The following is a 54,701-nucleotide window of genomic DNA, read 5'->3' as shown; positions in this document are numbered from 1 at the left end:
GGCGCGCCAGCACGTCGTTGAGTTCGTTCAGCGCATTCGGCGGAATGCCGTCGAGCGTGGCGATGCGCAGCAGCACGTCCGAGCGCACGCGGTCGGGCAGGCACTTGAGCACCTCGGCGGCCTGGTCGCTGTCCAGGTGCGCCATCACGATCGCGATGATCTGCGGATGCTCGTTGCGCACCAGGTCGGCGATCGCGCGCGGCTCCATCCACTTCAGCGTGTCGAGGCCGGAGGTGTTGCGGCCGAGCAGGATGCGGTCGATCAGGCTGCTGGCGCGCTCCTCGCCGAGCGCCTGCACCAGCACCGCGCGCACGTACTCGTCGGCGCCGGAACCCAGGCCGCTGGGCTGGGCCAGCGTGTCGACGAACTCGTCGATCACCTTGCCCACGTTCTCGCGCGAAACGCCGCTGACCGAGGTCATGGCGACGCCGAGCTTCTGCACTTCCTTGGCGCTCATGTGCTTGAGCACTTCGGCGGCCTGCTGCTCGCCGAGCGAGAGCAGCACCACCGCGGCGCGCTGGACACCGCTCAATGCATCAGCCATCGGATTCCACCCAATCGCGCACGACCTGCGCGACACGCTTGGAGTCGTTGTTCACCGCGACCCGGGCGACGTCGAGTTTCTCGTCGAAACTCATCAGTGCCGGCGCGCCGCCCACGGCCTGCGCGGCGGGCGACGACAGCGCGACCGGCACGTCCTCGTCGGCTACCGGGATGACGGTCGCGGTGGCGACCTGCGCCTTTGCTGCGGGCTTGCCGCCCATGAGCTGTCGGAACGCAGGGCGCAGCACGGTCAGGATCAGCACCAGCACTGCCAGGCCGCCGAGCACGATGCGCAGCACTTCCATCGCGCGCGGATGCTCCCATGCGCGTTCCCAGACCGGCGGCGCGTCGTCGGCGCCGTCGGTGAGGTCGCGTGCGAAAGGTGCGTTGACCACCGACACCGCGTCGCCGCGCGTGGAATCGAAACCGATGGCCTGCTCGACGAGCGTCTGGATCCGCTTCAGTTCGGCCTCGTTGAGCGGACGCAGGCTCGGCTTGCGGTTCTTGCCGTCGGTGTTGGTGGCGGCCTGTTGCACGTTGTCGACCAGCACCGCGGCGGTGACGCGGCGAATGCGGCCCGGGCCCTGGCGCGTGTGGGTCAGCGTGCGGTCGATCTCGTAATTGCGTACCGAGCTGCGCGAGGACGGGCCGTTGGCGGTGGCGCTCACGGCGGCCGCAGGCGCGGCATTGGCGCTGGCGGCTGCACCGGGCGCGCCCGGCGTGTTGCTGGCGCTACCCGGCACGCCCTGCGGTGCCGCAGCAGCGGCGAGGTTGCCCGATTCCGACACCTGCTCGCTGCGCACCATCGCCGCTTGCGGGCCGTAGACCTCGCGCGCTTCCTCGGTCTGGGCAAAGTCCATGTCGACCGAGACCTGCGCGCTGACGCGGCCGGGACCGGTCATCGGCTCGAGCAGTTCGTGGATGCGCTGCACGTACACCGATTCCTGCCTGCGCTGCTGGTCGAACTGCTTGGCGCTGACCGCGGCATCGCTGTCGGGATCGACGTTGGAGAGCATGCGGCCGAACTGGTCGACCACCGTCACCCGTTCCGGCGGCAGGCCGGCGATGCTCGATGCCACCAGGTGGACGATCGCATCGACCTGGCCCTGTTCCAGCGATGCGCCGCTATGCAACTGCAGCACCACCGACGCGCTGGCGGCTTCCTTCTGTCGGGTGAACGCACTCGGCTTGGGCAGTGCGAGGTGCACGCGCGCCTCGCGCACCGGGCGCAGGTTGGTGATCGTGCGTGCGAGTTCGGTTTCCAGCGCGTGCTGGTAGCGGGCGTTCTCGATGAACTGGCTGGTGCCGAAACCCTGGTCGCCCTGGATGGTCTCGAAACCGGACGTGTTGTTGGCCGGAAGCCCGGCGGCGGCGAGCGCGAGCTTGGCCTGGCCGATCTGGTCGTCCGGCACGGCCAGCGCGCCGCTGCCCGGCTCGATGCGGAACGGGATCTGCGCGGTGCGCAGCAGTTCGGACGCATCGCTGGTGGCCTTGGCATCAAGGCCGGCATAGACCGGCACGTAGTCCGGACGCTGCGACCAGAAGAACAGCCACAGGCCGAACGCGATCACCGCGGCGACCAGCGCGAACGTGCCGAGCTGGCGCACCACCGGGATGTCCTGCAGGCGGCCCAGGTCGCGCAGCTGTTGATTCTTGGGCAGGGCGATCACGCTCATCGTGTGCGGTCTCGAAACGTCGTGCTTGCGGTTCGGAAGTCGGTGGAACTCGGAGCGGTGCGGAGGACCATCAGATCGGCATGTTCATGACGTCCTGGTACGCCTGGACCAGGCGGTTGCGTACCTCGACGGTGGCCCGGAACGCGACCTGCGACTGCTGCATCGCCACCATCACGCGCGCCAGGTCGGCGCGCGGATCGCCCAGTTCGAATGCCTGCTGCAACGCGCTGGCGTTGTTCTGCGTGCGGCTGACGCTGTCGATGGCGTTGTTGAGGGTCTGCTGGAAACCCGGCGCGGCCGCGCTCCCACCCACGGCGCCAGGGGCAAGCGCGCCCGGCGCGATCGCATTGCCCGGCGCGAGGTCGCCGCCGCGCATGCGCGTTTCGTGCGCGCGGATCTGCGACAGGATGGAGGAGATCGCATCGGTCATCGGACGTCCGGTCCAGGGGACTGCCTGTCATAGGCAAGCGCTGTGCCAGAGGGCGATGAACGGGTTTCTGGCGCGGGATCCTGTGCCGGAGCTCCGGGACGAGCGACGGAGATCTTCCATGCTTGCTCGCCGTTTTCACCCCGAGCATGCGCAGGCCCCCACCGTTCGTCCCGAGCGTAGGCCGCGGGCCGGAGTCGAAGGGCGAGCGGGTGATGGCCTTCGCCCGTTTCATCCTTCGACTTCGGCGCCATGCGCCTACGCTCAGGACGAACGGTGAAAGGGATGTCGGCGATGAGCCCGCAATGCGCGCGCTCGCCGCCGATTGCGAAAAAAAGAAATCCCGGCTTGCGACCCCGAGGGAGGAGGCGGTCGCGTACCGGGAAAGACGAGGGTTCGTTTGGCGGGATGGCGTCGTCAGAAATCCGGCGCCAGCTCCAGATCGCGTTCGATGCCGTACTTGCGCAGCTTCTCGACCAGCGTCGTGCGGCGCAGTCCGAGCAGCGGCGCCGCGTGCGCAACGACGCCATTGGTCTGCACCAGCGCGGCGCGGATCAGTTCCAGCTCGATGCCGGCCATGTGGCCGCGCAGATCGATGCCCTGCGGCGGCAGCGTGGTCGTGGCCGACAGCTGCGACGGATCGACAGCAGCGCCCGCAGCGGGCACTGCGGCGGTGGCGGCCGAGGCGGGCACGGATTCGAGCGCTTCCGGCGGCACGTTGGCGCGGTAGCGCGCCGGCAGGTCGGACGCGCGCACGGTGCCGGAAGGATGCAGCACCGACAGGCGCTCAAGCAGGTTGCTCAGCTCGCGCACGTTACCGGGCCACGGATAGTGGCGCAGCACCTGGACCGCGTCCTGGCCGAGGCTGACGCGGCCGCGGCCGCCCTCGGCCAGCTGGCGGGTGATCGCCGAGATGAGGTCGGGCAGGTCGTCGCTGCGTTCGCGCAACGACGGCATCTCGATCGGGAATACGTTGAGGCGATAGAACAGGTCCTCGCGGAACTTGCCGTCGACGATGTGCTGTTCCAGGTTGCGGTGCGTCGCGGCGATCACGCGCACGTCGCACTTCATCGTCTGGTTGCCACCGACGCGCTCGAAGCAGCGCTCCTGCAGCACGCGCAGCAACTTGACCTGCATCGGCAGGCTCATGTCGCCGATCTCGTCGAGCAGCAGCGTGCCGCCCTCCGCCATCTCGAAGCGGCCCTTGCGCTGCGTCAGTGCGCCGGTGAAGGCGCCTTTCTCGTGGCCGAACAGCTCGCTTTCCAGCAGGTCCGGCGGGATCGCGCCGCAGTTGATCGCCACGAACGGCTTGTCGCGGCGCGGCGAGCGCGCGTGGATCGCGCGCGCGGCGACTTCCTTGCCGGTGCCGGATTCGCCGAGCACCAGCACGGTGGTATCGAACGCGGCAACCTGGTCGATCATCCGCGTCAGGCGCAGCACGGCCGGGCTGCGGCCGGTCGGTCCGACCTGAGGCAGCTCGCGGCGGACGTCGTCGTCGATGCGCTTGAGGCTGGCGCGGCGCAGCGATTCCTGCAGTTGCGGGCGGCGGATCGGATATTCCAACGGCCACACGGTCTCGGGATGCAGATGCGCGCGCCAGGCTGCGTCGGCAGCCAGTCCCGGCAGCTCCAGCACCGGCGGATGCATCGGCTGCGCGCCGAGCCACTCGACGAAGCGCGACCAGGCGCGGCTTTCGGCACTCGTGTTCGCACCGACGTCGCCGACGATCACCGCGACCCAGTCGTTGGCGCGGGCGCGCGTGAGGTCGACGTCGCCCGGTTCGGCGATGCGCGGGGTGAAGTCCATGAACTCGAGCAGCGTGGCGATGCGCTCGGCGCGCGCCATGTCCTGGTCGAGCAGGAGGATTCGGGATTCGCTCACGGGGTTTCTTCCTTGACCAGTTGCTCCAATAGCGGCACGACGTCCTGGATGTAGGCCAGCTTGCTGACGAAGGCGTCGGCGCCGGCGCGCAGGGCGTGCTCGCGGTGTTCGTGATCGTCGAAATGGCTGGCAATGACGACGTACGGCGGGTGGTCCTGCGCCTTGATCAGGCGCGTGGCCTGCAGGCCGCCCATTTCCGGCATCGCCATGTCCATCAGCACGACGTCGGGCCGCAGCGTCTCGCACTGCGTGATCGCCTCGATGCCGTTGCCGGCGGTGCCGACGATCTCGGCCCAGTCCAGGCGGCGCAGGTGGCGCACGGCGGCGCCGATGAAACCGGGATGGTCGTCGACCAGCAGGATCTTCAGTTCACGCATGACCGGTTCCTTCAACTGGCACAGGCCAGCACGCGCTGGCGCTGGCGGGCGGGGGCGATCGACAGCTGATCGCGATACTTGGCGACGGTGCGCCGGGCGATGCGCACGCCCTGGCGGGCGAGCAGGCCGGCGATCGTGTCATCCGCCAGCGGCGCGTGCGCGGGTTCGGCGTCGATCAGGCGCTTGACCATCGCCTTGACCGCGCTGCCCGACACTTCGGCGCCGTCCAGGCGCACCGCGAACAGGCGCTTGAGTTCGAACGTGCCGCGCGGCGTCTGCATGTACTTGCCGCTGGTGATGCGCGACACGGTGGATTCGTGCATGCCGATCGCGTCGGCGACCTCGCGCAGCGTCAGCGGCGCGATGGCTTCCTCGCCGCGCTCCAGGAATCCGCGCTGGCGTTCGACCAGCACCTGTGCGGTGCGCAGCAGCGTGTCGTTTCGCATCGCGACGCCGCGCACCAGCCAGCGTGCTTCTTCCAGCAGGCCGCGCAGCGCCGAGACGTCGCCCGGCGCGTCGGCCAGCGCACGTTCGCAGTGTGCGGAAATGCGCACGCGCGGCGCGGTGCGCGGGTTGAGCGCGACGCGCCAGCGACCGTCGGCGTGCCAGGTGACGACGTCGGGAACGACATGGGTGTCTTCCGTCGCCGCCGGTTCGTCGACCGGGTGCGGACGCAGCGTCATCACCATCGCGATGGCTTCGCGTGCCAGTTCGGCATCGATGTCCAGCGCCGATGCGATCGCGGCTTCGTCGTGGCGGGCCAGCAGGTCGAGGTGGTCGCGCAGCAGGCGTTGCGCGGCATCGCGCGCGGGACCGTCGCGATGCGTGACGAGCTGCGCGCGCAGGCACTCGCCGATATCGGCGGCGGCCATGCCCGGCCATTCGTCGTGGAGCAGGCGGATGCGCACCAGTTCGAGTTCCTGCGCGTCGATGCCGAGCGATGCGGCGCCGAGGGCAAGGAGTTCGGCGTGCGGTTGCTCGAGGTAACCGCGGTCGTCGCACTGGTCCAGCCACCACGATGCCAGGGCGAGGTCGCGTTCGTTCCAGCGCAGCGACAGCAGCTGCAGCAGGCGCACGCGTGGATCGGCGGATGCGCTGTCGGCGATGCGAGAGGCGGCATCGTCGGCGTAATCGCTGCCCGCGCTTCCACCGGACAGGAAGGAGGGTTCGGGCAGTTCATCCCACGCCGCGGTTTCCAGCGCCGCATCATCGGCGGCGCCGTCTTCGCCGGCATCGTGCAGAGGTTCTTCCTGCTCCAGCAGCGGATTGCGTTCCAGCGCCTGGCGCAGTTCGAGTTCCAGCTGCGGTGCGGTGAGCTGCAGCAGGCGGATCGACTGCAGCAACTGCGGCGTCAGGTTGATGCTCTGCGCCAGCTGCGGGCGCATCGATGCTTTCACGGTGTGTCCCCTACCACCGTTGCACGGCGGCCACGACGCCATCCTGCGACTCCGGTGACGGCAATCGAATCGGGGCGAACCCGGGGTGGTTTCGGGGAAAACCTGTCGCCTTGTCGGGGCTTCCCCTACATCGCGACGTGATTCCGGCGGCACCTGCCGGAGCGCGTCACGTGACGACGCGGTGGGTCATGGCGACGCGATCGGCCGCACGGGCGGGAATGGGGTGTTCGTGCATGTGCACGACGGCGTGCAAAGGAGGTGCCACGCGGGTTGCCGGGATGTTGGCGGGGTTGCTCCTGCGCCTGTCGTGAAAGCCGCTGTGTCCTTGTTGTTACTGTAGGCAACAACCAAGCTTCCGTCCGCGACGCGGCCGGGTCACTTTTCTTTGGTGGCACAAAGAAAAGTAACCAAAAGAAAGTGCCTTCCTCGACAAGGCAAACCTAAAGCGGAGCTGCTACGGGGATTTTCCGACTCGGCATCCTGCCTCGGTCGGAAAACGGCGCACATCCATGTGCGCCACCCTTCGGGTCTGGACGCCCAGTCGGCTGTTCAAGGGCAGCAACGGCAACAGCAGCAGCGAAGCTCTTGCAGACACGGCCCCCGATACTTTCGCTGCGGCCCTTGGCCCTTGGCTGTCCCTCAAGCGACCGATTAGGGCTGCAGACCCGTAGGGCGCCGCACATGGACGTGCGGCGTTTTTCGACCGAGCCAGGATGGCGAGTCGAAAAATCCCCGTAGTAGCGATCTTCTAGGTTTGCCTCGTCGAGGAGGGCCGTTTTCTTTGGTCACTTTCTTTTGGGCCAGCAAAGAAAGTGACCCGGCCGACCGCAGGGCGGACGGAAGCATTGGCCTGGATCCCACGTACGCGGGGGATGACTGATGAATAGCGTGCTGCTGGGAACGCGCTAAGCGTCAGCGTCGATCGTGCAACCGCATCGCCACACGCAGCAGCTCGATCGAGTTGCGGCAGCCGAGCGTCGCCATGATGCGCGAGCGGTGCGTTTCCACGGTCTTGACGCTGATGCCGAGGTCGGCGGCGATCTGCTTGCTGGTGCGGCCGGCGCCGAGTGCGGCCAGGATCTCGCGCTGGCGAGGGGGCAGCGAATCGACGCCCTCGTCGCTGCGCGGACGTGCGAACAACTGCGGTGCGGACACCTGCGGGCTGAGGAAGGTACGGCCAGCGGCGGCGGCGCGCAGGGCGATCTCGAGTTCGGCCGGTGCGGCTTCCTTGACGACGAAGCCGCTGGCACCGCGCGCGAGCGATTCGCGGACATGGGCCGGGTCGTCGTGCATCGACATCACCACCACGGCGCTGTCCGGGCTGACCCGGCGCAGTTCGGCCAGGGCCTCGAAGCCGCTGCGGCCGGGCATCGACAGGTCGAGCAGGACGATATCGGGCTGGGTCTGCTGGGTGCCGATCACGGCTTCGTCGGCGTTGGCGGCCTCGGCCACCACCTCGATGTTGCAGAAGGACTCCAGGAGACGGCGAAGACCCGCCCGGACCAGGGTGTGGTCGTCACAGATCAGTACGCGCAACAACCCCACAGCCACTGCCAGGTCCCCGAAGCTTTTACAGCCCGGCCACCTTATCGGAGCCCGGGGGGGCAGGCTATTTGCGCGCGTCGAGAATGTGACGGGTGGACCAATTGTCAGCGCGGACGACGCTGGCCGGCGACGGCCTTGCGGTGCTGGCGGAACAGATGGCGCTCCAGGGCGGCCGCCAGTGCGGGGCCGAGCGGGCCGAAGCGCAGCCAGAGGTCGTACTCGCCCCCGGCTTCGATACAGGCCAGTACGGTCGCGGGTATCAGCAGCGGTTCCGGAAGCCAGTCGGCCGGCTGCACGCGGAAGCGGCCGCGGCTGCCCGCCGGCACCGCCTCGGGCATGCGCAGGCGTACGCCGCGCGCGGACCAGTGCAACTCGCGAGCGGGATCGTCCTGCGCGCTGCGGGCCAGCGTCGCCACCATCGCGGTCAGCAGGTCCAGCCGGGCCTCGATGCGGGCGATGGCCAGGTGGGTGGCGCCGTGTTCGTCGGATTCCTCGCCGCGGCCGTCCTCGACCACGGCGAGCGCACGCAGCAATGCTTCGCCGCGAGCGGCGGCCGACTGTACGGCGGCGGCATCGACATCGCCGGGAAGGTAGCCGGCCGGGCGGATCTCCTCGCAGGCCAGCACGTCGGCGAACAGTTCCTGCTGCCAGGGTGTGGTGTCCATCAGGCCTCCTGCAGGTAGGCACGCATGCCGCGGTGTTCGTGCCCCAGACGCGCCAATGCCGCGCCGGCTTCGTCGCGCTCGCGCTTCAGGTCGGCCAGCAGGTGCTGCTGCGCCTCCAGCAGTTGCTGCCATGCGTCGCGTTCCGCACGCAGGTCGGCGGTGGGCAGTGCACGACGTACATCGAGGTCGAACTGCGACAGCAGCCGTTCCGCCTGGTTCCAGTCGCCGCACTGCACGGCGGCGCGGATGGCGGGCTCGGGCAGGGCGGGGATCATGGCGTGCGTGCCGGGGCGATCGCCAGCCACGCCGATTCGATGTCGCCGAGCAGGCCGTCGACCTCGCGCAGCGGTTCGGCATCGTTCTCGGCGTTGGCGGTGAGCAGGCGGCGCTGCGCGTAGTCGTACAGCGCCTGCAGTCCGTCGGCGATTTCGCCGCCGGCATCCAGGTTCAGCGCGCCGTTGAGCCCGCCGATGATCGCGCTGGCCTCGCTGATCGCCTGTGCCTTGCGCGGCAGGTCGCCGCGTTCGAGGCAGGCCACGGCCAGGCGTGCCCGCTCGCGCGCGCCCGACAGCATCAGGGCGATCAGGCGGTGCGGGTCGGCATCGAGCACGGCGCTGGTCAGGCCGGTCTGGCGGTACTGGTCGGCGAATCCACGGGCGGTGTGCATGTCGGGGCCTTCGGGGAGCGGGGGACTCAGAGCGCGGCGAGCTGCTGCGCGAGGTAGGAACTGGTGCTCTGCATCTTCGACACCATCGTGTCGAGCGCGATGAACTGCGCGCGGTAGCGCTTCTCGACCTGTTCCATGCGGTGGTCCAGGTCGGTGCGCTGTTTCTCGATCGAACGCGTGCGCTGGCTGAGCGCATCGCTGCGCGAGTCGAGCATGCCGTCGTCGTTGAGGATGCCGTCGAGCGAGGCCTTCAGTCCGCCGGTCAGGCTGCCGTTGGCGCCGAACAGGCGCGCTGCCGGCAGCGGGTCCTTGGCGATGGCGGCATCGAAGCCGCCCTCCTCGAACTTCAGCGTGCCGTCCTTCGCGATGGTGACGCCGAGCGCCTTCAGGTCGGTGACCGAGCCGCTGAGCTGGCCGCGCAGCTCGCTGCTGGCGCCGCGCACCATCGCGTCGCCGTTCAGCGCGGCCGCGACCTTGGTGCTGCTGTTGTAGGAGGTCGTCGTGTTGATCGCCGCGATCGATGCGTTGTAGGCGTTGACGAAGTTCTTGATCGCCGTGCGCTGCGCTGACGGATCGTTGCTGACGACGACCTCGCGCTTGGTGCCGGGCTCGGCCTTGGTCAGGTTGAGCGTTACGCCGGGCACGAGGTCGCTGATGCTGTTCTCCGCGCTGTGGCGCTCGAAACCGTCGACGATCACGCGCGCATCGTCCGCAGCGATGACCTGGTTCATGCCGCCCGGATATGCCAGGCCGGCGAGGCCGCCGTCGCCGCCGGAGGCGCTGACGGTGATGGCATTCGCCTTGCCGGTCTTCAGTGCCGAAAGCACGAGGTGCGCGCCGTCGTCTGCCTGCACGATGCTGGCGACCACGCCGCTGCCGGCGGCCTTGGCGTTGATCGCGTCGCGGATCGCGCCGAGGCTGTTGTGCTCGGCGTCGATGTCGACCTCGAGCTTGGTCGTGCCGGCATTGATGGTGAGGCGGCCGGTGCCGACCGCGCTTTCGGGCTTGGTGTAAGCCGTGGAGGACAGTTTGTGCGCGGTCGCCAGCGCCATCACTTCGACCTGGTAGCGGCCGACGGCCGCACCGGCGCCGGCACTGACGGCGAAGCCGGAACCCTCCGGCACCGTGGCCTTGCGTGCCTGTGCGGAATCGTTGGAGGCCAGCGCGGACACGGCCGTGCGCAGCCCGGAAAAGGCGCCACGCAGCGTGCCGATCGCGGAGATCTCCGCCTGCAGTCGACGATCGGCGCGGTCGATGCGGCCATCCGCCGGCGCGCGCTCGGCCGCGACCAGCTGCGCGACGATGGTGTTGACGTCGAGGCCGCTGCCACCGAGACCGCCTACCGAACTCATCGGCGGCCTCCGCGACGGAAAAGATTCAGATAAGAGCCGGCATTGGATCGCGACGCACCGGCATCGGACGTTGCGGATCGGGTCCTGGCGTCATGGCGGGTGGTGTTCATCGCGTTCCTCTTCAAAAAAAAGCGCCGGGCGTGACGCCGAAACGTCGCGCCCGGTGCGGGTGGGGCTTAGCGCAGGAGGCTGAGCACGCCCTGCGGAGCCTGGTTGGCCTGCGCCAGCATCGCGGTGCCGGCCTGCTGCAGGATCTGGTTACGGGTCAACTGCGCGGTTTCCTTGGCGAAGTCGGTGTCCTGGATTCGGCTGCGGGCAGCCGACAGGTTCTCCGACGTGCCCGAGAGGTTCGACACGACCGAGCTGAAGCGGTTCTGCACGGCACCCATGTTGGCGCGAGCGGTGCTGATCGCCGACAGCGCGGCATCCATCGACTGCATCGCGGCGTCGGCGCCAGCGGTCGTGGAGATGTCGAGCGTGCCGAAGCCGGTGTTGGCGACGCGGGTCGTGGTGGCTGCGGCCAGGCCGGTCGTCGCGGCGGTCGAGGAAGCGCCGGCGTGGGCGACGGCGATGTCGGCCGTGGTCGAGACCAGCGTGACCGTGGTGGCGGTGTCGTTGATCGCGTAGACGCCGGTCTGGTCGGAGACCGAGTTGACCGCGGTACGGACGCTGGCAGCGCGTTCGGTGGCCGAGGTGTCGGCGGCGATGCCGCCCACCGAGACGCCGTTGACGGTCAGGTCGCCTGCGGTGACCGCCGTGAAGGTGGTGGCGGCGGCGCCGGTGACCGAAGCGCGGCTGTAGGTGCCGAGGTTGGCCGAGCTGGCGTCGACGATCGCGCCGACGGTGATCGTCTCGCCCTGGTTGGCGCCGACCTGGAACACCTGGTTGGCGAAGGAGCCGTCGAGCAGCTTCACGCCGTTGAAGTTGGTCTGCGAGGAGACGCGGTCGATCTCGGCCTTCAGCTGCTGCGCTTCGGCGTTCAGCGCGGCGCGGTCGGTGGCGGAGTTGGTGGCGTTGCGCGACTGCACGGCCAGCTCGCGGATACGCTGCAGGTTGTTGCCGATCTCGCCCATGGCGCCTTCAGCGGTCTGCGCCAGCGAGATGCCGTCGTTCGCATTGCGGGCCGCCTGGTCGAGGCCGCGGATCTGGGTGGTGAAGCGCTCGGAGATGGCGAGGCCGGCGGCGTCGTCTTTGGCGCTGTTGATGCGCAGGCCCGACGACAGGCGTTGCAGGCTCGTCGCCAGCTGGGCGCCCGAGCTCGACAGGTTGCGCTGGGCGTTCAGCGACATCGTATTGGTGTTGATGACTTGCATGATTGCGGTCTCCTGGAAGGTGGGAACCCGGCGGCGCGAAGGGCCTGGGCCGGCTATCGCAGGGTGTTGGCTTTGGGGCCCGCGCCGCTGCTGTGATGAATAACGGCGCCGGGTTGTCAAGCTTTAGCGGCCTTTTTTCGTTTGCCGCCTGGTCCCCGTTTCCCTTTCTCCACGCACATCCATTCCGTGACGGTCTTCCTCCTTCCGCCCCGTGCGTATCCGCCGGGAAGGTGAGGCCCCGCCCCCATCACCGCATCTTGTCGAACAGCGATAGCGACTGCGTCTTCAACATCACCTGCTGGGCCGCGTCGAGCGCGGTCATCTGCATCGCCAGCCGCGAGGCCGCCTCGGCGTAATCGAGGTCGCGCAGTCCCGACAGCGTTTCCTGCAACGAGATGTCCGAGGCTTCCCGCGTATCGGCGGCCTTGTCCAACGTGGACAGGCGCGCGCCGGTATCGGCGCGCACTGCCGAGAAGTGGGTCTGCGCCGTGGCGATGTCGCCGATCGCCGCGCCGATCGCGTTGTTGGCGCGGGCGCGGTCGGCGTCGGTCACGAGCGGTGCTTCCAGCGCATCGGCGATCGAGTCGAGCGTCGCGAACACGTCGCGCGTCGGTGCGTGCTCGAGCGTGAAACTGTCGCCCGGGTTCGGTGCGCCGGTGATCGTGAAGCGCGTGCCGGCCACGGTGATCGACTGGCCCGAAGCGTAGGCACCGCTGGCCACGACCGTGCCGCCGGCATCGACCGCCTGCCACGCATTGGCCGCGGTGAACTGCACCTGCAGCGGCGATGCGGCTGCGTTCCACGCCGCGGTGTCGGTCAGCGCCGTCGACTGCAAAATTCCGGTGCCGCCGTTGCCGGCAGCAGCGCTGCCGCGCACGACGCCGTCGCCCGTGCGCACGCGCATGAAGATCGCGCTGCCAGGATCGGTGTCGGCGACGGATAGATCGGGGCCGACGTCGACCAGGTTGCGGCCGTCGTCGCCGGCATAGCTCACCTGGCCGCCGCTCTCGGAAAACGGGGAGATGCCGTCGCGCGTGCCGGCGAACAGCCGCCGGCCGGTGCCGTCGTCGCGGTTGGCGATGCCGAGCAGTTCGCTGCGCAGGCTGCGCAACTCGGCAGCGATCAGCTTGCGCTCCTCGCTCGACAGCGTCGCGTTGTTGCCTTGCACGGTCAGCTCGGCCGCGCGCGATAGCGCCGCGGTGCTGTCGGCCATGGCTTCTTCCTGCAGGCGCAGGCGGTGTTCGACGGTATCGCCGCTGCGGCCGTACTGCTCCAGCTTGGCGACGGCATGGTCGAGCCGCTGTGCGCTCGCCCAGGCCGCGGGATCGTCCGAGGCCTGCAGCAGCTTCTGCTTGCTGCCCAGTTCGAGCTGCGTGCGCGAAAGCTCCTGCTGGCGCTGCAGCATCGCGTTGAGGCCCTGCAGGAACAACCCGTTCGTGGAAACCCGCATCATCTGGTCGTCTCCGGTCAGCGGCGCACGGACGACAGCAGCGTCTGGAACATCGTGTCGGCCGTGCTGATCACCTGCGCGGCGGCCTGGTAGGCCTGCTGGAAGCGCATCAGGTTCGCGGCTTCCTCGTCGAGGTTGACGCCCGACAGCGAGTCCACCTCGGCCGCGACCTGCTTGTCGATCGCGGTCTGCGCATCCAGGGTCAGCTTGGCGTGGCGCGCCTCCGAACCGATGCTGCCGCTGAACTGCGACATCGCGGTGGTGAGGGCGAGCGTGCCACCGGCAAGCACCGGGTTGTCGTCGATCGCGGCCAGCAGGCGCGCGTTGGCGTTGTCGCTGGAGCGCGGCGGCGTGCGCGCGAGCGTGAAGCTGTCCCCGGCAGCGGGCGTGCCTTCCAACGACAATGACCAGCCGTTGCCGGCGATCGGGGTGCCGGGCGTGTAGCCGAACGGGCCGGCGCCATCGATCGTGTACTGGTTGGCGTCGATGAAATCGATCGTCGCGCCGGCGAAGCTGGCGAACGCGATGGGATCGGTCACCCTGGTCGCGCCCGGCTTGGCGTTGCCGAGGTTGGCCTCGTCGATGGTGGACTGGATCGGCTGCGCGGCGGCGATGCCGTTGGGATCGGTCATCGACACGCGGATGTTGGCGGCGGCTGCGGCCGTCGGCTGCAGCATGAAGCGGTCGCCGCTGGCGGGCGTGCCGCCGACGACCAGAGAGACACCACCGACGCGCAGCGGATCGGCGGCGTTGCCGGTGCCGGTGATCGGCACGGCTTCGCCGCTGCCGGCGCGCGTCGCGTTCCAGGCGGTGCCGTCGAAGCGCAGCACCACGTCCTGGCCGGTGAGCTGGCCGAGGTCGGCGATGCTCGCCGACAGCGTCGCCGTGCCGGTATTGCCGGAGTGCGCGGAGGTGCGCGGCGGCGGAATCGAGAACACATCCGCGCCGGGATTGCCGTTGTAGTCGACACCCGCGCGTTGCGTGGCGTTGAAGCTCTGCGCGAACGCGGTGGCGAGGCGGCCGAGTTCGGCGCGCGACGGATCGAGCACGCGGCTGCGGAACTCCAGCAGGCCGCCGATCTCGCCCGATACCGTGCCGGCCGGCAGCGGCACCGGTCCCTGTGCGCCCTGCACGGCGAGCTGCAGGCGGTCGGAGCGGTACGGATCCTGCGTGGTCGCCAGGCCCATCGCGCGCTGGTTCAGCACCAGGGGCTGGCCGCCGGTGGTGAAGAGGTTGATCGCGCCGTTGTCCTGCTCGACCGCGGTGACGCCGACCAGCGCAGCGAGCTTGTTGATGCGCAGCGCGCGCTGGTCGATCAGGTCCGGCGAGGCATTGCTGCCGGCGCCGACGATGTCGCGGTTGAGGTTGGCGATCTCGTTGGCGAGCTGGTTGGCGGACTCGACGTGCGCCTTCAGGTCGGCGTTGGTGTCGCTTTCCATGCGCGCGAGCTGGCCGTCGATCGACTGCCAGCGCGAGGTCAGCTGGCGCGCGCTGTCGAGCAGCTGCGAGCGCGCGACCTGCGAGGTCGGCGCCGACACCACGCCTTCCACGGCGCCGAAGAACGCCGACCACGGCCCGGACAATCCACTGGCACTGTCGGACAGCAGCTTGTCGACGCGGCTCGCGGAATCGGAGAGCTGCTGCAGGCGCCCGACTTCGCCGCTGCTGTCGATCTGCCGAGCGAACACGAGGCTGTCGGCAAGGCGCTGCAGCGCTTGCACGTCCACGCCCGTGCCGATGGCGCCGGCGCCGCGATCGATGCCGGGTCTCGCGACCAGGTCGACGCGCTGGCGGCTGTAACCGGGCGTGGCGGCGTTGGCGACGTTGTGGCCGACGGTCGACAGTGCGCGCTGGAAGGCGAGCAGGGCCGAGCTACCGGTCGAAAGCATTCCCGTCATGGGTTATCCCCGTTCTGCGCCGCCGAGGTCGGCGAGCGCGCGGTGGAGGGTGGGGCCATTGGCGATGGCGTTGATCTTGTCTGCGTACGCCGGATCGGTGGCGTAGCCGGCGCCCTGCAGTGCCTGCGCGAAGCGATGCGTGTCCTGCCCCGCGGCGCGCGCCGCGGCATAGCGCGGATGGCCGAGCAACTGCGCGTAGTCGGCGAAGCTCTCGCCGGCCGAGTCATACGCACGGAAGTCGGCGCGCTCGGCGCGGCGCACGCCATCGACGAACTCGTGCGTGCCCGCGTTGACGCGCGCGCCCTGCCAGCGCGATCCCGCCTTGATGCCGAACAGGTTGTGCGACGTCGTCTCGCCATGTCCGACGAGGCGGCGGCCCCAGCCGGTCTCCAGCGCGGCCTGCGCGACCAGCGCCTTGGGCGAAACGCCGAGTTCCTCGGCCGTGCGCTGGGCGTGCGGCCAGATCGATCGCACGAAGGCTTCGGGGCTGCTGCAGTCGAGTGGAGCGTCGGGCGGGCAAGCCTGCTGCGCCGATGTCACCGGCATGTGAGGCAGTGCAGCGGCCGGCAGCGAAACGCCGTTGTCGCTGGGTGCCAGTGGCAGTGCGCCGGCAGGCGCTTGTAGCGGAAGCACGGTCCCCGCTCCGGCGGGCGAGGGCAGTGGCATCGAGCCGTCCTGCGGACCGGCAGTTGCTGAGGATGACGTGCGGCCTTCGAGCTGGCGCACGATCATCGGTGCCAACCCGAGTCCGCGTCCCTTGGTCAGCTCGCGCGACAGTTGCTGGTCGTACATGTCGCGATAGGTGCTGTCGCCCATCAGCGGGTCGCCGAAGCTCGCTCTGCGCATCGACTTCAGCAGCATCTGCGCGAACTGCGCCTCCAGCTCGCGCGCAGCCGTCTCGATCCGCGAACGTGGCGTGTCGTTCGAAGGCGCGAGCGGGATGGCGGTGGCGGAGGGGAGACGCATGTGTAGTTCAAGGCAAGACGCGTGCCTAGATCACCTCGAGCTCCGCACGCAGCGCACCGGCGCGCTTGAGCGCTTCCAGGATCGCGACGATGTCGCCCGGCGCGGCGCCGACCGCGTTAACCGCGCGCACGATGGCCTCCAGCGACGTGCCGCCCTGGAACAGGAACATGCGGCCGCCATCCTGGCTGGCTTCGATGCTCGACTGCTGCGTCACCACGGAACGGCCGTCGCCGAACGGCGCCGGCTGGCTGACCTGCGCGTTCTCGGTGATCGACACGGTCAGCGAGCCGTGCGAAACCGCCGCCGGCAGCACGTCGACCTGGCCACCCATCACCACCGTGCCGGTGCGCGAGTTAACGATGACCTTGGCTGCCGACGTGCCCGGTGCGACGTCCAGCGATTCCAGCCGTGCCAGGAAACCGACGCGATCCATGCCGGCCGGCGGCATCACTTCGATGGTGACGGCGTCGACCGCATGCGCGCGGCCGTTGCCGAACGCGCCGTCGATGGCCGAGACGATGCGCGATGCCGTGGTGAAATCGGCCTCGTGCAGGTTCAGCGTGACGTTGCCCGCGGGCGCTGCACCGGCGACGGCGCGCTCGACGATGGCGCCGTTGGGAATGCTGCCGCTGTTGGGAACATTGACCGAGATGCGCGAACCGTCCTTGCCGGAGGCACCGAAACCCGACACGACCAGGTTGCCCTGGGCGATCGCGTACACCTCGCCGTCGGCACCGCGCAGCGGCGCCATCAACAGGCTGCCCCCGCGCAGCGAACCAGCGTTGCCGATCGAGGACACGGTGACGTCGATGCTCTGGCCAGGCTTGGAATAAGGCGGAAGCTCGGCGTGGATGGCGACCGCGGCGACGTTCTTCAGCTGCGGGTTCACGCCCGGCGGAATGCTGACGCCGAGCTGGTCGAGCATCGTCTTCAGGCTCTGCACGGTGAACGGCGTCTGGCTGGTGCGGTCGCCGCTTCCGTCGAGGCCGACGACGAGACCGTAGCCCACCAGCGGATTTCCGCGCACGCCGGCCACCTGCGCGAGGTCCTTGATGCGCTCGGCGTGGGCGGGGGTGATGGCACCGGTGGCGAACAGAACGAACATCGCACCGACGGCGGAAAGAAATACCGTTCGTCCTGAGCGTAGGCACGCAGTGCCGGAGTCGAAGGATGGACGGGCCGGATGCGCTGCAGGTTCGCTCGCCCTTCGACTCCGCGCTGGAGCGCTACGCTCAGGACGAACGGTGTCAGATCGCCGGGATGTTGCGAGCCAGGTGCGTGCGAGATCGGTCAGGGATTTCACGACGCCACCTCAGTAGGGATAAACAGCCGAATTGAAGAAGCGTCCCAGCCAGCCCATCGCGTTGGAGCGGGCCAGCGTGCCGCGCCCGCCATAGACGATGCGCGCATCGCCGACGCGGTCGGACGCTATGCGGTTGTCGGGACCGATATCGGCGACGCGGACGATTCCTTGAACCTGCACCAGTTCGTCCCCCTGGTTCAGGCGCAGGCGCTTCTCGCCGCGGACCAGAAGGTTGCCGTTGCCGAGGTTCTGCACGACCGTGGCCGTCACCGAACCGTCGAGGCGGTTGCTCTGCGTGCTGTTGCCCGCGCCTTCGAAATCGCGCGAGCCCTCGACCGAAGCCTGCAGCAGGTTGTTGCCGTTATAGGTGATCGGCACGCCGGCGATCGTGGGAGCCGCCATGTCGATGGTGCTGTCCTTGGTGACCGACGTATTGGCCTGGGTGCGCGCGTTGGTGCTCTCGACCAGCACGATGGTGACGAGATCGCCGACTTCGCGCGCCTTGTTGTCCTCGAAGAGGCGCAGGGCGCGGCTGCCGGGATAGATCGAACCTTCGCTGGCGCCGCCGGATGGCGCAACCACGACAGGCGCCGGCATCGGCGCCAGCGGCTCGTAGGGACGCACGTCGCCGACCAGCGCGGCGCAGCCGCCGAGCGCGAGCATGACGACGGAAGCGGCACCGGTGTGCAGGAACATGATGCGCAGGGACGTGGTGCGCAGGAGCATGGCCGTGCTCACAGGTTGTTGTTGAGAAAGCCGAGCATCGAGTCGGTGGTCGAGATCGCCTTGGCGTTGGTCTCGTACGCGCGCTGCGTCTCGATCATCGACACCAGTTCTTCGACGACATTCACGTTGGAGCCTTCCAGCGAGCCCTGTGCCAGCCGGCCGAGGCCGCCCTGCGAAGGCGAACCGCTCTGCGCCGGGCCGCTGGCGCCGGTCTCGACATACAGGTTGCCGCCGATCGCCTGCAGACCGGCCGGATTGACGAAGTCGGCCAGCGTCAACGCGCCGATCTGCACCGAGTCGGACTGTCCCGCCACCCTCACGCTGACGGTGCCGTCGGCGCCGATGGTGATGCCCTGCACGCCTTCCGGCAGCTGGATGCCGGGCTGCACCGCGTAGCCGGCGTTGGTGACGAGCTCGCCCTGCGGGCCGGTCTTGAAGTTGCCGTCGCGCGTGTAGGCGGTGCTGCCGTCGGGCATCAGCACTTCGAAGAAGCCGCGGCCGTCGATGGCCACATCGAGCGCGTTGCCGGTCTGCGCGAGGTTGCCCTGGGAGAATTCCTTGGCGGTGGCCGCGACACGCACGCCGGTGCCGGTGCTCAGGCCGGTCGGCAGCTGTGTCTGCTCGGAGGTCGCGCCGCCGGGTTGGCGCACGGTCTGGTAGAGCAGGTCCTCGAAGCTGGCGCGGTCGCGCTTGAAGCCGGTGGTGTTGGTGTTGGCGAGGTTGTTGGAAATCACCGCCATGCGCGTCTGCTGCGCGTCGAGGCCGGTTTTGGCGATCCACAGAGCCTGGGTCATGGCGTTTCCTCAGTGAGGCGCTGATTCGTCAGCGCGAAGAGAGCAGGGAGTTGGCGGAGCGTGCGTTCTCGTCTCCGCTCTGCAAGACGCGTACCTGCATTTCGAACTGGCGCGCGAGCTGGATCATCGACACCAGCATCGAGGTCGCTTCGACGTTGCTGTCCTCAACCACGGCGCCGGTCAGCACCTTGCCGGCGGCCGGTGCGGGTTCTTTTCCGGGCGCGGCGCGCATAAGGCCGTCGTCGCCGCGCACCAGATCCTTGGTCGAGGCGCTGACGATCTGCAGGCGACCAGCCTGGGTCATCGTCGAAGCCGGCTGACCCTGCGGCACGACCGAGATCGTGCCGTCGCCGCCTATGTCGAGCGACTGGTGCGGCGGGATCGTCATCGGCGCGCCGTCGGTGCCGAGCACCGGGCGGCCGCTGGCCGTGGTCAGCACGCCATTGGGGCTGAGCTTGAGGTCGCCCGCGCGCGTGTAGGCGACGCCGCCGCGCTCGTCCTGCACCGCCAGCCAGCGGTCCGGATCGAGGGCGACATCGAGCGGGTTGCCGGTGTTGATCAACGCACCGCGCGCACCGCTGATGCCGAGCGTCTGATGCGAGGCCGCCACGCGCGAGGCATGTCCGGCACCGCTCACCGGCGCGGCGACGGTGCCGCTCAGCGTGGCCTGGAAACCGACGGTGTCGGCATTGGCGAGGTTGTGCGAGACCGAGGCCTGCGTCTTCAGCGTGGCGCTGGCGCCGGTCATGGCGATATAGAGCGCGCGGTCGGTCATGGCGGCGTCCCGGCGTTATCCGTGGTCAACATCAGCGGATGTTGATCACGGTCTGCGTGACCTGATCCTGGGTCTGGATCATCTGCGCGTTCGCCTGGAAGTTGCGCTGCGCGGTGATCATGTTGACCAGCTGTTCGGTGAGGTCGACGTTGGAGGCTTCCAGCGCGCCGCCCTGCACCTGGCCGAGCTCCGAGGAACCCGCATAACCGCGACGTGCCGCGCCCGAATCGATCGTCTCGGCCCAGCCGTTGTCGCCCAGCGGCTGCAGTCCGCCTGGATTGGAGAAGTTGGTCAGCGCCAGCTGGCCCAGCGGCGTCGACACGCCGTTGGTGTAGCGCGCATTGACGATGCCTTCCGCCGACACTTCCACGCCGGTCAGGCGGCCGGTCGCGTGGCCGTCCTGCACCAGCGACGACACGCTGAACTTCTCGCCGTACTGGGTGGAGCCGGCCAGATCCAGCGTCAGGTTCAGCGGAGCCGAACCGTTGGTGGTCGCGTAGGCGGGCAAGGCGATCTGGCCGTTGGCGGGCGTCTGCAGCGCGCCGGTGTTGGTGTACTGCAGCGTCGTCGGGCCGCCGACCGCATTGCCGTCGACGGCGACGTGCACCTGCCATTCGTTCGGATTGGCGGTCTTCACGAAGTACATCGACTGCGTGTGCGCCGCGCCGAGCGAGTCGTACACCGTCAGCGACGTGGTGTGCGTGTAGGTGTCCGGATCGGCGGCATTGAACGGTGTCACCGTCGGAGGAGTGGCGTTGGTGGGCAGGTTGGTGCCGACTTCGACCAGGCCGGTCGCGCGCGGCGGCGAGTCGCCGTTGGCCAGGCGCAGGTCGCTCAGGCGTCCGGTGTCGAAGCCATTGCCGGATGGGTTGGGCAGGAACACCTGCAGGCGCTGCCCCGCCGGGTTGACGACGTAGTTCTCGCGGTCGGGGCTGAAGTTGCCGGCGCGCGAATAGACCATCGAACCCTGGTTGGAGAGGGTGAAGAAGCCCTGGCCGCTGATCGCGATGTCCAGCGCCTTGCCGGTGAACTCGATGTTGCCCTGGCCGAACTGCTGCGCGACCTGGCTCAGCTTGACGCCGGCGCCGATGGCGTTGCGCGAGAGACCGTAGTTGGACACCGGGAACACGTCGCCGAACTCGGCGCGCGACTGCTTGAAGCCGGTGGTGTTGGAGTTGGCGATGTTGTTGGAGGTGACGTTGAGGTCGGCCGTGGCCGCGTTCATGCCACTGAGCGAGATGCGGAAACTCATGCGAGGGACTCCTGGTCTGTCTTCAGTCGCTGCTGCGACGGTCAGCTGATGCGGCGGATCGACGACAGCGGATGGCTGCCGACTCCGGAAAGGTTGAGCTCCAGGCCGGTGGGCCCGATCGAGACGCTGTCCACGCGCGTGGACAGGCGCACTTCCAGCGCTTCCGCGTCGTCGCCCGTGCCGGCGATCGCACGAACTTCGTAATTTCCTGCCGCGATGGGCTTGCCGGCATCGTCGCGGCCGTCCCATTGCCAATCGAGCGTGCCCTTGGCGTCGGCCTGCACGATTTGCTTGCGCACGACGGCGCCGGAGGCATCGACGATCTCGATCTGCACCGGGCCTGCCGCGGGCGCGGTGACTTCGCCGGTGAGCGTGGCGCCTGCGGCGAGCTGCACTTCGCTGGCTTCGATCAGGGCATTGCGCCCGACCAGCGCGGCGGCGCGCAGAGTCTGGTCGGACTCCATCACGCTGGCCATCGCGTTCATCGCGCCCTGCATCGATTCGATGCCCTGCACGGTGGAGAACTGCGCGAGCTGGCCGAGGAACTGGTTGTTGTCGAGCGGCTTGAGCGGGTCCTGGTGCTTGAGCTGCTCGGTCATCAGCTTCAGGAAATCGGCCTGGCCGAGGTTTTCCTTGCGTGCCGACTGCGCGGCCGCGCCGAAGTTGCTGAAGGTGTTGTCGGTGTTGACGGTGCTCATGATCAGCGTCCCATGCCGAGAGTGGAGATGGCCAATTCCTTAGCGGTGTTGAACACCTCGACATTGGCCTGGTAGCTGCGCGAGGCCGAGATCAGGTCGACCATCTGCGCGACCGGATCGATGTCGGGCGCATAGACGTAGCCCTGCTCGTCGGCGAGCGGGTGTCCGGGTTCGTAGCGCTTGAGCGGCGCAGCCTCGCTTTCGCGCACCTGCGCCACGCGCACGCCGGCCAGCGACGGATCGCTGCCGACGACTTCGGCACTGAACACCGGCTGCCTGGCGCGGTACACGGCGTCGGGATTGCCGGAGACCGAGTCGGCATTGGCGAGGTTGCTGGCGATCGTGCTCAGCCGCACCGATTGCGCGTTCATCGCCGAGCCGGCGACGTCGAAGATGGGCAGGTTGCTCATGCGCGAAACTCCTATTGGGCCGCTATTACTGGCCGGTGATCGCGGTCAGCATCGAGCGCACTTTCGATTCGACGAACGACATCGAGGCGCGGTACTCGAGCGCGGCCTGGGCGAAGGCGGCGTGCTCGCGTTCGCCGTCGACAGTGTTGCCGTCGAGGCTGGGCTGGGTGCTGGGGCGTTGATAACGCGCACCTTGCGCGGCGGCGTCGATCGGGTCGCCGGTGGCGGCCGTTCCGGGTTGCAGCGCCGCCTGCAGCGCGCCGGCGAAGTCCAGGTCCTGCGCCTGGTAGTTCGGCGTGTCGGCGTTGGCCAGGTTGGCGGCCAGCACCTGCAGGCGCTGCTCGCGAAGCGCGAGCGCGGTGCCGTGGATGCCAAGGAAGTCCGACATGTCGCCTCCGGGGGAGCGGGTTCCCGGAGGGCAAGGCAAGGGCTGTGCCAGAGGCGCTCCCAGACGCCTACTGCAGCGCCATCACCCGCGCCGAGATGCGCTGCGCCAGCTCGTGCTCGGAGTACTTCGGCACGAAGTCGTCGGCGCCCACGCGCTCGACCATGGCCTGGTTGAACACGCCCGACAGCGAGGTGTGCAGCAACACGAACATCCCGCGCAGGGCCGGGTCGCGCCGGATTTCCGTCGTCAGGGTGTATCCATCCATCGCCGGCATCTCGATGTCGGAAATGACCATGGCGTAACGGTCGCCCGGTGCCACGCCGCCCTGGACCATCTGCTGCAGGTGCTCCAGGGCCTGGCGGCCGTCGGAGAGCAGCGTCGCGCCGAGGCCGAGCTGCTCCAGCACCGAACGGATCTGGTTGCGCGCCACGCGCGAATCGTCAACCACCAATACCTCACGCGGTGCCTTTCCGGACGGCGCCGCCAGCGGCGCGATCTGGTCGGCGTCGCTGATGCGCGGGGCCGATTCGGCCAGCACGCTCTCCACATCGATCAGCTGGATCAGCTCGCCGTGGTGGCGGGTGACGCCGGTCAGGTAGTGGTGGTCCGCGCCGTGCTCCGGCGGCGGATGGATGTCCTCGACGGCGATGTTGACGATGCGGTCGACCGCCGACACGAGGAAGCCCTGCACCGAGCGATTGAACTCGGTGACCACCAGGTACGGCGGCTGCGGGTCGTGGCCGTGGCCGATGGCGCGGGCCAGGTCCAGCACCGGGATGCTGCGCCCACGCACGTCGGCGGCGCCGCTGAAGGCCGGCGGCAGGTGCGGCAGCGTGAACAGCGGCGGGCGCGGCAGCACTTCCTGCACCTTGAACACGTTGACGCCAAAAAGCTGACGCGAGCCCAGCCGGAACAGCAACAGGGCCAGCCGGTTGTGGCCGGCCAGACGGGTGCGTTGGTCGATGCGGTCGAGCAGATCCTGACTCATGGCGAGGTTGTCGGCCGCGCGCCATGGTCCTTGAGCGCGAAAGGTCGCGATGGGTCGCGATGGGCAGGCCGAACGCGGCACGGAGCTTGCAGCGAAGCGGGCGACCCTCCCATGGAGCGCGCCATGCGCCTGCTTCGCCAAGCACGACGCCCGATGCTGCCGCGGCATTACGCCGTGGCGGCGCTGCTGTGCCTGGCCGTGCCGAGCGCGTGCGCGGGTTCGTTCCAGACACCGGCCAGCATCCGTGAAGCCGCGGTCGCGGCACTGGGAGTGGGCTCCGCAGGCGATGCCGCGGTCGACTCGCAACTGCGCATGCCGCAGTGCGGGCAGCCATTGCGTGCGGTCGCGACCAGCCCGCGGATCGTGCGGGTGCATTGCGACGATGCACCGGGCTGGCAGCTTTACGTGCCAGTGCGTGGTGCGACGCCCCAGCGCGGAACGATGCCGCAGACCGGGCAGGGCGGCGACGCCGCCCCGGGCGATGCCGCGGCTGGGGCATCCCTTCAGCGCGGCGATCCGGTGGTGCTGGTCTCGCGCGCCGGTGGCGTCGAGGTGCGGATGAGTGGCCGAGCGCTCGGGCCCGCCCGCGAGGGCGGCAGCGTGACCGTGGAGAACCTCGGCTCGCACCGTATCATCCGCGGCAGACTGGTCGGTGCCGGACTCGTCGAGGTGGCCTTGTGAAGCCGGTCGCGTTTTCTTCCTTCAAGTTTCCCCGAACGCGGCCGTTACCAAGCCCGAACGAGTTTTCCAGGAGCCAGCCATGACCCAGAAAATCGACGGCGCGCTGTCGCCCGCCCTGCGTCCGGTGGATGCGGCGGCCAATGCGCCCGTGCAGCGCGCGGGCAGCGAACGTTCCCAGCCAGTTGGCGCTACCGCGCCCGCCGACCAGATGCGCCTGACCGGCGACGCCACCGGACTGCAGGCCCTGGAGCGCGAACTCGGTGCCGCCCCCGCCGGCATCGACGTGGCGAAGGTCAACAGCATCCGCGCCTCACTCGCCGACGGCAGCTACCGCATCAACGCGCAGGAAATCGCCAACCGCCTGCTCGCACTGGAAAGCGAACTGGCGAAGTGAGCGCCGTGCATCCGCTCGACGCGCTGGAGCAGGCGCTTCACGACGAGCGCAATGCGCTGCTGGCGCACGACGTCGACGCGCTGCTGCGCTCCACGCAGGCCAAGCTCGAAGCGATCCGCCATGCGCAATCGCTGCCGGCGGAAGCCGCGGCGGGCGAGCGAGTCAACGCGCTGAGCGAGATGAACCGGGCCAACGGCGCGTTGCTGGCACGCCGGCGCCGCGAAGTGAGCTGGTCGTTGCGCCACCTCGGCCGGATCGAAGCCGACACCATGTACGATGCCTCCGGACAGTCCGGCGCCCGTTTGCAGGCGCGCTGTCTGGGAGTCGGATGAACGAAACAGACTGCACTGACAGCCGCCGCCAGTCCTGGGGCCACGAACTGGCCTGGGCAACGTCGCGCATCACCGCTTCGGCGATCCTGCTCGACGATGATGGCGGCGTCTGCTACGCCAATCCTTCCGCGCATGCGCTGGCCGAAAAGGCCTGGCCGCATCGCGGTGCGGGTCCGGCGGAGCTGCTGCGCCTGTTGCCGCGACACACCTGGGACGAAGCCGAGCGCGACGGCCGCGGCACGGCCGAAGTCGTCGTGCAGGATTCGTCGATGGTGCTGGAGTTCGTCGCCTGCGCCGGCATGCACGAAGGCGCGTTGCGCCGCTACGTGGTGATCTACGACGTGTCGGCGCGCAGTTCCCGCGAGTCGGAACTGCAGCGTCGCCACGACGAGCTGCAGAGCACGTACCTGCGCCTGGCCAGCGCGCAGGAGCAGCTGCTCCAGTCGGAAAAGATGGCCTCCATCGGTCAGCTCGCCGCCGGTGTCGCGCACGAGATCAACAACCCCATCGGCTACGTGCACTCCAACCTGGGCACGCTGCAGGAATACGTCGACGCGCTGCTGACGCTGGTCGACGGCTACGCCGACGCGATCGCGTCCGACGACCCGGCCGGCCGTCGCGATTCGCTGCGCACGCTGCGCGAGCGCCTGGACGTCGACTTCATCGTCGGCGACGTACCCAAACTGCTGGAGGAGTCGCGCGAAGGCATCGAGCGCGTGACCAAGATCGTGCAGGATCTCAAGGAGTTCTCGCACATCGGCCGCGACGAATCGATGCGGCCCTCGGACCTGCGCAAGGGCCTGGAATCCACGCTCAACATCGTCTGGAACGACCTCAAGTACAAAACGCGCGTGGAGCGCCACTACGCCGACCTGCCGCTGGTGGAATGCCACCTGTCGGAGATCAACCAGGTCTTCATGAACCTGCTGATCAACGCCGGGCAGGCGATCTCCGACCGCGGCACCATCACGCTGGCGATGGGCGTGGAAGGCGACGAGGTCTGGGTGAGCGTGGCCGACGACGGCTGCGGCATTCCCGATGAAGCGCTGCAGCGCATCTTCGAACCGTTCTACACGACCAAGCCGATCGGCCGCGGCACCGGCCTCGGCCTCGCAATCGCGTACCGCATCGTCGCCAAGCACCACGGCCGCATCGAGGTCAGCAGCCGACCCGGCGCGGGCAGCCTGTTCCGCGTGGTGCTGCCGATCGCGCAGCCGCAGCTGTCGCGAAGCTAGTCCACCCGCGACTGCCTGGCGCCGTCACGGTAGATGGCGCCGGGCGCCCAATATTCTTCGAGCGCGATCATCGCGGCTTCCTTCCAGGCGGAGTCCTCCTGGAAGGCCAGGATGTCGAGCATCCGGGCGACCGCCTGCTCCTGTGCAGGCGTCAGCGCGGCAAAGCGCGGTGGATCCCGGTCCGGTGGACGCAGGGAAGCGAGGAACGCATCCACCGCCATCGATCCCGGGTTCCGGATGTTGCGGAGCGCGTGGGCCATCAGGATGGGCAGGTAGTACTGCCACGAGACTGCGTCCAGGTGCGCGACGCCCCAGAAGTTCTGCTCCAGATACTCCGGCGTAACCCGGTCGAGTTCCGCGTCGAAGTCGGGAGCCGTCTCATAACTGTCCACGGCATTGCCTGCGCGCAATGACATCGGTGGCCGGCTGGGCAAGTTCTCGAAGGCATCGCCTGGAATCGGAGCAAGGTCGTCCATGATGCGCCCCGTCGCTAGTAACCCGTCTCGCCCGCCGCACGCCGCTCGTGCGCGCGGAACGCATCGAGGATGTGTTCGCGCAGCTCCTCGTCGTTCCAGGGCTTGGTCAGGAAACGGTAGATCGCGCCGCGATTGATCGCGTCGGTGATCGTCGCAAGGTCGGTATAGCCCGACAGCACGATGCGGATCGTGTCGGGATACAGGTCGCGTACGCGGGTGAGGAACTCGGTGCCGCTCATGTCGGCCATGCGCTGGTCCGACAGGATCACCTGCGCGCTGTTGCTGGCGAGCAGGTCGAAGGCCTCGCTGACGCTGTTGGCGGTGAGGATCTGGTAGCCGTCGCGGCGGAACAGTCGCACCAGCGAACGCAGCACGTTCTCCTCGTCGTCGACCAGCAGCAGCGTGCGTTCAGGCCGGGTCGCCGCGAACGCGCTCGGCAGCAGGAAGCGCTTGCGCACCAGGTCGCCGAGCTGTTCGGCCGGCAGCGACGGACTGAACAGATAACCCTGGAAGAAGTCGCAATGGTTGCGGCGCAGGAAGCCGAGTTCGGCCTCGTTCTCCACGCCCTTGGCGATCACTTTCATGCCGAGCTGGTGGCCCATCGCGATGATGCCGCGCACGATCGCCGCACTGCGCGGGTCGCTGGACACGTTGCGGATGAAGCTGCGGTCGATCTTCAGGCGATCCAGCGGGTATTGCGCCAGCGATGCGAAGCTCAGTCCGCCCAGGCCGAAGTCCTGCACGGTCAGTGCCACGCCGAGCGTGCGCAGGCCCGCCAGCGTGTCGCGTATGCGGTGCGCCTCGCTGGCCAGTGCGCTTTCCGGAATCTCGAACTCGATCGCGCGCGCCGGCACGTCGTAGCGGTGCAGCAGTTCGCCGATGCGGTCGACGCAGTCGCGCTGCGCCAACAGCGCGCCGTCGAGGTGCACCGACGTCGACAGGTAATCCAGCCCCTGCGCTCGCCACTGCGCGAGCTGCCGCGTCGCGGCCTCGACCACCCACGCACCCAGCCGCGCCGAGAGTCCGACGCGGTTGACGATCTCCAGGAACTGGCTCGGTCGCAGCAGGCCGCGATCGGTCTGCCAGCGCAGCAGCGCGGCGAAGCCGCTCAGTCCGCCGTCGTTGGCGTTGACCAGCGGCTGGTAGAACAGGCGGAACTCTTCGTTGTCGATGGCCTCGGCGAAGCGCTGCGCGAAGCCATCGTTGGGCGCGCTGCGCTCGATGCGTTCCGAATACAGACCGACGCTGTTGAGGCCTTCCTGCTTGACCCGGCGCAACGCTTCCTCGGCCTTGGCCAGCAGCGTGGCGGCATCGGGCGCATGGTCGGGGAACACGGCGATGCCGATCGACAGCGTTACCGGCAGCGTGTAGGGCGGGATCGACAGCGGCATCTCGAACGCATCGCGCAGGCGCTCGGCCAGGCCAGCGCCGTCGAGCTCGCCCGGGCGGTAGCCGATGCCGGCGACGAACTCGTCGCTGCCCAGCCGCCAGATCCAACCATCGCGCGGCACCGCGTGGCGCAAGCGTTGCGCCACCGCCGCCAAGGCCTGGTCGCCGACGGTCTCGCCCATGTTGGTGTTGATCGACCGGAACATGTCCACGTCGATGTGCAGCAGGGCGATGCGGCGCTTGGTTGCGCCGGCCACCGCGATCGCGGTGGCCAGGCTCGGGCCGTTCGCGCCAAGACGATGCAGGCCCGTGATCGGGTCTACAGCGATATCACCAAACTCCTCATATCGCTGCGACATGTAGCTGCGGACTATTTCCCGACGGGGGTGGTGGAAGCGGCCGCCGGCTGGCTGCCGAAATCGCCCTCGGCCGACGCGGCCAGGTAGGCGAACACGGCATAGGCGGCCACGTTCTGCGCCAATGCCTGCGGGTCGATCTTATCGAAGGTGTCGTCCGGCGTGTGGTGCAGGTCGAAGTAGTCGGTGCCGTCCTGCGCCAGACGCGCCCAGGCCAGGCCCTTCTCCGCGAACGGGCCGATGTCCGGACCCGCGCCGCCCTTGCCCGGCGTGTACTCGATGCCCAGCGGTGCCAGCGCCTGCGCGATCTGCGCATCGGCAGCCTTCGCATGTTCGGGTGCGGAGCTGGAATAGGCGTAGATGCGGCCCGCGCCGAAGTCGCTCTCGGCGCCGATCTGGTGCTGCTTGAGGTTCGGCTGGTGTTTGGCCGCGTAGGCCTTGCCGCCGTGCAGGCCCTGCTCCTCGTTGGCGAATGCGACCACGCGGATCGTGCGCGCCGGACGCTGCTTGAGGTCGCCGATCAGGCGCGCGGCCGCCATCGTCAGGCCGACGCCGGCGCCGTCGTCGATCGCGCCGGTGCCCAGGTCCCACGAATCGAGGTGGCCACCGATCAGCACGACTTCGTCGGGCTTCTTGCTGCCGCGGATCTCGCCAATGACATTGTGCGAGGTGTAGGTGCCGTCCCAGCCGCAGTCCAGCGCCATGCGCACCTTGACCGGGCCGCGCGCGAGCAGGCGAGCGAGCTGGTCGGCGTCGGGCACGGCCAGCGCGGCCGACGGGATCGGGGTCAGGCCTTCGTCGAAGCGGGTGATGCCGGTGTGCGGCATGCGATGCGAGTCGGTACCGGCCGAGCGCATCAGGTAGCCTGCGGCGCCGCCGCGGATCGCCGCCGACGGGCCGCGGCTGCGCACCTTGCCACCGGGGCCGTAGCCGGCGCCGTCGCGGGCGCGCTCCATCCGGTAGTCGATGAAGGCGATCTTGCCGGCCAGCGAGCCCGGCGCGGCGGCTTCCAGCGCGGCCAGGTCGGCGAAGCGGACGACCTCGGCTTCGACCGTGCCGGCCGGGCTTCCGCCCAGCGCGGTCAGACGCAGCGGCTGCGTGCTGGCGCCGAGCACCTGCGCGCTTTCGCTGCGGCGCTCCCACTTGGGGAAGGTGACCGGCTCGATCCAGACCTTGTCGAAGCCCAGCTCCTTGAACTTGGCCTGTGCCCAGGCGACGGCGCGCGCGTCGGCTTCGCTGCCGGCCAGGCGCGGACCGACCTCGGTGGTCAGGGATTCGGTGATGCGGTAGCCCAGGTCGCTGGCGAGGGCGGTCTCGCGCAGTTTGGCCGCGGTGGCCATGGCCTGGTCGGGGATTCGGGTTTCGCGCTTGGCGGCATCGGCGGCGAAAGCGGAACCAGACAGCACGGCTCCGGACAGCAGGGTGGCGATGGCCACCGACAGCATTGCGCGCATTACGACGAATCCCCTGGGCAAAAAAAACGAAGCCGCGAGGGTAACAACTCGCGGCTTCGCCTTGGGGTGCCTGTAGTCACGCGGGGCTGTGCCGCGTTTGGCATTACGTCCGGCGCGGCCTCAGGGCTGCCGCGACTTCAGCGAATCGCGGATCTCACGCAGCAGCAGCACGTCCTCCGCCACGGCCGGTGCGGCCGCCGGGGTGCGGACGCGGTTGTAGGCCTTGAGGAACAGGAAGATGACGAAGGCGATCAGCAGGAAGTCGATGATCGTCTGGATGAACAGGCCGTACTTGATGGCAACCTCGGCGATCTCCTTGCCGGCGGCATCCAGGTGCGCGGGCCGGATCACGTGCTTCCAGTCACTGACACTGGCGCCGCCGGTCAGCGCACCGATCGACGGCATGACGATGCCATCGACCAGCGCCGTGACGATCTTGCCGAAAGCCGCGCCGATGACGACACCGACCGCCAGGTCGACGACGTTGCCGCGCGATACGAACTCCTTGAACTCGCTGATCATGCCCATCGTGCGTTCCTTAACGGGGGACTGATCGCGACTATACCTCTCAGGCCGTAATGTGACCCTGCAAGGTGGCGATGCCGGCGAGTTCGGCGTCGAAGCGGTCGCCCGGCTGCAGCGGGCCGACGCCGGCCGGCGTGCCCATGAACACCAGGTCGCCAGCGCGCAATGCGAACAGACGCGACAGTTCGTGCAGGATCTCCGGCACGTTCCAGACCAGGTCGGCCAGCGAGCCCTGCTGACGGGTCTCGCCGTTGACCTTCAGGCTCAGCGTGCGCGCACCGAGTGCGCCCGCGTCGGCGGCCGGCACGATCGCGCTGACCGGTGCGGAATGGTCGAACGCCTTGCCGGTGTCCCACGGCAGGCCCTTGGCCTTGGCCGCGCCCTGCAGGTCGCGGCGGGTCAGGTCGAGACCGACCGCGTAGCCGAAGACCAGCGCATCGGCATCGGCGACATCGAGCACGCCGGCGGGCGCGTCGCGGCCGATCGCGACCACCAGTTCGACTTCGTGGTGCAGGTCGCGCGTGCCGCGCGGGTAGGGCACCACGCCATCGAGAACGATGGCGTCGGCGGGCTTGCAGAAGAACACCGGCGAGCCGCGGTCGGCGGCCGATGTCGGCACCGCGGCGCCCATTTCGCGCGCGTGCTCGGCAAAGTTGCGGCCGACGCAGTAGATGCGGCGGACGGGGAAGGTGCTGTCGGCGGGGAGGTTCTGGCCGCGGACCGGAATGCGCGGCTGCGAGGGCGCAGGGACGACGTCGCTCATGCGCGGCGCGTCAGGACCGGGGTCGCCGACGGCGTGCGCACGACGCGGTACTCGCCTTCGACGACGCGGGGATCGCGCGCGATCGGCTGGCGGCGGCGCTTCCACATCTTCCACACGAGTCCGGCCGCGATCATGGCCGCGCCGAGCACGACGCTGAACATCACCAGCACCGCCAGCAGCGACAGCCCGACCAGTCCCAGCGCGAAACGCACCAGGCGGTGACGGGGCTTGCGCGGTTCGAAACCGTTGAGGAAGCGCAGGTGATCGAAGCGGAAGCTCTGGGCGAACATGCGGTCCGTGAGACAATGCGGCGTCGGCGCCGGGCAGGCGAGTATCGGGCCAGGTATGAACGAAGGTGTGAGAACTTCGTTAAACAATGAGCACGTCGCGGCCGGAAATCCGGCCGTGCTGCTGCCGCTTGAGCGCATTCCGGACGGCGGATTCGCCGAGGTCGAGGCCGTCATCGACAGCGATGCCGAATCGCTGCTGCTCTACCGTGATGGCGATCACGTGCGTGCGTGGTTCAACATCTGCCCGCACGCCGGGCGCCGCCTGGACTGGGCGCCGGGCCAGTTCCTCAAGAGCAAGGACGGCCTGCTGGTCTGTGCCGCGCACGGCGCGAGCTTCGAACTGCAACGCGGCGAATGCGTGGCCGGCCCGTGCCGCGGCGAGGCGCTGCGTGCCGTGGCCGTATCGATCCGCGACGGGCAGGTGCTCTTAGGCGATTGACCTTTCGGCTGACTTCTCGGGGATTTACGTTGCTGCTGTTGGGCCGGTCCGTTTCGGAGGCGCAGCATGGAAAACTCCGTGATCACCGCGATGGCGGCGCTGTTCGGCAGCCTGATCGGCGGCCTGACAACACTGGCCACCGCCTGGCTGAGTCAGCGCTACACCACCCGAAACCAGCGCGTGCGCGAGGAAATTGCCAAGCGCGAGGCGCTCTACGGCGCCTACATCGACGAAGCATCGGCGCGGATGATCGACGCGCTGGAACACGAGATCAGCGACGCCAACCAGATCGTGCGCATGTATGGCCTGTACTGCCGCATCCAGCTGGTGTGCACGCAGCCGGTGCTCGAGGAGGCCGAGCGGCTGCTGAAGCGCACGGCCGAGGTCTACGCGATGCCCAACATCACCCTGGCCGACCTGGTGCGCGGCGCGCTGGAATCCAAGGCGGAGGGCGATCCGATCGTTGCCTTCAGCCGGGCGTGCCGGGAAGAGCTGGAAACGCTGCAGCGGTACCTGTGAGGGCCTCTCGGCCTCAGTACATCAGGTTGACCATCAGCACGATCACCGCCGTGTAGATCAGCGACAGCGGGCCACCGATCTTCCACAACTCCTTGCCGGTGTAGCCGGCCGGACCGGTGATCATCGATATCACCGGGTTGGACGCGGTCATGAAGTTGTTGGAGGCCGACAGCGCCACGATCAGCGCGAACGCGGTCGGGTTGCCGCCTGCCGCCAGCGCCATGTTGATCGCCAGCGGCACGACCACGATGGTGGCGCCGACGTGGCTGATCACCAGCGAGAACGCGGTCGTCAGCAGGCCCAGCGTCAGTTCCATCAGCCAGACCGGCGTGCCGGTCGGCAACTGCTCGACACTGTGGCCGGCGATCCACGCCGCCGCGCCACTGGAGTCCATCGCCCAGCCCAGCGGGATCAGGCAGGCCATCAGGAACACGGTCTTCCAGTTGATGGCCGCGTAGGCCTCGTCGATGTGGATCACGCCGGCGATCAGCATGCCGGCGACTCCGGTCATCAGCGCGATCGACACCGGCAGGCGCGAGGACAGTGCCAGCAGCATCGACACCGCGAAGATCGCCATCGCGATCTTGAACTTGTGCGGGCGCTGCTCGCCCTTCGGGTAGTCGGTGACGACGACCAGGTCGCGGCTCTCGGCGGCTTCGGCCAGGTCGGTCCAGATGCTGTGGAACACCAGCATGTCGCCGGCGCGCAGCGAGACGTCGCGCACGTTCTCGCGCAGCACGGTCTTGTCGCGGTTGACCGCGAGCAGGCTCAGGCCCATCTGCTTGCGCAGCTGCAGGTCGCGGCCGGTCTTGCCGATGAACTGCGAGGTCGCCGGGATCACTGCCTCGGAAATGCCGGCGCGGCTCGGATTGAACAGGTCGGCGAAGTTGCGCAGCCGCGAACTCAGGCGCAGGAAGTGGTTCTGCGCGAAGTCGCTGACCTGCTGCTTCGGACCCATCGCGCCGAGCACGCTGCCGACCCAGATGCGCTCGTCCGCCGGCGGTGCCAGCCGGGCTTCTTCGCCGGTCTTCAGCGCCAGCAGCAGCGGTGCGCCGCGCAGCGCCTCGGCTTCACCCAGCGACATGCCCACCAGCGGGCTGTCGGCGGTCACGGTCAGCTCGTAGACGTCGCCGTCGATGCCGTAGGCCTTGGCGAAGTAGCTCTGCGTGCGTGCCGGCGTGGCGCCCTTGCCGTCCTCGTCGCGCAGCTGCTTGTCGCCGAAGAAGTGGAAGTAGGCCAGCGATGCCGCCAGCAGCGACGCGCCGATCGGCAGCGGCGCGAACATCTTGAATGGTTCCAGCGTCGCCGCACCCGAGGGCAGGTTGGCGTTGGCCGCCATCAACAGGTCGTTGAGCAGGATCAGCGGCGAGTTGCCGACCATGGTCAGGCCGCCGCCCATCACGATGGCGGCTGCGATCGGCAGCAGCAGGCGCGGGAGGGTCAGGCCGGTACGCGAGGACAGGCGCGCAGCCACCGGCATGTAGAGCGCCATCACCGACGGGTTCTGCATGATCGAGGAGTTGATGCCCGCGACCGCGCTGGTCAGCAGCAGCAATCGCTGTTCGACGCCCCTGGCCCGGCGCAGCAGCCAGCCGGCGAGGCGGTTGAGGGCGCCGGTGCGGTCCAGGCCGGCGCCGAGGATCATCGTCGCGATGATGCTGATCACCGCGTTACCGGAGAAGCCGTTGAACAGCTCGTCGGTCTCGACCACGCCCGACAGGCCCAGCAGCACCAGCACGACGAGGGCGACGACGTCGGCGCGGATGCGCTCGAACAGGAACATCACCATCGTGAAGCCCACCAGCCCGAGCACGAGCTTCATGTCAGTGGTGAGCGGGAGCGCGGTGTCCATGCCTTGGTGTGGGGCGCTCGTCAGGTCCGGTCGTAGAGAAGATCCCACACCCCGTGCCCGAGTTTCTGGCCGCGGGTTTCGAAGTGGGTCTGCGGTCGCCATTCCGGCCGCGGCACGCTGCCGCGCGGACCGGCACGATTGGCCAGCCCCAGCGTCGCATCGAGCACATCCCACATCTGCTCGGCATAGTCGTGCCAATCGGTGGCGAGGTGCAAGCGGCCGCCCGCGGCGAGTTTGCTGGTGATCAGCTTCGCGAACTCCGGCTGCACGAGGCGGCGCTTGTTGTGGCGCTTCTTGTGCCAGGGGTCGGGGAAGTAGATGCGGATCTCGTCGAGCGAGCCGTCGGCGATCTCGTTCCTGAGCACCTCGACCGCGTCGTGGTGGTAGACGCGGACGTGGTCGCTGCCGTCTTCGGCCAGCGCATTGAGCAGGCGCCCGACGCCCGGCGCGTGCACCTCGATGCCGATCAGGTCGCGGTCCTTGTCGTGCTGGCCGGCGTAGCGCAGGGCCTCTCCGTTACCGAAGCCGATCTCCAGCACGCGCGGCGCCTTGCGCCCGAACACGGCGTCGAAATCGCGCGGCTGGCCGCGGCCGTCACCAGCGGTGTAGTCCAGGCCGAAGCGTGGCCAATGCGTGTCGAACGCGCGCTGCTGCGCCTCCGTGAAGCGCCCCTGGCGCAGCACGAAGCTGCGCACCTGGCGACGTCCTTCCTCGACGGTGAAAGGCTTGGGCGGGGTCTTGCGGGTGTCGGGTGCGTCGGACAAGCGGGGTTCTTCTTTGAAGGATGATCGCTGCGCAATGAAACTCAGGGCCGGGCGTTCGCCGGTGCGCGAGCCAGTGGCTCGCGCACGGGCTCACCCGATGATCCCGTCGATCGGGCTGGACGCCGAAGCGAAGCGCTTGCGCGGAATGCGGCCGGCCTTGAAGGCGGCGCGTCCGGCTTCGACGGCCAGCTTCATCGCGTGAGCCATCAGCACCGGATCCTTTGCGCCGGCAATGGCGGTGTTCATCAGCACGCCGTCGCAGCCCAGCTCCATGGCGATGGCGGCGTCGGAGGCGGTGCCCACGCCGGCATCGACGATGATCGGCACCTTGGCGTTCTCGACGATCTCAAGCAGGTTGTAGCGGTTCTGGATGCCCAGGCCCGAGCCGATCGGCGCGGCAAGCGGCATCACCGCCACGCAGCCGATCTCCTCCAGGCGCTTGGCCAGGATCGGGTCGTCGGAGGTGTAGACCATGACGTCGAAGCCGTCCTTCACCAGCGTTTCGGCGGCGGCCAGCGTCTGCACGACGTCGGGGTAGAGGGTCTTCTGGTCGCCGAGCACTTCCAGCTTGACCAGGTTGTGGCCGTCGAGCAGCTCGCGCGCCAGGCGGCAGGTGCGCACGGCGTCGTCGGCGGTGTAGCAGCCGGCGGTGTTGGGCAGGATCGTGTAGCGGTCGGGCGGCAGCACGTCGAGCAGGTTCGGCTCGCCGGGGTTCTGGCCGATGTTGGTGCGGCGGATCGCGACGGTGACGATCTGCGCGCCGGCGGCGTCGGTGGCCAGGCGCGTCTGTTCCAGGTCGGCGAACTTGCCGGTGCCGGTGAGCAGGCGCGAGGAATAGGGCTTGCCGGCGACGACCAGGGAGTCGGTCGCCAGTGCGGTATGGAGGAGGGCAGTCATCGCTAAATGTTACCAGCGCCGGGTCCGGCGCCGGTTGTCGGCCGAAGCCGACCGGCAGTCGCGCGAAGCTGAAAAATGCATAAACGTTTGGCCTAGGGCCCCAAGTCGATGCGTATAGGCCATGGAGCGGCTCGCGAGCGTCGGCGGGTATCCCCCTGTTCCCCGCTGCCCAGGTCGAGAAGCTCCGCGCGGTGCAATACCGTGCGGCACGAAAAGGCACAACCGGCGCAAGCCGGCGTCGCAAAGCCTCGGGTCCTGCTTACGCGGGATGGCCGGGTTCCCGTCCGCCACGGTATTCACCGCGCGGTTTTCCTAAACGGCATCGCCCCCTCCGGGGGCGTCCTGCTGGGTCTGTCCCAGCCAGCCGACGCCTAACCGCCGCCCAGCGCGTGCACGATTTCGATGCGGTCGCCCGATGCCAGGGCATGCTCGCCATGGCGGCTGCGCGGAACGATCTCGCCGTTGACCTCGACCGCGACCCGGCGTTCGCCCAGGCCCTCCTGCGCCAGCAATTCCAGAACCGTCATCGTCGCCGCGATCGCGCGCGGCTCGCCATTGAGGGTGATTTCCATGCGGGTATTGTCGCGCCGGTCCGCCGCCGCGGCCAGCCGGCACGGTATTTGCCGCGTCGCCGCTTGTGCGGGGACGCCGCCCATGATTCGATGCTGCCATCCGCGGCCGTACGTCGGGCGGGTCAAGGGACCATTCCAATCAATTGGGGAAGAACAAGCAGATGAATCCTGTCCGTACCATTCTGGCCACGGCGCTGGCGGCTGCCGCCGTTTCGATGGCGATGCCGGCCGCAGCGCAGACCTACTCCAAGACCGTCTTCTTCGGCGACAGCCTCACCGACTCGGGCACCTTCCGCCCGGCGCTGATCCAGGCCGTGGGCCCGAACGGCGCGCTGCTCGGCCGCTTCACCACCAACCCAGGCCTGGTCTGGTCGGAATACGTGGCCAACTTCTATGGAGCCAATGCTTCCCCGTCGAACCAGGGCGGCACGAACTACGCCGTCGGCGGTGCCCGTACCGGCACCAACGGCACCAGCCCGTTCGGCGCGATCCCGTCGCTGACCACCCAGATCAACACCCATCTCGCCGCCAACGGCGGCCGCGCCGACGCCAACGCGCTGTACACGGTGTGGGGCGGCGCCAACGACATCTTCGCCGCCGCGGCCGTGCCGGCGCAGGCGCAGGCCATCCTCGGTGCCGCGGTGACCTCGCAGGTCGGCAACGTCGCCGCGCTGCAGAACGCCGGTGCGCGCTACGTGCTGGTGCCGACCGTGCCCGACATCGGTATCACCCCGGACTTCCGCCGCCAGGGCGCTGCCGGCATGGCCGCTGGCACACAGTTGTCGACAACCTACAACAACGCGCTGTTCGCTGGCCTGGCCAGCGCCAACCTGCGCGTGATCCCGGTCGACACCTTCAACCTGCTGCGCGAGATCACCAGCAACCCGGCGCCGTACGGCTTCCGCAACGTCACCGACCCGGGCTGCCGCACGCAGCCGGCGCCGGCTGGCAGCTCGTCGCTGTTCTGCAACCCGGCCTCGTACGTCGCACCGGACGTGCCGGACGCCTATGTCTTCGCCGACGGCGTGCATCCCTCGTCGAAGGCACACGCGATCCTCGCCGACTACGCGCTGTCCCTCCTCGAGGCGCCGCGCCAGATGGCGGTGCTGACGCACTCTGCCGAGACCGTCGGCCGCGCTCGCGCCGATCGCGTGTCGGCCCAGGCCGAGCAGCGTCCGGAAGACAGCGAAGGCATGCGCTGGTGGGCCGACATGCGCCTGGACTCGCAGCGCTACGGCGACGGCGACACCTACGACGGCATGGGTCCGACGCTGACCTTCGGCGCCGACTGGTCGAGCGGCGCGCTGGTGTTCGGCGGCTTCGCGGGCTACGGCGAACAGAAGCTCGACTGGGGCAAGCGCCGCGGCGAGTTCGACCAGAGCGATGCCACGCTGGGCGGCTACCTCGGCTGGTCGAGCGGCGCGTTCTGGGCGAACGGCCAGGTCAGCTACACCTGGCTGAGCTACGACATCGAGCGCCAGGTCCAGCTCGGCCCGGTCACGCGCGTGCACAGCGGTTCGCCGGACGGCGAGAACCTCGGCATCGCCGCCAGCGCCGGTTGGGACTTCGGCAGCGATTCCTTCAAGCACGGCCCGGTGGTCTCGCTGGTGTCGCAGAGCATCGACCTCGACGGCTACGACGAGAACAGCACCGAAGCCACCGCGCTGAGCTTCCCGGACCAGGAGTTCGACTCGCTGATCGGCAGCGTCGGCTGGCAGTTGCAGGCCGCCTTGGGCGAGAACCTGCATCCGTATGCCCGCCTGACCTACGACCACCAGTTCGAGGAAGAGGCAGAAGAAGCCTTCGCCCAGCTGCGTTCAATGCCGGGTCTCGCACCGTACGCGGTGCCGGGCGTGGAGTTCGATCGCGACTACGGCACGATGACCTTCGGTGCGCGCACCGAGATGTTCGGACTGGGCGCCGATATCGGCACCAGCCTGACGGTGGGTCAGAAGGGCGGCAACGACGCCACCGTGTTCGTCAGCGTGAACGGCACGTTCTAAACGGTCCGCTTAAGCGATCCGCGCGGCGCCGCTCCGGTGGCGCCGCGTTGCCAGTCGCATGCGGCGGGCTTAGACTGAAGACGCAACGCGGGTGTAGTTCAATGGTAGAACTGCAGCTTCCCAAGCTGCTAGCGTGGGTTCGATTCCCATCACCCGCTCCAAAAAAACAAAGCCCGCGCAAGCGGGCTTTGTTTTTTGCTTGGCGAGCGTCAGCGGAAGTCGCCGAAGCCCGCCTGCAATGCCGCGATCGCGGCGAGTCCCGCGGTCTCGGTGCGCAGGATGCGCGGTCCGAGACGGAGTCCAAGGAAACCAGCCGCGCGCAATTGCTCGCGGTCGTTGTCGGACCAGCCGCCTTCCGGGCCGATCGCGAGGTAGACCGGAGTCGCTGCGTCCAGCGCGAGCGTGCCGAAGGACAGTTCGCCTTCCGGATCCAGGATCAGCCGCAGTCCACCGGCAGGCAATGACGACAGCGTTGCCGCCAGCGATACCGGCACGTGCACGTCCGGCACCTGCGCGCGGCCACTTTGTTCGCAGGCCGAGGCGACGACGCTGCGCCAATGCGCCAGGCGCTTCTCCGCGCGGGCTTCGTCCAGCTTCACTTCGCTGCGCTGCGACCACAGCGGGTGGAAGCCCGATGCGCCCAGTTCGGTCGCTTTCTGCAGGATCAGGTCCATCTTCTCGCCGCGTGCCACGCCCTGCAGCAGCACCAGTTGCAACGGCGATTCGCGGGCGACGTCGGCGACGCCTTCGATCGCGACACGTACTTCGCGCTTGCCCGTGGCGGCGATGCGCCCGGCATAGTCGCGGCCGTCGCCGTTGAACAGCACGCAGGCATCGCCGATGCCCAGGCGCAAGACGCGGGTCAGGTGTGCTGCGGCGCTTTCGGGCAGGACGACTTCGCTGCCGACCTGCAGAGGTTTTTCGACATGAACGCGGGTCAGGCGCATGCGGCCTCCTCGATGGCGTGGTCCATGGCGGCGCGCGTGGTCGCGGCCAGCAACTGCAGCGCATCGTCGTCGATGCAGTACGGCGGCATCCAGTACAGCACGTCGCCCAGCGGCCGCAGCAGCACGCCGCGATCCAGCGCGGCGCGGTAGGCGCGCAGCCCGATGCGTGCGGCCGAATCGAACGGCGTGCGCTTGTCGCCGTTACGCGTCAGTTCGAACGCGACGATCATGCCGGCCTGGCGCACGTCGGCCACGTGCGGGTGGTCTGCGAATGCAGCCGCCAGGTCCGCCATGCGCTGCGAGGTGACGCGGTTGCGCGCGATGACGCCGTCGCTGGCGAAGATGTCGAGCGTCGCCAGTGCCGCGGCGCAGGCGAGCGGGTTGCCGGTGTAGCTGTGCGAATGCAGGAAGGCCTTCTCGCGCGAGTCGTCGAGGAAGCCGTCGTAGATCGATTGCGTGGCCAGTACCGCGGCCAGCGGCATCGAACCGCCGGTCAGGCCCTTCGACAGGCACAGCAGATCCGGTTGCACGCCCGACTGCTCGCTGGCGAACATCGTCCCGGTGCGGCCGAAGCCGACCGCGATCTCGTCGGCGATCAGGAACACGCCGTGCGCATCGCACAACTCGCGAACCAGCTTCAGGTACAGCGGATCGTGCATGCGCATGCCGCCGGCGCACTGCACACGCGGCTCGAGGATCAGCGCGCAGACTTCATCGGCATGGCGCTGCAGCAGTTCGCCGAGCGTACCGGCGGCGCGCCGGGCGCGGTCGGCCGGAGTTTCGCCTGGCTCGCACTGGTAGGCGTCGGGCGAGGGTGCGAACAGCGCTTCCGCCAGCAGCGGCGCGTAAACGCGGCGGTACAGCGGGATGTCGCCGACCGCGAGTGCACCGAGCGTCTCGCCGTGGTAACCGTTGTCGAGCGCGATGAACTTGGTGCGTCCCTCCACGCCGCGATTGCGGAACCAGTGGAAGGCCATCTTCAGCGCGACCTCGACGCCGGCCGAGCCGTTGTCGGCGTAGAACACCTTGGTCAGCGGTTCGCGCCCCGGCTCGCGCGGCGCGATGGCGAGCAGCCGCTCGGCCAGTTCGACCGCGGGTGCATGCGAGCAGCCGGCCAGAATCACGTGCTCCAGCGTCGTCGCCTGCCGGGCGATCGCGGCGGCGATGCGCGGCTCGGCATGGCCGAACAGATTGGTCCACCAGCTCGAGATCGCGTCCAGGTAGCGGTGGCCGTCGCGGCCCACCAGCCAGGGGCCTTCGCCGCGGGCGATAGGCAGCAGCGGCAGTGTGTCGGGATGCTCGCGCATCTGCGTGCACGGGTGCCACAGCACGGCAAGGTCGCGCCTGCGCCAGGCCTCGGCGTCGTCGCCTGCAGCCTGCGCGGCCGCAGCCTCTGTTAGCATCCCGGCATCGTGAGTCGTCTTGTGCATCCCTCCATTATCCCGTCAATGCGCCTGCCGCGCTGTGCCGACGCCGGCACCCGACCCGGGGCCGCGCGATGACCCGCCGGCTGCCCATCATCCACCGCATCACCGAGCACGACGCCGGTCCGTACCGGCTCGAGCGGCTGGACCTGGAGTTCGCCAACGGCGAGCGCCGCCATTACGAACGCCTGCACGGCCGCGGCCACGGCGCCGTGGTGGTGGTGCCGATGCTCGACGACGACACCGTGCTGCTGGTGCGCGAATACGCCGCCGGCGTGCACCGCTACGAGCTCGGCCTGGTCAAGGGCCGCATCGATGCCGGCGAGACCCCCGAGCAGGCCGCCGATCGCGAGCTGAAGGAAGAAGCCGGCTACGGCGCCCGTTCGCTGACGGTGCTGCGCGCGCTGACGCTGGCGCCAACGTACATGAGCCACCAGGCGCACCTCGTGCTGGCGCGCGACCTGTATCCCGAGCGGCTGCCCGGCGACGAGCCGGAAGAGCTGGAAGTGGTGCCGTGGAAGCTCGACGCGCTGCATGAGCTGATCCTGTGCGAGGACTTCTCCGAGGGGCGCAGCATCGCGGCATTGTTCATCGCAAGAGAATGGTTGAGGACGCAACCGGCATGATTTCCCGTGAGCTGCGCGAAGGCGTGATCGCGCTGGCGCAGGACGCCGCAGCGGCGATCCTGGGCATCTACGACAGCGAGTTCGCCGTCCAGCACAAGGACGACGACTCGCCGCTGACCGCGGCCGACCTGGCCGCGCACCGCTGCATCGTCGACGGCCTGGCGCGGCTGACGCCGGACATCCCGGTGCTGTCCGAGGAATCCGCGCACGAGGTGCCGACCGCGATGCGCCGCCAGTGGACACGGCTGTGGCTGGTCGACCCGCTAGACGGCACGCGCGAGTTCGTCAAGCGCAACGGCGAGTTCACCGTCAACATCGCGCTGATCGAGGATGGCGTCGCCGTGTTCGGCGTGGTGCAGGCGCCGGTGACGGGCCAGTTGTGGCACGGCGGCGCGACGCTGGGCGCGTTCCTGCGCCAGGGCGACCGGGAAACGCAGCTGCGCGTGCGTGCGCCGGCGACGTCGCCGCTGCGCGTGGCGGCCAGCCGCTCGCATCGCGATACCCGCACCGAAGGGTTCATTGCCAGGATGGGCGAGGTCGAGCCGCTCGGCCTGGGATCGTCGCTGAAGTTCTGCCGCCTCGCCGAGGGCGGCCTGGACGTGTATCCGCGCTTCGGCCCGACCAGCGAGTGGGACACCGCGGCCGGGCAGTGCGTGCTCGAAGGCGCGGGCGGCGGTGTGTTCGATCCGCAGGGCCGGCCGTTCCGCTACAACCAGCGCGAGCGCATCCTCAACGGCGATTTCATCGCCCTGGGCGATACCGCTCTGCCGTGGAGGCAATGGCTGCATGGCTGAAGACCGGAGCGCCGGCACGCTACCCGGCGGAATCGAGGGCCTGGTCGAGATCATGGCCCGGCTGCGCGATCCGCAGCACGGCTGTCCGTGGGACGTTGAGCAGACCTACGCCACGATCGCGCCGTACACGATCGAGGAGGCCTACGAAGTCGCCGACGCGATCGACCGCGGCGACCTGGCTGACCTGAAGGACGAGCTCGGCGATCTGCTGCTGCAGGTCGTGTTCCATGCGCGCATGGCGCAGGAAGAAGGCGCCTTCGGTTTTGACGATGTCGTCGCTGCGATCAGCGACAAGATGGTGCGCCGGCACCCGCATGTGTTCGGCGACGCCTCGGTGGAAGACGCCGAGGCGCAGACGATCGCCTGGGAAGAACAGAAGCGCCGCGAGCGCGAGCAGAACGGCCACCAGGACACGTCTGCGCTCGCCGGCATCGCGCGGGGGCTGCCGGAATGGCAGCGCGCGGTGAAGTTGCAGAAGCGCGCCGCCCGCGTCGGCTTCGACTGGCCGGACGTGACGCCGGTGATCGCCAAGCTGCACGAAGAGATCGAGGAAGTGCGCGTCGAGTTCGCGGCGCTGGAAGCCGACCCGGGCGACGCCGCCGCCCGCGACCGGCTGGAGGACGAGATCGGCGACCTGCTGTTCGTCGCCGCCAACATCGCAAGGCACGCCAAGGTCGACGTCGGCGCCGCGATGCGCCGGGCCAACCTCAAGTTCGAGCGCCGGTTCCGGGCGATGGAAGTGTTGGCCGAGGCCGACGGCACCGGCCTTGCCGGCCTGTCGCTGCAGGAGCAGGATCGTTATTGGGACCGTGCCAAGGCGGACGAAAAGGGTTGACCTGACGGCCCGAGGAGGGCGCATGTCGCAGCAGTTCCACAGCTTCCGCGAGTTCTACCCGTTCTACCTGAGCGAGCACAGCAACCGGACCAGCCGGCGCCTGCACTTCATCGGCAGTTGCGGCGTGCTCGCGCTGCTGGTGGTCGCCGTTACCCAGGGCAACGCCTGGTGGCTGCTGGCGGCACTGGTGTGCGGCTATGGCTTCGCCTGGGTCGGCCACTTCTTCTTCGAGAAGAACCGGCCGGCGACGTTCCGGTACCCGTTCTATTCGTTCGTCGGGGACTGGGTGATGTTCCGCGACATCGTCAGCGGCAAGATCCGGTTCTGAGCCGGGCAGGCCCGGGACGGATGTCCGGGCTCAGTCGAGGAAGATCAGCCACGCCGCGACGGCGATGAGCCCGAAGCCGGCCCAGTGGTTCCACTTCAGGGGCTGGTCGAGGTACCAGGCGGAGAAGCCGGCGAACACCAGCAGGGTGATCACTTCCTGCATGCCCTTCAGCTGGGGCGCCGAGTAGACCGAGCTGCCAATGCGGTTGGCGGGGACCATCAGGGTGTATTCGAACAGGGCGATGCCCCAGCTGGCGACGATGGCCATCAGCAGCGGCGCCGACTTGTACTTGAGGTGGCCGTACCAGGCGAAGGTCATGAAGACGTTCGAGCCCAGAAGGAGCAGGATGGGGGCGAGGCGGTCGAAGGGCATGGGGGCTGGCGCTGAATGGAAACTTACGTCGGAATCGGCGTAGCCTATCGCCTTCACGTGTCCTCTACCCGCAAGACGGCAGCCTTCACAAAACTGAAGGAGGGGATGGCCTTATGCAAGGTGGCAGAGATGGCGGTCTGGTCCTGATCGTTGAGGACAACCGCAACATTTCCGAGATGGTGGGCGAGTACCTCGAAAGCCGTGGCTTCGAGGTGGACTACGCCTCTGACGGTGTCGACGGCTACCGCCTGGCCGCCGAAAACAACTACGACGTGGTCGTGCTCGACCTGATGCTGCCGCGCATGGACGGCATCGAGGTCTGCAAGAAGCTGCGTGAAGAAGCACGCAAGTCCACGCCCGTGCTGATGCTCACCTCGCGCGACACCCTCGATGAAAAGCTCACCGGCCTCGGGGCCGGCGCCGACGATTACCTGACCAAGCCTTTCGCCATCCAGGAACTGGAAGCACGGCTGCGCGCGCTGATCCGTCGCGAGCGCCGCCAGGTGGGAGGCGAGGTGCTGAAAGTCGCCGACCTCGTGCTCGACCCGGCCAGCCTGCGCGTGACGCGCGGCGGCAGCGAGCTGCAGCTGTCGCCGATCGGCCTGCGCCTGCTGACGATCCTGATGCGCGAATCGCCGCGCGTGGTCAGCCGCCAGGAAATCGAACGCGAGATCTGGGGCAACGGCCTCCCGGACTCCGACACGCTGCGCAGCCATCTCTACAACCTGCGCAAGACCATCGACAAACCGTTCGAAAAGCAGCTGCTGCATACGGTGCAAAGTGCCGGTTATCGCGTGGCGGACATTTCGCAACCACCGGACTGACGCAACGTTTCCATGCCACAGGGGCTTCCTCGCAGGATCAAGCTTGCGTTCGTCACGCAGGCCTTGATCGGCAGCATCGTGATCACGCTGGGCATCACGCTCGCGGCGGTCATCGTGCGCCATTCCGTGATCGAGCAGCGCGTGCGCAGCGAGGCCGAGGCCTTCTGGGTGGCGCGCGCGATCCAACCCGACCATCGCCTGCCGGTGTCGTCGACGATGACCGGCTACCTCGTCCTGGCAGGAAAGAGCGACGACGCATTGCCGGAAGCATTGCGGGACATGGAGCCCGGCTTGCATCGCTCTTCCGAGCCCGGCCGCATGGTGTTCGTGGATGTCCGGCCGCAGGGCACCTTGTACCTGGTGTTCTCGGCGTGGATGGCCGACCAGTCGGTATTGCTCACCGGCCTGGTGTCGCTGCTGTTGTCGCTGCTGACCAGTGGCGTGCTGATCTGGCAGACCTACCGCACGTCCAAGCGGCTGGTGACGCCGGTGAGCTGGCTGGCGAACCAGGTCGCGCAGTGGGATCCGCGCGACCCCGACGCCAGCGCGATCTCACCGGCCCGCCTGCCTGCCGATGCCGGCGAAGAGGTCAGCAGGCTGTCCAGCGCCCTGGGCGGCCTGGCCACGCGACTGAACGAGTTCGTGCAGCGCGAGCGCGACTTCACGCGCGATGCCAGCCATGAGCTGCGTACGCCGCTGACGGTGATCCGGGTCGCCAGCGACCTGATGCTGGCCGAGCCAGATCTCCCGCCGCGCCTGGAGCGCTCGCTCAACCGGGTCAGGAATGCCGGCCGCGACATGGAGGCGGTGATCGACGCGTTCCTGATCCTCGCCCGGGAGTCCGACGTCGCGCCGCTGAGCGAGGAGTTCGCGGTGCGCGAGATCGTCGATGCCGAAGTCGCGAAAGTGAAGCCGGAGCTGGCCGACAAGCCGGTCGAGCTGAGCGTGCGCGACGAGGGTGCGCCACTTCTTACCGCGCCGCGCCACGTGCTGAGCGTCATGGTAGGCAACCTGCTCGAGAATGCCGTGCACTACACGGACCAGGGCCGGATCGAATTGCTGCTCGCGCAGGACCGCATCGAGATCCGCGACAGCGGCATCGGCATGACGCCGGAAACGCTGGCCAAGGCCTTCGATCCGTTCTTCCGTGCAGACGATCGCCGCGCTGACGGACGCGGCATGGGCCTGTCGATCGTGCGTCGCCTCGGCGACCGCTTCGGCTGGCCGGTCACGCTGAGCAGCACGCCCGGGCAGGGCACCCTCGCGGTGATCCATTTCGGCCACTGAACCGCTCGCGGCTGCGACGGTCTGAGCTGCTGGTGCATCTGTCAGGATGCACGGCCCTGAACGAATCCCTTCCGACGCTGTCAACCGCGTGCCTTCGCGCGCGTTTCCGCCGGCATGACCACCCAAGCGAGCCCCATGAGCGCAGCACGCAAGCCCACCGCAGCACGCAAACCCCACTGGCTCCGTAACGGCGCAGTCCGCAACACCGTGGTCGCCGTCGCGGTGCTGGCCGTCGCCACCGGCGCGTATCTCTACCGGCAGCGCGGCGCGGAGGCGTCGGCCGGCACGTATCGCACTGCGACGGTGGAGCGCGGCGACATCCGCGTGGCGATTTCCTCGACCGGCACGCTCAGCGCGATCTCGACGGTGACGGTCGGCAGCCAGATCTCGGGCCAGGTGACGGAAGTGCTGGCCGACTTCAACGACAAGGTCCGCAAGGGGCAGGTGATCGCCCGCATCGATCCGCAGACCTACGAAGCCCAGATCGCGCAGGGCAACGCGCAGATCGCCAACGCACGCGCGACGCTGGAACAGGCGAAGGCGACGCTGCTCAATGCCGAGCTCGATTACCGCCGCAAGGCCGACCTCGGCGCGCGCGAGCTGGTGGCGCGCAGCGACGTGGACCTCGCCAAGGCCGCGCTGGACCAGGCACGCGGACAGGTGAATGCCGCGCAGGCGCAGATCGGCCAGCAGACCGCCTCGACGCAGACCACGCAGGTCAACCTCGACCGCACCGTGATCCGCTCGCCGGTGGACGGCGTCGTGCTTACGCGCAGCATCGAGCCGGGCCAGACCGTGGCCGCGAGCCTGCAGGCGCCGGAGCTTTTCACCATCGCCGAGGACCTGAGCAAGATGCAGATCGTGCTGGCGGTGGACGAGGCCGACATCGGCCAGGTTCGTCCGGGACAGAACGTGTCCTTCACCGTCGACGCGTTTCCCGACCGCCAGTTCCGCGGCAAGGTCGAGCAGGTGCGCCTGTCGGCAACCACGACCAGCAACGTCGTCACCTACCCGGTGGTGGTGACGGTCGACAACAGCGACGGCACGCTGCTGCCAGGACTTACGGTCAACGCGGAGATCGAAGTCAGCCGTCGCGACGACGTGCTCAAGCTCGCCAATGCGGCGCTGCGCTACAAGCCGGCCGACAACGGCACGCCTGGCCAGCCGCAGGTGACAGTCATGCGCGGCGGCGGCAGCGGCCTGATCGACGACCTGTCGCGCACGGCGGCCAGCCTGAAGCTCGACGCCGGACAGCAGGCGGCGTTCGACGAGGCGGCCGCGGCGGTGCGACAGCGCCAGGCTGCGCGCCAGGCGCAGGCGTCGCCGGACGGTGGTAACGGCAACCGGCTGTTCGGAGCAGGCGGCGGCCGAGGTCCGGGCGGCCCGGGCGGGATGATGGTCGTCGCCGGTGGCAGCGGCGCCAATGTGCAGGCGCAGATCCGCCAGCGCATGGCCGAGCGGTTCCGCGAGGATTTCGGCACCTTCCGCTCCAGCCTCGACGACGCGCAGCGGCAGCAATGGGATGCCGCGCTGGCGGCGCTGTTGAACGCCAAGCGGGCGACGATTTACCGCATCGTCGACGGCAAGCCGCAGCCGCTGATGGCGCGCATCGGCGCCAGCGACGGCACCACCACCGAAGTGTCCGGTGGCGGCCTCAAGCAGGGCGACCTGATCGTCACCGGTGAGCGTGCCCGCGAATGAGCGCTGCGTCCGGCAACATCGCGGTGATCCGCACCGACGGGCTGTCCAAGACTTACGCGTCCGGCACCGAGGCGGAGGTCCTGGCGCTGCGCGGCGTCGACCTGCGCATCGAACGCGGCGAGTTCGTCGCGATCATGGGGCCGTCCGGTTCCGGCAAGTCGACGCTGATGAACCTGATCGGCTGCCTGGACACGCCCACGTCCGGCACCTACGAGTGCGACGGTGTCGACGTGTCCACGCTCGATGCCGAAGACCTCGCCGCGCTCCGGCGCGACAAGATCGGATTCGTGTTCCAGGGCTTCAACCTGCTGCCGCGCATGAGCGCGCTGGAGAACGTGGCGATGCCGCTGGGCTACGCGCGCGTGCCGCCGCAGGACCGCCTGGATCGTGCCCGCGAGATGCTCGCCTCGGTGGGCCTGGGCGACCGCACCAGCCATCGCCCGACCGAACTGTCCGGCGGCCAGCAGCAGCGCGTGGCGATCGCGCGCGCGCTGATCAACCGGCCGCCGATCCTGCTTGCCGACGAACCCACCGGCGCGCTCGACAGCCGCACCGGTGAGGAGATCCTGTCGTTGTTCAAGCGACTGCGCGACGACGGCCACACCATCGTGCTGATCACCCACGATGCAGGCGTCGCGGCCCACGCCGACCGCACCTACGTGATGCACGACGGCGCGCTGCATGACGGTGTGCCGCACGCGGAGCAGACGGCATGAAGTTCTCCGACATCCTCCGCACGGCAATCTACGCGTTGCGCGGCAACTGGCTGCGCAGCGCACTGACGTCGCTGGGCGTGATCATCGGTATCGCGGCGGTGATCGTGATGGTCTCGGTCGGTCAGGGCACGCAGGCCGAGATCGACAAGATGGTGTCCGGGCTCGGTTCGCAAAGGCTGGACATCGGTTCCGGCGCGGGACGCGGGCCGGGCGGCGGTGCCGTGCGCATGAGCGCGGCCAGCTTCTTCACCCTCAACGAGGGCGACGTCGAGGCGATCCGCACGGAGATTCCCGAAGTGCAGTACGTCGCCGGCGCACTGCGCGGCAATACCCAGGTCGTCTACGCGGAGAACAACGCGTCGACCAGCTGGCAGGGCGTGCAACCGGAGTTCTTCGACATCAACGGCTGGTCGCTGGCCGATGGTGAGGGCTTCGACACGCAGGACTACGGCAGTGCCGGCAAGGTGGTGATCCTCGGTGAAACGGTGCGCCGGACACTGTTTGGCGACGAATCCGGCATCGGCCAGACCATCCGCCTGGGACGCGTGCCGTTCACCGTGGCCGGCACGCTCAAGCCCAAGGGGCAGGGCGGATTCGGCCAGGACCAGGACGACGTCGTGATGGTGCCGCTGGAGACCGCGCGCCGGCGCCTGATGGGCGCGATGGGCCTGCCGGCCGGCGCGGTGATGCAGATCGCGCTGACCGTCGGCGACGCCAAGGACCTGGGCTATGCGCAGGGCGAGGTGGAAGCGCTGCTGCGCCAGCGGCATCGCATCAACCCGGGCGACGAGGACGACTTCAACGTCCGCAACATCTCCGAGATCGTGGCCACGCGTACGCAGACCACGCGGCTGATGTCCTTGCTGCTCGGCGCGGTGGCGACGATCTCGCTGATCGTCGGCGGCATCGGCATCATGAACATCATGCTGGTGTCGGTGACCGAGCGGATCCGCGAGATCGGACTGCGGATGGCGGTCGGCGCCGGTCCGTCGGACGTGCGACGGCAATTCCTGGCCGAGGCGATGCTGATCTCGCTGATCGGCGGCGTGCTCGGCATCGCGATAGGCGTGGTCGGCGCGCTGCTGGTCGGCAGGTTCGGTTCGCTTCCGGTGGCGTTGAATGGGCAGGTGATCGCGCTGGCCGCGACCTTCTCGATCATGACCGGCCTGTTCTTCGGCTATTACCCCGCGCGGAAAGCCTCGCAGCTCGATCCGATCGAGGCGTTGCGGCAGCAGTAGCGGCCCCGCATGGCAGCAGCGGATGCGCCGCTGCTGCCGATCACTTGGCGCCTGCTCGTCCATACCCACCCTTCCACACCGCCGTGGCGCGTCCGATGGCGCTATCCTCGAAGCTCACGACGGAAGCCCGCCATGCGCACCCACTTACTGATCCCGCTCCTCGCCCTCGCCACCATGAATGCTTACGCCGCCGACAAGCCCGCTTCGCCGAAGACGGCGCTGGTCATCCACGGCGGTGCCGGTTTCGTTCCCAAGGATTCGATCAGCGACGAGGACCGGCGCGAATACCACGCCGCGCTGAACCGCGCGCTCGATGCAGGCAACAAGGTCCTCGGCAGCGGCGGCAGCGCGCTGGACGCCGTCACCGCGGCGATCGTCGTGATGGAGGAGTCGCCGATGTTCAACGCCGGCAAGGGCGCGGTGTTCAACGCCAAGGGCGGCCATGAGCTCGACGCTTCGATCATGGAAGGCCACACGCGCCGCGCCGGTGCGGTGGCGGGCGTCACCACGGTGCGCAACCCGATCAAGCTGGCGCGTACCGTGATGGAACAGAGCCCCCACGTGATGCTGGCGGGCGCAGGCGCGGAGGCGTTTGCCGATACGCATCCGGAGATCGAGCGCGTGCCCAACAACTGGTTCGACACCGACAAGCGCCGCAAGCAACTGGAGAAGGCGCAGCAGGAAGAGGCCGCCAAGGGCAAGCGCGAGGCGCGCACTTCCGACGGCGATGCGCCGACCTATTTCGGCACCGTCGGCGCGGTCGCGCTCGACGCGCAGGGCCATATCGCCGCGGCCACCAGCACCGGCGGCATGACCAACAAGAAGTGGGGTCGCGTCGGCGACTCGCCGATCATCGGCGCCGGTACCTGGGCCGACTCCCGCTGCGGCGTGTCGGGCACGGGCTGGGGCGAGTTCTACATCCGCAATGCGGTCGCCCACGACATCTGCGCGCGTGTCGCCTACCGGGGCGACTCGCTGCAGGCGGCAGCCGAGGAGGTCGTCAACAAGATCGTGCCGGCAGCGGGCGGCGATGGCGGTGCGATCGCGCTGGACAGCGACGGCAACATCGCCATGCCGTTCAACAGCGGCAGCATGTTCCGTGGCTGGATCAAGCCCGACGGCAGCCGCGGCACGGCGATCCATGAGGAAGAGGCTAGCGCCGAGGCGACGCGCCGCAGGTAACGCGAGTATTCAAGCGCGCCGGCGCGCGATGCGCCGGCGCTGTTCCTCGGGGCGATTCAGCCGCCCTGCTGGCTGGCCCAGGCGTCCATCCGCTTCTTCATTTCCTCCGGCGACACGTCCTCGACGTGCGAGCCGAAGCTCCACTTGTGGCCGAACGGATCGGTTACGGAACCCATGCGGTCGCCCCAGAACTGGTTCTCGACCGGCTTGTCGACCTTGGCTCCGGCCTTCACCGCGCGGTCGAACGCCTTGTCGGCGTCTTCGACATACAGCACGAACGAGGAGGTCGCGCCGCCGCGCGACTTCGGGCCGAGCGCGCCCATGTCCGGCCATTCGTCCGACAGCATCACCATCGAGTTGCCGATTCGGATCTCGGCATGACCGATCTTTCCGGCCATCGGCAAGCGCACCACCTCTTCGGCGCCGAGCGCCTCGCGATAGAACGCCAGCGCACGTTCGGCGTCATCGACGATCAGGTAGGGCGTCACGCTGTGGTAGCCGTCGGGAACGGGATTCACACTCATGGGCAGGTCTCCATCCGTTGGTGGGCGAGGGTCAGTGCGGCAGCTTGCTGGCCAGCAGGTCGACGCGGTCGATCTGCGGGGGCGTGGCGAGCAGTTCGTCGGCGCGTGCCATCAGGGCCGCGGCGATCGGTCCATCGAGGTGGGCCTGGCGACCGGCCTCGGTGTCGAAGGTGTCGTAGATGCCGAAGCTGCTGGGGCCGAAACGCAGTGCGAACCAGGTGCGGGTGCCGGGCTCGGCCTCGGCCAGGGGCAGCGCGCTCTTCAGGAACTGCTCGAGCTGCTCTTCCTTGCCGGGCTTGGCCTCCAGCCGGGCGAGCAGGGCGCAACGGGACATGGCGGGGCTCTCCGGGGGGCGGCAGGTCAGGCTAGGCGGGCGGCCGCTAACGCCATGCGAAAGCCGCACGGCCGGATCGGGAGCCCGGTGCGAACGGCGCCGGAACGGGCCTTATGGCAAAATCGGCCCCCTGTCGCGGCCATCCCACCGCGGTTCACCGTCGATCCGAACCATGTCGAACCTCGAGCAGTCCCTGCCCGGACACGCGCAGCCAAAACGCGCCGGCTTCCCCTCACAGGCCTGTTGAGTTCCCCATGGCAGACGAGTTCGGACACCTTCCGCGCGGACCCGCGCGCATCTTCAAGGCCGCCAAGTGGTCGATGCAGGGCCTGCGCGCGGCCTGGTTGCACGAGTCGTCGTTCCGGCTCGAGGTCTACCTGTTCGTCGTGCTGGCCCCGCTGGGCTGGTGGGCCGGACAGACCGGGGTGGAGCGGGCGTTGCTGGTCGGCTCGATGCTGCTGGTCCTGAGCGTGGAGCTGCTCAACTCGGCCGTCGAGGCCGTGATCGAGCGCTACGGGCCCGAGTACCACGAGCTCGCCGGACGCGCCAAGGACATGGGCTCGGCAGCGGTGTTCGTGCTGATGATGAACGTGCTGCTGACCTGGGGCGCGATCCTGCTGCCCCGAGTGCTCTGACCGTCCACAAGAACACGACACGAAGAGAAGGATCCGGGCCCCGCCCGGCCGATGTTTGAAAACAATGTTCAGGAAGCAAGCAAGTGATTGAAATGCTCACCGATCCGCAGGTCTGGATCACCCTCGTCACCCTCAGCGCGATCGAGATCGTGCTCGGCATCGACAACCTGGTGTTCATCTCGATCGCGGTCAGCAAGCTGCCGTACGCGCAGCGCGAAAAGGCGCGCCGCTTCGGTATCGCGGTGGCCTGCCTCACCCGTATCGCCCTGCTCGCGACTCTGGCCTGGCTCGCTGGCCTGACCAGCGAACTGTTCAACCTGTTCGGCCTCGGGATCTCGGTCCGCGACCTGGTGCTGATCCTGGGCGGCGCGTTCCTGGTCGTGAAGGGCACCATGGAGATCAAGGACCTGATCGTCGGTGAGCCCGAGTCCGAGGACGTGCACACCAAGCCGGCCGCGTCGTTCATGGCGGTCATCGCCCAGATCGCGGTCATCGACATCGTCTTCTCGCTGGATTCGGTCATCGCCGCGGTCGGCATGGCCAACCACCTGCCGGTGATGGTGGCGGCGATCCTTTTGGCCGTGGGCGTGATGCTGCTGGCGTCCAAGCCGCTGGGCCACTTCATCGACCACAACCCGACGATCAAGATGCTGGCGCTGGCCTTCATCGTCCTGGTCGGCGTGTTCCTGATCGCCGACGGCTTCGATGTCCACGTTCCCAAGGGCTACATCTATGTCGCGATGGGCTTCTCGGCCCTGGTGGAGTGCCTGAACCTGTGGGCCAAGCGTCGCGCGCAGAGCCGCCTGCTGCCGGAATAAGGCGCGTTCTCCGGGCGGCTTCGAAAGCGCCTGTTCTTTTCGCGTGAAGGGATCCGTAACACCTCTCCCCTCGTGGGAGAGGTCGACGCGTGAAACGCGTCAGGTGAGGACGCTCGGTCCGTTGCGCGCCGCCCCCGCGGGTGGTGCAATGCCGGCCTATGTCTCGGAAGGAGTCGCGTCATGTCCCGGTTCGCCCCCCGCGTTGTCCAGGTCTTTGTGCTGGCCTGCCTGGCCGTCATGCTCAGCGGCTGCGGTTACAACACCATCCAGCAGAAGGATGAAGCGGTCACGGCCGCGTGGTCTCAGGTGCTGAACGTCTACAAGCGCCGCGCCGACCTCGTGCCGAACCTGGTCAACACCGTGCGCGGCTACGCCAGCCATGAGCAGCAGGTGCTGACGCAGGTCACCGAGGCACGCTCCAGGGTTGGCAGCATCAACGTCAACGCAAACGACCCGGCTTCGCTGGCTCAGTTCCAGCAGGCGCAGGGCGAACTGCAGAGCGCGATCGGCCGCCTGCTGGTGGTCAGCGAGAACTATCCGCAACTGAAGGCCGACCAGAACTTCCTGCAGTTGCAGGCACAGCTGGAAGGCACCGAGAACCGGATCACCGTCGAGCGCCAGCGTTACATCGGCACGGTGCAGGACTACAACACCTACATCCGCCAGTTCCCGGTCAACCTCACGGCGATGATGTTCGGCTACAAGCCCAAGCCCAACTTCACCGTCGAGAACGCGGCGCAGATCCAGGAACCGCCGAAGGTCGATTTCGGCCAGCCGGCTCAGCCGCAGCCGCAACAGCAGCCGCAGCAGCCACAACAGCCGCCGCAGCAGCAGCCCGCTCCGGCGAACGGCTGAGCCGGCGCGGTAAGCGGCCGTGACCAGATGGCGCATCGCCGCGCGGCGCGTGGCCGCGTTGATGGTGTTGATGCTCGCCTGCGCCTTCGCGCAGGCGCAGCAGCTCGCGCCGATTCCGCCACTGACGTCTCCGGTCATCGACACGACCGGCACGCTCGATGCCGCCACGAAGCAACAGCTGGAGGCGCAGGCGCTCGCGCTGCAACAGCGCAAGGGCAGTCAGTTGCAGGTGCTGGTCATTCCGACAACGCAGCCCGAGGACATCGCCCAGTACGCGGTGCGCGCGTTTGAACAATGGCGAATCGGCCGCAAGGGCGTCGACGACGGTCTGCTGCTGGTCGTGGCCAAGGATGACCGTCGCGTGCGCATCGAGGTCGGTTATGGCCTGGAAGGTGCCATTCCCGACGCGACTTCGGCGCGCGTGATCCAGGAATACATGGTTCCCAAGTTCCGCGCCGGCGACTATGCAGGCGGCATCCGCGATGCCTCCGGCGTGCTGGTCAAACTGATCGACGGCGAGCCGCTTCCGGCCCCGATGGCCGACCACCGCAGTGAGCGCGGTGCGGGCGGCAGCAGTTGGGTATTCGCGTTGTTCGTCGCCTTCATCGTCGCCCAGGTGGCGCGCGCCATCTTCCGCGGCGCGCCGGCGCCGTTGCGTGGCCTGCTGACCGCGGGTGCGGCGGGTGGCATCGCCTGGCTGATCTCGTCGCTGGTGCTGGTTGGCGGCCTGGGTGCACTGGTCGGCTTCTTCATGGGGCTGGTGACCATGCCGGCAGGCCGTTATGCCCGCGACCGTGGCTTTGGCGGCTGGGGGGGCGGCGGCTTCGGC

At 68.5% G+C, this 54,701-nt stretch carries 60 protein-coding genes, 1 tRNA gene and 1 riboswitch (1 of these 62 running past the window's edge); of the genes, 22 read left to right on the top strand and 39 right to left on the bottom strand.

What is annotated here, in order from left to right; all coding sequences use genetic code 11:
* From fliG to IU514_RS16225, 24 genes are all read right to left on the bottom strand, one after another.
* Positions 1-532, bottom strand: the 5' portion of a protein-coding gene (gene fliG, locus IU514_RS16340) for a flagellar motor switch protein FliG (RefSeq protein ID WP_194932302.1). 455 nt of this gene lie to the left of the window's left edge; 532 of the gene's 987 nt are visible here — the first part of the coding sequence; it begins with the start codon at positions 530-532; its stop codon lies off the left edge, out of view.
* 4 nt (positions 533-536) lie between these two features.
* Positions 537-2,219, bottom strand: a complete 1,683-nt coding sequence (gene fliF / locus IU514_RS16335; protein WP_194932210.1) for a flagellar basal-body MS-ring/collar protein FliF — start codon at positions 2,217-2,219, stop codon at positions 537-539.
* Positions 2,220-2,289: 70 nt separating this feature from the next.
* Positions 2,290-2,649, bottom strand: coding sequence for a flagellar hook-basal body complex protein FliE (gene fliE, locus IU514_RS16330; RefSeq protein ID WP_194932209.1), 360 nt, complete (start codon positions 2,647-2,649; stop codon positions 2,290-2,292).
* Positions 2,650-3,063: 414 nt separating this feature from the next.
* Positions 3,064-4,527 (bottom strand): sigma-54 dependent transcriptional regulator, encoded by a 1,464-nt coding sequence (locus IU514_RS16325; RefSeq protein WP_194932208.1) that lies wholly within the window; start codon positions 4,525-4,527, stop codon positions 3,064-3,066.
* Positions 4,524-4,904: a response regulator gene (locus IU514_RS16320; protein WP_194932207.1), complete on the bottom strand. Its 381-nt coding sequence runs from the start codon at positions 4,902-4,904 to the stop codon at positions 4,524-4,526. Before IU514_RS16320 ends, IU514_RS16325 begins: the two co-directional genes overlap by 4 nt.
* A gap of 11 nt (positions 4,905-4,915) precedes the next feature.
* Positions 4,916-6,301, bottom strand: coding sequence for an RNA polymerase factor sigma-54 (rpoN, locus tag IU514_RS16315; protein ID WP_194932206.1), 1,386 nt, complete (start codon positions 6,299-6,301; stop codon positions 4,916-4,918).
* A 912-nt stretch (positions 6,302-7,213) separates the two neighbouring features.
* Complete coding sequence (locus IU514_RS16310) at positions 7,214-7,837, bottom strand: response regulator transcription factor (protein ID WP_194932301.1); 624 nt, start codon at positions 7,835-7,837, stop codon at positions 7,214-7,216.
* 113 nt (positions 7,838-7,950) lie between these two features.
* Positions 7,951-8,511: a PilZ domain-containing protein gene (locus tag IU514_RS16305; RefSeq protein ID WP_194932205.1), complete on the bottom strand. Its 561-nt coding sequence runs from the start codon at positions 8,509-8,511 to the stop codon at positions 7,951-7,953.
* Positions 8,511-8,786 (bottom strand): hypothetical protein, encoded by a 276-nt coding sequence (locus tag IU514_RS16300; protein ID WP_194932204.1) that lies wholly within the window; start codon positions 8,784-8,786, stop codon positions 8,511-8,513. Before IU514_RS16300 ends, IU514_RS16305 begins: the two co-directional genes overlap by 1 nt.
* A complete protein-coding gene (fliS, locus tag IU514_RS16295; protein WP_194932203.1) occupies positions 8,783-9,178 on the bottom strand; it encodes a flagellar export chaperone FliS in 396 nt (131 codons plus the stop codon). Before fliS ends, IU514_RS16300 begins: the two co-directional genes overlap by 4 nt.
* A 26-nt stretch (positions 9,179-9,204) precedes the next feature.
* The gene (fliD, locus tag IU514_RS16290) at positions 9,205-10,530 is read right to left on the bottom strand and encodes a flagellar filament capping protein FliD (RefSeq protein ID WP_194932202.1); all 1,326 of its coding nucleotides are present in this window, start codon (positions 10,528-10,530) and stop codon (positions 9,205-9,207) included.
* A gap of 176 nt (positions 10,531-10,706) precedes the next feature.
* Positions 10,707-11,843 (bottom strand): flagellin, encoded by a 1,137-nt coding sequence (locus tag IU514_RS16285; protein WP_228760804.1) that lies wholly within the window; start codon positions 11,841-11,843, stop codon positions 10,707-10,709.
* A gap of 247 nt (positions 11,844-12,090) precedes the next feature.
* Positions 12,091-13,296 carry a flagellar hook-associated protein FlgL gene (flgL, locus tag IU514_RS16280; protein ID WP_194932201.1) on the bottom strand — a complete coding sequence of 402 codons (1,206 nt, stop codon included), beginning with the start codon at positions 13,294-13,296 and terminating at the stop codon, positions 12,091-12,093.
* Positions 13,297-13,310: 14 nt separating this feature from the next.
* Positions 13,311-15,191 carry a flagellar hook-associated protein FlgK gene (flgK, locus tag IU514_RS16275; RefSeq protein WP_228760803.1) on the bottom strand — a complete coding sequence of 627 codons (1,881 nt, stop codon included), beginning with the start codon at positions 15,189-15,191 and terminating at the stop codon, positions 13,311-13,313.
* Between the two features lie 3 nt (positions 15,192-15,194).
* Positions 15,195-16,157, bottom strand: a complete 963-nt coding sequence (gene flgJ, locus IU514_RS16270) for a flagellar assembly peptidoglycan hydrolase FlgJ (RefSeq protein ID WP_194932200.1) — start codon at positions 16,155-16,157, stop codon at positions 15,195-15,197.
* 25 nt (positions 16,158-16,182) lie between these two features.
* Positions 16,183-17,262 carry a flagellar basal body P-ring protein FlgI gene (locus IU514_RS16265; RefSeq protein WP_194932199.1) on the bottom strand — a complete coding sequence of 360 codons (1,080 nt, stop codon included), beginning with the start codon at positions 17,260-17,262 and terminating at the stop codon, positions 16,183-16,185.
* A gap of 207 nt (positions 17,263-17,469) precedes the next feature.
* Positions 17,470-18,156 carry a flagellar basal body L-ring protein FlgH gene (gene flgH, locus IU514_RS16260; protein ID WP_194932298.1) on the bottom strand — a complete coding sequence of 229 codons (687 nt, stop codon included), beginning with the start codon at positions 18,154-18,156 and terminating at the stop codon, positions 17,470-17,472.
* 38 nt (positions 18,157-18,194) lie between these two features.
* Positions 18,195-18,980, bottom strand: a complete 786-nt coding sequence (flgG, locus tag IU514_RS16255; protein WP_194932198.1) for a flagellar basal-body rod protein FlgG — start codon at positions 18,978-18,980, stop codon at positions 18,195-18,197.
* A gap of 28 nt (positions 18,981-19,008) precedes the next feature.
* On the bottom strand, positions 19,009-19,755 hold the full coding sequence (locus tag IU514_RS16250) for a flagellar basal body rod protein FlgF (protein ID WP_194932197.1): 747 nt from the start codon (positions 19,753-19,755) through the stop codon (positions 19,009-19,011).
* 31 nt (positions 19,756-19,786) lie between these two features.
* The gene (gene flgE / locus IU514_RS16245) at positions 19,787-21,007 is read right to left on the bottom strand and encodes a flagellar hook protein FlgE (RefSeq protein WP_194932196.1); all 1,221 of its coding nucleotides are present in this window, start codon (positions 21,005-21,007) and stop codon (positions 19,787-19,789) included.
* Between the two features lie 41 nt (positions 21,008-21,048).
* Positions 21,049-21,705 carry a flagellar hook assembly protein FlgD gene (locus tag IU514_RS16240; RefSeq protein ID WP_194932195.1) on the bottom strand — a complete coding sequence of 219 codons (657 nt, stop codon included), beginning with the start codon at positions 21,703-21,705 and terminating at the stop codon, positions 21,049-21,051.
* Between the two features lie 2 nt (positions 21,706-21,707).
* The gene (gene flgC / locus IU514_RS16235) at positions 21,708-22,115 is read right to left on the bottom strand and encodes a flagellar basal body rod protein FlgC (RefSeq protein WP_194932194.1); all 408 of its coding nucleotides are present in this window, start codon (positions 22,113-22,115) and stop codon (positions 21,708-21,710) included.
* Between the two features lie 25 nt (positions 22,116-22,140).
* A complete protein-coding gene (gene flgB / locus IU514_RS16230; protein WP_194932193.1) occupies positions 22,141-22,503 on the bottom strand; it encodes a flagellar basal body rod protein FlgB in 363 nt (120 codons plus the stop codon).
* 67 nt (positions 22,504-22,570) lie between these two features.
* Positions 22,571-23,491, bottom strand: a complete 921-nt coding sequence (locus IU514_RS16225) for a chemotaxis protein (protein WP_194932192.1) — start codon at positions 23,489-23,491, stop codon at positions 22,571-22,573.
* Positions 23,492-23,614: 123 nt separating this feature from the next.
* Here IU514_RS16225 and IU514_RS16220 point away from each other — a divergent pair, with 123 nt between their 5' ends.
* The 4 genes from IU514_RS16220 (at position 23,615) to IU514_RS16205 (ending at position 26,133) form a co-directional block, all read left to right on the top strand.
* Positions 23,615-24,172, top strand: coding sequence for a flagella basal body P-ring formation protein FlgA (locus tag IU514_RS16220; protein WP_228760802.1), 558 nt, complete (start codon positions 23,615-23,617; stop codon positions 24,170-24,172).
* A gap of 79 nt (positions 24,173-24,251) precedes the next feature.
* Positions 24,252-24,566, top strand: a complete 315-nt coding sequence (flgM, locus tag IU514_RS16215) for a flagellar biosynthesis anti-sigma factor FlgM (RefSeq protein ID WP_194932191.1) — start codon at positions 24,252-24,254, stop codon at positions 24,564-24,566.
* Positions 24,563-24,898 (top strand): flagellar protein FlgN, encoded by a 336-nt coding sequence (locus IU514_RS16210; protein ID WP_194932190.1) that lies wholly within the window; start codon positions 24,563-24,565, stop codon positions 24,896-24,898. The genes flgM and IU514_RS16210 overlap by 4 nt, the downstream gene beginning before the upstream one ends.
* Positions 24,895-26,133: an ATP-binding protein gene (locus IU514_RS16205; RefSeq protein ID WP_194932189.1), complete on the top strand. Its 1,239-nt coding sequence runs from the start codon at positions 24,895-24,897 to the stop codon at positions 26,131-26,133. Before IU514_RS16210 ends, IU514_RS16205 begins: the two co-directional genes overlap by 4 nt.
* Here IU514_RS16205 and IU514_RS16200 read toward each other — a convergent pair.
* From IU514_RS16200 to IU514_RS16175, 6 genes are all read right to left on the bottom strand, one after another.
* Positions 26,130-26,609 carry a DUF6714 family protein gene (locus tag IU514_RS16200; RefSeq protein ID WP_194932188.1) on the bottom strand — a complete coding sequence of 160 codons (480 nt, stop codon included), beginning with the start codon at positions 26,607-26,609 and terminating at the stop codon, positions 26,130-26,132. The genes IU514_RS16205 and IU514_RS16200 overlap by 4 nt on opposite strands.
* A 14-nt stretch (positions 26,610-26,623) precedes the next feature.
* Positions 26,624-28,357, bottom strand: coding sequence for an EAL domain-containing protein (locus tag IU514_RS16195; protein ID WP_194932187.1), 1,734 nt, complete (start codon positions 28,355-28,357; stop codon positions 26,624-26,626).
* Positions 28,358-28,368: 11 nt separating this feature from the next.
* On the bottom strand, positions 28,369-29,808 hold the full coding sequence (locus IU514_RS16190; protein ID WP_194932186.1) for a M28 family peptidase: 1,440 nt from the start codon (positions 29,806-29,808) through the stop codon (positions 28,369-28,371).
* A 120-nt stretch (positions 29,809-29,928) separates the two neighbouring features.
* Positions 29,929-30,336, bottom strand: coding sequence for a large-conductance mechanosensitive channel protein MscL (gene mscL, locus IU514_RS16185; RefSeq protein ID WP_194932185.1), 408 nt, complete (start codon positions 30,334-30,336; stop codon positions 29,929-29,931).
* Between the two features lie 40 nt (positions 30,337-30,376).
* On the bottom strand, positions 30,377-31,096 hold the full coding sequence (locus IU514_RS16180) for a fumarylacetoacetate hydrolase family protein (protein ID WP_194932184.1): 720 nt from the start codon (positions 31,094-31,096) through the stop codon (positions 30,377-30,379).
* Positions 31,093-31,386: a hypothetical protein gene (locus tag IU514_RS16175; protein ID WP_194932183.1), complete on the bottom strand. Its 294-nt coding sequence runs from the start codon at positions 31,384-31,386 to the stop codon at positions 31,093-31,095. The genes IU514_RS16180 and IU514_RS16175 overlap by 4 nt, the downstream gene beginning before the upstream one ends.
* A 67-nt stretch (positions 31,387-31,453) precedes the next feature.
* On the opposite strand from IU514_RS16175, the gene IU514_RS16170 reads away from it, so the two are divergent.
* Together IU514_RS16170 and IU514_RS16165 are read left to right on the top strand one after the other, a co-directional pair.
* Positions 31,454-31,825 (top strand): Rieske (2Fe-2S) protein, encoded by a 372-nt coding sequence (locus IU514_RS16170; protein WP_386760747.1) that lies wholly within the window; start codon positions 31,454-31,456, stop codon positions 31,823-31,825.
* Positions 31,826-31,891: 66 nt separating this feature from the next.
* The gene (locus tag IU514_RS16165; RefSeq protein ID WP_194932181.1) at positions 31,892-32,344 is read left to right on the top strand and encodes a hypothetical protein; all 453 of its coding nucleotides are present in this window, start codon (positions 31,892-31,894) and stop codon (positions 32,342-32,344) included.
* A 13-nt stretch (positions 32,345-32,357) separates the two neighbouring features.
* Here the strand turns inward: IU514_RS16165 and IU514_RS16160 are convergent, their stop codons facing one another.
* The 4 genes from IU514_RS16160 to thiS all read right to left on the bottom strand — a co-directional run bounded on the left by IU514_RS16160 (position 32,358) and on the right by thiS (position 36,429).
* Positions 32,358-34,196 (bottom strand): SLC13 family permease, encoded by a 1,839-nt coding sequence (locus tag IU514_RS16160; RefSeq protein WP_194932180.1) that lies wholly within the window; start codon positions 34,194-34,196, stop codon positions 32,358-32,360.
* A 20-nt stretch (positions 34,197-34,216) separates the two neighbouring features.
* On the bottom strand, positions 34,217-34,960 hold the full coding sequence (gene trmB / locus IU514_RS16155) for a tRNA (guanosine(46)-N7)-methyltransferase TrmB (RefSeq protein WP_194932179.1): 744 nt from the start codon (positions 34,958-34,960) through the stop codon (positions 34,217-34,219).
* Between the two features lie 90 nt (positions 34,961-35,050).
* The gene (locus tag IU514_RS16150) at positions 35,051-35,857 is read right to left on the bottom strand and encodes a thiazole synthase (protein ID WP_194932178.1); all 807 of its coding nucleotides are present in this window, start codon (positions 35,855-35,857) and stop codon (positions 35,051-35,053) included.
* A gap of 205 nt (positions 35,858-36,062) precedes the next feature.
* Positions 36,063-36,142: riboswitch (cyclic di-GMP riboswitch) on the top strand.
* Positions 36,143-36,228: 86 nt separating this feature from the next.
* Positions 36,229-36,429 carry a sulfur carrier protein ThiS gene (gene thiS, locus IU514_RS16145; RefSeq protein ID WP_194932296.1) on the bottom strand — a complete coding sequence of 67 codons (201 nt, stop codon included), beginning with the start codon at positions 36,427-36,429 and terminating at the stop codon, positions 36,229-36,231.
* A 194-nt stretch (positions 36,430-36,623) separates the two neighbouring features.
* Between thiS and IU514_RS16140 the strand changes: the two genes are divergently transcribed.
* On the top strand, positions 36,624-38,432 hold the full coding sequence (locus tag IU514_RS16140; protein WP_386761135.1) for an autotransporter domain-containing protein: 1,809 nt from the start codon (positions 36,624-36,626) through the stop codon (positions 38,430-38,432).
* Positions 38,433-38,519: 87 nt separating this feature from the next.
* Positions 38,520-38,593: transfer RNA gene (locus tag IU514_RS16135), tRNA-Gly, on the top strand.
* Between the two features lie 48 nt (positions 38,594-38,641).
* Here the strand turns inward: IU514_RS16135 and IU514_RS16130 are convergent.
* Both IU514_RS16130 and bioA read right to left on the bottom strand, forming a co-directional pair.
* A complete protein-coding gene (locus tag IU514_RS16130) occupies positions 38,642-39,379 on the bottom strand; it encodes a 16S rRNA (uracil(1498)-N(3))-methyltransferase (RefSeq protein ID WP_194932176.1) in 738 nt (245 codons plus the stop codon).
* A complete protein-coding gene (gene bioA, locus IU514_RS16125) occupies positions 39,370-40,782 on the bottom strand; it encodes an adenosylmethionine--8-amino-7-oxononanoate transaminase (RefSeq protein WP_386761137.1) in 1,413 nt (470 codons plus the stop codon). The genes IU514_RS16130 and bioA overlap by 10 nt, the downstream gene beginning before the upstream one ends.
* A 95-nt stretch (positions 40,783-40,877) precedes the next feature.
* On the opposite strand from bioA, the gene nudE reads away from it, so the two are divergent.
* From nudE to IU514_RS16105, 4 genes are read left to right on the top strand one after another with little or no spacing between them, the layout of a single operon-like run.
* Positions 40,878-41,429: an ADP compounds hydrolase NudE gene (gene nudE / locus IU514_RS16120; protein ID WP_194932174.1), complete on the top strand. Its 552-nt coding sequence runs from the start codon at positions 40,878-40,880 to the stop codon at positions 41,427-41,429.
* Entirely contained in the window at positions 41,426-42,223 is a 798-nt protein-coding gene (cysQ, locus tag IU514_RS16115) for a 3'(2'),5'-bisphosphate nucleotidase CysQ (protein WP_194932173.1), read from the top strand. Before nudE ends, cysQ begins: the two co-directional genes overlap by 4 nt.
* Complete coding sequence (mazG, locus tag IU514_RS16110; RefSeq protein ID WP_194932172.1) at positions 42,216-43,058, top strand: nucleoside triphosphate pyrophosphohydrolase; 843 nt, start codon at positions 42,216-42,218, stop codon at positions 43,056-43,058. The genes cysQ and mazG overlap by 8 nt, the downstream gene beginning before the upstream one ends.
* A gap of 22 nt (positions 43,059-43,080) precedes the next feature.
* Positions 43,081-43,386, top strand: a complete 306-nt coding sequence (locus IU514_RS16105; RefSeq protein ID WP_194932171.1) for an Mpo1-like protein — start codon at positions 43,081-43,083, stop codon at positions 43,384-43,386.
* A gap of 30 nt (positions 43,387-43,416) precedes the next feature.
* Here the strand turns inward: IU514_RS16105 and IU514_RS16100 are convergent, their stop codons facing one another.
* Positions 43,417-43,758, bottom strand: a complete 342-nt coding sequence (locus IU514_RS16100) for a DMT family protein (RefSeq protein ID WP_194932170.1) — start codon at positions 43,756-43,758, stop codon at positions 43,417-43,419.
* Between the two features lie 113 nt (positions 43,759-43,871).
* On the opposite strand from IU514_RS16100, the gene IU514_RS16095 reads away from it, so the two are divergent.
* The 6 genes from IU514_RS16095 (at position 43,872) to IU514_RS16070 (ending at position 50,706) form a co-directional block, all read left to right on the top strand.
* Entirely contained in the window at positions 43,872-44,582 is a 711-nt protein-coding gene (locus tag IU514_RS16095; RefSeq protein WP_194932169.1) for a response regulator transcription factor, read from the top strand.
* A gap of 12 nt (positions 44,583-44,594) precedes the next feature.
* Positions 44,595-45,869, top strand: coding sequence for a sensor histidine kinase (locus IU514_RS16090; protein WP_194932168.1), 1,275 nt, complete (start codon positions 44,595-44,597; stop codon positions 45,867-45,869).
* A gap of 135 nt (positions 45,870-46,004) precedes the next feature.
* On the top strand, positions 46,005-47,570 hold the full coding sequence (locus tag IU514_RS16085; protein ID WP_194932167.1) for an efflux RND transporter periplasmic adaptor subunit: 1,566 nt from the start codon (positions 46,005-46,007) through the stop codon (positions 47,568-47,570).
* Positions 47,567-48,286: an ABC transporter ATP-binding protein gene (locus IU514_RS16080; RefSeq protein WP_194932166.1), complete on the top strand. Its 720-nt coding sequence runs from the start codon at positions 47,567-47,569 to the stop codon at positions 48,284-48,286. The genes IU514_RS16085 and IU514_RS16080 overlap by 4 nt, the downstream gene beginning before the upstream one ends.
* On the top strand, positions 48,283-49,524 hold the full coding sequence (locus IU514_RS16075) for an ABC transporter permease (RefSeq protein ID WP_194932165.1): 1,242 nt from the start codon (positions 48,283-48,285) through the stop codon (positions 49,522-49,524). The genes IU514_RS16080 and IU514_RS16075 overlap by 4 nt, the downstream gene beginning before the upstream one ends.
* A 132-nt stretch (positions 49,525-49,656) precedes the next feature.
* Positions 49,657-50,706, top strand: a complete 1,050-nt coding sequence (locus IU514_RS16070) for an isoaspartyl peptidase/L-asparaginase family protein (RefSeq protein WP_194932164.1) — start codon at positions 49,657-49,659, stop codon at positions 50,704-50,706.
* A gap of 56 nt (positions 50,707-50,762) precedes the next feature.
* On the opposite strand, the gene IU514_RS16065 is transcribed toward IU514_RS16070, so the two are convergent.
* On the bottom strand, positions 50,763-51,230 hold the full coding sequence (locus IU514_RS16065) for a VOC family protein (protein ID WP_194932163.1): 468 nt from the start codon (positions 51,228-51,230) through the stop codon (positions 50,763-50,765).
* A 31-nt stretch (positions 51,231-51,261) separates the two neighbouring features.
* On the bottom strand, positions 51,262-51,564 hold the full coding sequence (locus IU514_RS16060; protein ID WP_194932162.1) for a putative quinol monooxygenase: 303 nt from the start codon (positions 51,562-51,564) through the stop codon (positions 51,262-51,264).
* A 254-nt stretch (positions 51,565-51,818) separates the two neighbouring features.
* Here IU514_RS16060 and IU514_RS16055 point away from each other — a divergent pair, with 254 nt between their 5' ends.
* The 4 genes from IU514_RS16055 to IU514_RS16040 all read left to right on the top strand — a co-directional run.
* Positions 51,819-52,199, top strand: coding sequence for a diacylglycerol kinase (locus tag IU514_RS16055; protein ID WP_194932161.1), 381 nt, complete (start codon positions 51,819-51,821; stop codon positions 52,197-52,199).
* Positions 52,200-52,291: 92 nt separating this feature from the next.
* Positions 52,292-53,017, top strand: coding sequence for a TerC family protein (locus IU514_RS16050; protein WP_194932295.1), 726 nt, complete (start codon positions 52,292-52,294; stop codon positions 53,015-53,017).
* Positions 53,018-53,197: 180 nt separating this feature from the next.
* Positions 53,198-53,872, top strand: coding sequence for a LemA family protein (locus tag IU514_RS16045; RefSeq protein WP_194932160.1), 675 nt, complete (start codon positions 53,198-53,200; stop codon positions 53,870-53,872).
* 61 nt (positions 53,873-53,933) lie between these two features.
* The coding region (locus tag IU514_RS16040; RefSeq protein WP_194932294.1) for a TPM domain-containing protein at positions 53,934-54,701 on the top strand (768 nt) is incomplete at its 3' end.

Source organism: Lysobacter niastensis, from assembly GCF_015453285.1.
Taxonomy (GTDB): Bacteria; Pseudomonadota; Gammaproteobacteria; order Xanthomonadales; family Xanthomonadaceae; genus Lysobacter_J; species Lysobacter_J niastensis.
This window is presented reverse-complemented; position numbering and strand designations above follow the sequence as displayed.

Bases quoted from the DNA above. Each gene is read 5' to 3' on its own strand.
- fliF (WP_194932210.1), bottom strand. From the start codon at position 2,219: ATGAGCGTGATCGCCCTGCCCAAGAATCAACAGCTGCGCGACCTGGGC.
- fliE (WP_194932209.1), bottom strand. From the start codon at position 2,649: ATGACCGATGCGATCTCCTCCATCCTGTCGCAGATCCGCGCGCACGAA.
- IU514_RS16320 (WP_194932207.1), bottom strand. From the start codon at position 4,904: ATGCGTGAACTGAAGATCCTGCTGGTCGACGACCATCCCGGTTTCATC.
- IU514_RS16305 (WP_194932205.1), bottom strand. From the start codon at position 8,511: ATGGACACCACACCCTGGCAGCAGGAACTGTTCGCCGACGTGCTGGCC.
- IU514_RS16300 (WP_194932204.1), bottom strand. From the start codon at position 8,786: ATGATCCCCGCCCTGCCCGAGCCCGCCATCCGCGCCGCCGTGCAGTGC.
- fliS (WP_194932203.1), bottom strand. From the start codon at position 9,178: ATGCACACCGCCCGTGGATTCGCCGACCAGTACCGCCAGACCGGCCTG.
- fliD (WP_194932202.1), bottom strand. From the start codon at position 10,530: ATGAGTTCGGTAGGCGGTCTCGGTGGCAGCGGCCTCGACGTCAACACC.
- IU514_RS16285 (WP_228760804.1), bottom strand. From the start codon at position 11,843: ATGCAAGTCATCAACACCAATACGATGTCGCTGAACGCCCAGCGCAAC.
- flgL (WP_194932201.1), bottom strand. From the start codon at position 13,296: ATGATGCGGGTTTCCACGAACGGGTTGTTCCTGCAGGGCCTCAACGCG.
- flgK (WP_228760803.1), bottom strand. From the start codon at position 15,191: ATGACGGGAATGCTTTCGACCGGTAGCTCGGCCCTGCTCGCCTTCCAG.
- flgJ (WP_194932200.1), bottom strand. From the start codon at position 16,157: ATGCGTCTCCCCTCCGCCACCGCCATCCCGCTCGCGCCTTCGAACGAC.
- IU514_RS16265 (WP_194932199.1), bottom strand. From the start codon at position 17,262: ATGTTCGTTCTGTTCGCCACCGGTGCCATCACCCCCGCCCACGCCGAG.
- flgH (WP_194932298.1), bottom strand. From the start codon at position 18,156: ATGTTCCTGCACACCGGTGCCGCTTCCGTCGTCATGCTCGCGCTCGGC.
- flgG (WP_194932198.1), bottom strand. From the start codon at position 18,980: ATGACCCAGGCTCTGTGGATCGCCAAAACCGGCCTCGACGCGCAGCAG.
- IU514_RS16250 (WP_194932197.1), bottom strand. From the start codon at position 19,755: ATGACCGACCGCGCGCTCTATATCGCCATGACCGGCGCCAGCGCCACG.
- flgE (WP_194932196.1), bottom strand. From the start codon at position 21,007: ATGAGTTTCCGCATCTCGCTCAGTGGCATGAACGCGGCCACGGCCGAC.
- IU514_RS16240 (WP_194932195.1), bottom strand. From the start codon at position 21,705: ATGAGCACCGTCAACACCGACAACACCTTCAGCAACTTCGGCGCGGCC.
- flgC (WP_194932194.1), bottom strand. From the start codon at position 22,115: ATGAGCAACCTGCCCATCTTCGACGTCGCCGGCTCGGCGATGAACGCG.
- flgB (WP_194932193.1), bottom strand. From the start codon at position 22,503: ATGTCGGACTTCCTTGGCATCCACGGCACCGCGCTCGCGCTTCGCGAG.
- IU514_RS16225 (WP_194932192.1), bottom strand. From the start codon at position 23,491: ATGAGTCAGGATCTGCTCGACCGCATCGACCAACGCACCCGTCTGGCC.
- IU514_RS16220 (WP_228760802.1), top strand. From the start codon at position 23,615: ATGCGCCTGCTTCGCCAAGCACGACGCCCGATGCTGCCGCGGCATTAC.
- flgM (WP_194932191.1), top strand. From the start codon at position 24,252: ATGACCCAGAAAATCGACGGCGCGCTGTCGCCCGCCCTGCGTCCGGTG.
- IU514_RS16205 (WP_194932189.1), top strand. From the start codon at position 24,895: ATGAACGAAACAGACTGCACTGACAGCCGCCGCCAGTCCTGGGGCCAC.
- IU514_RS16200 (WP_194932188.1), bottom strand. From the start codon at position 26,609: ATGGACGACCTTGCTCCGATTCCAGGCGATGCCTTCGAGAACTTGCCC.
- IU514_RS16195 (WP_194932187.1), bottom strand. From the start codon at position 28,357: ATGTCGCAGCGATATGAGGAGTTTGGTGATATCGCTGTAGACCCGATC.
- IU514_RS16190 (WP_194932186.1), bottom strand. From the start codon at position 29,808: ATGCGCGCAATGCTGTCGGTGGCCATCGCCACCCTGCTGTCCGGAGCC.
- mscL (WP_194932185.1), bottom strand. From the start codon at position 30,336: ATGGGCATGATCAGCGAGTTCAAGGAGTTCGTATCGCGCGGCAACGTC.
- IU514_RS16180 (WP_194932184.1), bottom strand. From the start codon at position 31,096: ATGAGCGACGTCGTCCCTGCGCCCTCGCAGCCGCGCATTCCGGTCCGC.
- IU514_RS16175 (WP_194932183.1), bottom strand. From the start codon at position 31,386: ATGTTCGCCCAGAGCTTCCGCTTCGATCACCTGCGCTTCCTCAACGGT.
- IU514_RS16165 (WP_194932181.1), top strand. From the start codon at position 31,892: ATGGAAAACTCCGTGATCACCGCGATGGCGGCGCTGTTCGGCAGCCTG.
- IU514_RS16160 (WP_194932180.1), bottom strand. From the start codon at position 34,196: ATGGACACCGCGCTCCCGCTCACCACTGACATGAAGCTCGTGCTCGGG.
- IU514_RS16150 (WP_194932178.1), bottom strand. From the start codon at position 35,857: ATGACTGCCCTCCTCCATACCGCACTGGCGACCGACTCCCTGGTCGTC.
- thiS (WP_194932296.1), bottom strand. From the start codon at position 36,429: ATGGAAATCACCCTCAATGGCGAGCCGCGCGCGATCGCGGCGACGATG.
- IU514_RS16130 (WP_194932176.1), bottom strand. From the start codon at position 39,379: ATGCGCCTGACCCGCGTTCATGTCGAAAAACCTCTGCAGGTCGGCAGC.
- bioA (WP_386761137.1), bottom strand. From the start codon at position 40,782: ATGCTAACAGAGGCTGCGGCCGCGCAGGCTGCAGGCGACGACGCCGAG.
- nudE (WP_194932174.1), top strand. From the start codon at position 40,878: ATGACCCGCCGGCTGCCCATCATCCACCGCATCACCGAGCACGACGCC.
- cysQ (WP_194932173.1), top strand. From the start codon at position 41,426: ATGATTTCCCGTGAGCTGCGCGAAGGCGTGATCGCGCTGGCGCAGGAC.
- mazG (WP_194932172.1), top strand. From the start codon at position 42,216: ATGGCTGAAGACCGGAGCGCCGGCACGCTACCCGGCGGAATCGAGGGC.
- IU514_RS16105 (WP_194932171.1), top strand. From the start codon at position 43,081: ATGTCGCAGCAGTTCCACAGCTTCCGCGAGTTCTACCCGTTCTACCTG.
- IU514_RS16100 (WP_194932170.1), bottom strand. From the start codon at position 43,758: ATGCCCTTCGACCGCCTCGCCCCCATCCTGCTCCTTCTGGGCTCGAAC.
- IU514_RS16095 (WP_194932169.1), top strand. From the start codon at position 43,872: ATGCAAGGTGGCAGAGATGGCGGTCTGGTCCTGATCGTTGAGGACAAC.
- IU514_RS16090 (WP_194932168.1), top strand. From the start codon at position 44,595: ATGCCACAGGGGCTTCCTCGCAGGATCAAGCTTGCGTTCGTCACGCAG.
- IU514_RS16085 (WP_194932167.1), top strand. From the start codon at position 46,005: ATGAGCGCAGCACGCAAGCCCACCGCAGCACGCAAACCCCACTGGCTC.
- IU514_RS16080 (WP_194932166.1), top strand. From the start codon at position 47,567: ATGAGCGCTGCGTCCGGCAACATCGCGGTGATCCGCACCGACGGGCTG.
- IU514_RS16075 (WP_194932165.1), top strand. From the start codon at position 48,283: ATGAAGTTCTCCGACATCCTCCGCACGGCAATCTACGCGTTGCGCGGC.
- IU514_RS16070 (WP_194932164.1), top strand. From the start codon at position 49,657: ATGCGCACCCACTTACTGATCCCGCTCCTCGCCCTCGCCACCATGAAT.
- IU514_RS16065 (WP_194932163.1), bottom strand. From the start codon at position 51,230: ATGAGTGTGAATCCCGTTCCCGACGGCTACCACAGCGTGACGCCCTAC.
- IU514_RS16060 (WP_194932162.1), bottom strand. From the start codon at position 51,564: ATGTCCCGTTGCGCCCTGCTCGCCCGGCTGGAGGCCAAGCCCGGCAAG.
- IU514_RS16055 (WP_194932161.1), top strand. From the start codon at position 51,819: ATGGCAGACGAGTTCGGACACCTTCCGCGCGGACCCGCGCGCATCTTC.
- IU514_RS16050 (WP_194932295.1), top strand. From the start codon at position 52,292: ATGCTCACCGATCCGCAGGTCTGGATCACCCTCGTCACCCTCAGCGCG.
- IU514_RS16045 (WP_194932160.1), top strand. From the start codon at position 53,198: ATGTCCCGGTTCGCCCCCCGCGTTGTCCAGGTCTTTGTGCTGGCCTGC.